The organism is Acidobacteriota bacterium (assembly GCA_028874215.1).
In the GTDB taxonomy this organism is placed as follows: Bacteria; Acidobacteriota; UBA6911; order RPQK01; family JAJDTT01; genus JAJDTT01.
Genome location: JAPPLF010000025.1, coordinates 1 through 57,671, shown reverse-complemented (window position 1 = coordinate 57,671; position 57,671 = coordinate 1). Strand labels below are relative to the sequence as shown.

46 protein-coding genes and 1 pseudogene (1 of these 47 running past the window's edge) are annotated in these 57,671 nt (G+C 64.0%); 22 read left to right on the top strand and 25 right to left on the bottom strand.

Going from position 1 to position 57,671, the window contains the following annotated elements; translation table 11 throughout:
- The 3 genes from OXT71_04865 to OXT71_04855 form a co-directional block, all read left to right on the top strand.
- Positions 1–1,199 carry the 3' portion of a tetratricopeptide repeat protein gene (locus tag OXT71_04865; protein MDE2925713.1) on the top strand. The gene continues 211 nt to the left of window position 1, outside the view, so 1,199 of the gene's 1,410 nt are visible here — the last part of the coding sequence; the start codon falls outside the window, past its left edge; its stop codon occupies positions 1,197–1,199.
- On the top strand, positions 1,196–2,953 hold the full coding sequence (locus OXT71_04860; protein ID MDE2925712.1) for a CRTAC1 family protein: 1,758 nt from the start codon (positions 1,196–1,198) through the stop codon (positions 2,951–2,953). Before OXT71_04865 ends, OXT71_04860 begins: the two co-directional genes overlap by 4 nt.
- A gap of 140 nt (positions 2,954–3,093) precedes the next feature.
- The gene (locus OXT71_04855) at positions 3,094–3,852 is read left to right on the top strand and encodes a glucose 1-dehydrogenase (GenBank protein ID MDE2925711.1); all 759 of its coding nucleotides are present in this window, start codon (positions 3,094–3,096) and stop codon (positions 3,850–3,852) included.
- Between the two features lie 101 nt (positions 3,853–3,953).
- Here the strand turns inward: OXT71_04855 and OXT71_04850 are convergent, their stop codons facing one another.
- The 7 genes from OXT71_04850 to OXT71_04820 all read right to left on the bottom strand — a co-directional run bounded on the left by OXT71_04850 (position 3,954) and on the right by OXT71_04820 (position 12,858).
- Positions 3,954–4,379, bottom strand: a complete 426-nt coding sequence (locus OXT71_04850; GenBank protein MDE2925710.1) for a hypothetical protein — start codon at positions 4,377–4,379, stop codon at positions 3,954–3,956.
- Positions 4,357–5,052 carry a DUF433 domain-containing protein gene (locus tag OXT71_04845; GenBank protein MDE2925709.1) on the bottom strand — a complete coding sequence of 232 codons (696 nt, stop codon included), beginning with the start codon at positions 5,050–5,052 and terminating at the stop codon, positions 4,357–4,359. Before OXT71_04845 ends, OXT71_04850 begins: the two co-directional genes overlap by 23 nt.
- 160 nt (positions 5,053–5,212) lie before the next feature.
- Positions 5,213–6,340, bottom strand: a complete 1,128-nt coding sequence (locus OXT71_04840) for an LLM class flavin-dependent oxidoreductase (GenBank protein ID MDE2925708.1) — start codon at positions 6,338–6,340, stop codon at positions 5,213–5,215.
- Positions 6,341–6,387: 47 nt separating this feature from the next.
- Positions 6,388–8,061: a hypothetical protein gene (locus OXT71_04835; GenBank protein MDE2925707.1), complete on the bottom strand. Its 1,674-nt coding sequence runs from the start codon at positions 8,059–8,061 to the stop codon at positions 6,388–6,390.
- 62 nt (positions 8,062–8,123) lie between these two features.
- Complete coding sequence (locus OXT71_04830; protein MDE2925706.1) at positions 8,124–9,356, bottom strand: Gfo/Idh/MocA family oxidoreductase; 1,233 nt, start codon at positions 9,354–9,356, stop codon at positions 8,124–8,126.
- Positions 9,357–9,800: 444 nt separating this feature from the next.
- A complete protein-coding gene (locus tag OXT71_04825; GenBank protein MDE2925705.1) occupies positions 9,801–11,240 on the bottom strand; it encodes a hypothetical protein in 1,440 nt (479 codons plus the stop codon).
- Positions 11,241–11,427: 187 nt separating this feature from the next.
- Positions 11,428–12,858 (bottom strand): C69 family dipeptidase, encoded by a 1,431-nt coding sequence (locus OXT71_04820; protein MDE2925704.1) that lies wholly within the window; start codon positions 12,856–12,858, stop codon positions 11,428–11,430.
- Between OXT71_04820 and OXT71_04815 the strand changes: the two genes are divergently transcribed.
- The 3 genes from OXT71_04815 to OXT71_04805 all read left to right on the top strand — a co-directional run bounded on the left by OXT71_04815 (position 12,824) and on the right by OXT71_04805 (position 16,484).
- Positions 12,824–13,069 (top strand): hypothetical protein, encoded by a 246-nt coding sequence (locus tag OXT71_04815; protein ID MDE2925703.1) that lies wholly within the window; start codon positions 12,824–12,826, stop codon positions 13,067–13,069. The genes OXT71_04820 and OXT71_04815 overlap by 35 nt on opposite strands.
- Before the next feature lie 216 nt (positions 13,070–13,285).
- Positions 13,286–15,283, top strand: coding sequence for a cytochrome P450 (locus OXT71_04810; protein MDE2925702.1), 1,998 nt, complete (start codon positions 13,286–13,288; stop codon positions 15,281–15,283).
- Between the two features lie 7 nt (positions 15,284–15,290).
- Positions 15,291–16,484, top strand: a complete 1,194-nt coding sequence (locus tag OXT71_04805) for an acyltransferase family protein (protein ID MDE2925701.1) — start codon at positions 15,291–15,293, stop codon at positions 16,482–16,484.
- Between the two features lie 304 nt (positions 16,485–16,788).
- Here the strand turns inward: OXT71_04805 and OXT71_04800 are convergent, their stop codons facing one another.
- From OXT71_04800 to OXT71_04785, 4 genes and pseudogenes are all read right to left on the bottom strand, one after another.
- The gene (locus OXT71_04800) at positions 16,789–16,920 is read right to left on the bottom strand and encodes a hypothetical protein (protein ID MDE2925700.1); all 132 of its coding nucleotides are present in this window, start codon (positions 16,918–16,920) and stop codon (positions 16,789–16,791) included.
- A 20-nt stretch (positions 16,921–16,940) separates the two neighbouring features.
- Positions 16,941–17,591 (bottom strand): annotated as a pseudogene (locus OXT71_04795) (DUF4143 domain-containing protein).
- Between the two features lie 94 nt (positions 17,592–17,685).
- Positions 17,686–18,447, bottom strand: coding sequence for a phytanoyl-CoA dioxygenase family protein (locus OXT71_04790; GenBank protein MDE2925699.1), 762 nt, complete (start codon positions 18,445–18,447; stop codon positions 17,686–17,688).
- A 116-nt stretch (positions 18,448–18,563) separates the two neighbouring features.
- A complete protein-coding gene (locus tag OXT71_04785) occupies positions 18,564–19,346 on the bottom strand; it encodes a tetratricopeptide repeat protein (GenBank protein MDE2925698.1) in 783 nt (260 codons plus the stop codon).
- A gap of 153 nt (positions 19,347–19,499) precedes the next feature.
- On the opposite strand from OXT71_04785, the gene OXT71_04780 reads away from it, so the two are divergent.
- The gene (locus OXT71_04780) at positions 19,500–21,005 is read left to right on the top strand and encodes a hypothetical protein (GenBank protein MDE2925697.1); all 1,506 of its coding nucleotides are present in this window, start codon (positions 19,500–19,502) and stop codon (positions 21,003–21,005) included.
- A 9-nt stretch (positions 21,006–21,014) separates the two neighbouring features.
- Here OXT71_04780 and OXT71_04775 read toward each other — a convergent pair whose 3' ends face one another.
- A complete protein-coding gene (locus OXT71_04775) occupies positions 21,015–21,194 on the bottom strand; it encodes a 2-oxoisovalerate dehydrogenase (GenBank protein MDE2925696.1) in 180 nt (59 codons plus the stop codon).
- 590 nt (positions 21,195–21,784) lie between these two features.
- Between OXT71_04775 and OXT71_04770 the strand changes: the two genes are divergently transcribed.
- From OXT71_04770 to fdhF, 3 genes are all read left to right on the top strand, one after another.
- On the top strand, positions 21,785–23,398 hold the full coding sequence (locus OXT71_04770; GenBank protein ID MDE2925695.1) for a gamma-glutamyltransferase family protein: 1,614 nt from the start codon (positions 21,785–21,787) through the stop codon (positions 23,396–23,398).
- A gap of 19 nt (positions 23,399–23,417) precedes the next feature.
- Positions 23,418–25,178 carry an NAD(P)H-dependent oxidoreductase subunit E gene (locus OXT71_04765; GenBank protein MDE2925694.1) on the top strand — a complete coding sequence of 587 codons (1,761 nt, stop codon included), beginning with the start codon at positions 23,418–23,420 and terminating at the stop codon, positions 25,176–25,178.
- A 158-nt stretch (positions 25,179–25,336) separates the two neighbouring features.
- Positions 25,337–28,174, top strand: a complete 2,838-nt coding sequence (gene fdhF, locus OXT71_04760) for a formate dehydrogenase subunit alpha (protein MDE2925693.1) — start codon at positions 25,337–25,339, stop codon at positions 28,172–28,174.
- A 146-nt stretch (positions 28,175–28,320) separates the two neighbouring features.
- On the opposite strand, the gene OXT71_04755 is transcribed toward fdhF, so the two are convergent.
- Together OXT71_04755 and OXT71_04750 are read right to left on the bottom strand one after the other, a co-directional pair.
- The gene (locus OXT71_04755) at positions 28,321–29,364 is read right to left on the bottom strand and encodes an Ldh family oxidoreductase (GenBank protein MDE2925692.1); all 1,044 of its coding nucleotides are present in this window, start codon (positions 29,362–29,364) and stop codon (positions 28,321–28,323) included.
- Positions 29,365–29,391: 27 nt separating this feature from the next.
- Complete coding sequence (locus OXT71_04750) at positions 29,392–30,447, bottom strand: Ldh family oxidoreductase (GenBank protein MDE2925691.1); 1,056 nt, start codon at positions 30,445–30,447, stop codon at positions 29,392–29,394.
- 201 nt (positions 30,448–30,648) lie between these two features.
- Between OXT71_04750 and OXT71_04745 the strand changes: the two genes are divergently transcribed.
- From OXT71_04745 to OXT71_04730, 4 genes are all read left to right on the top strand, one after another.
- Positions 30,649–31,521, top strand: coding sequence for a phytanoyl-CoA dioxygenase family protein (locus OXT71_04745; protein MDE2925690.1), 873 nt, complete (start codon positions 30,649–30,651; stop codon positions 31,519–31,521).
- A 23-nt stretch (positions 31,522–31,544) separates the two neighbouring features.
- The gene (locus OXT71_04740; GenBank protein MDE2925689.1) at positions 31,545–32,459 is read left to right on the top strand and encodes a phytanoyl-CoA dioxygenase family protein; all 915 of its coding nucleotides are present in this window, start codon (positions 31,545–31,547) and stop codon (positions 32,457–32,459) included.
- 69 nt (positions 32,460–32,528) lie between these two features.
- A complete protein-coding gene (locus OXT71_04735) occupies positions 32,529–33,401 on the top strand; it encodes a phytanoyl-CoA dioxygenase family protein (protein ID MDE2925688.1) in 873 nt (290 codons plus the stop codon).
- An 82-nt stretch (positions 33,402–33,483) separates the two neighbouring features.
- A complete protein-coding gene (locus OXT71_04730) occupies positions 33,484–34,242 on the top strand; it encodes an SDR family NAD(P)-dependent oxidoreductase (GenBank protein ID MDE2925687.1) in 759 nt (252 codons plus the stop codon).
- Between the two features lie 32 nt (positions 34,243–34,274).
- On the opposite strand, the gene OXT71_04725 is transcribed toward OXT71_04730, so the two are convergent.
- Positions 34,275–35,423, bottom strand: coding sequence for a carboxylate-amine ligase (locus tag OXT71_04725; protein ID MDE2925686.1), 1,149 nt, complete (start codon positions 35,421–35,423; stop codon positions 34,275–34,277).
- 234 nt (positions 35,424–35,657) lie between these two features.
- Between OXT71_04725 and OXT71_04720 the strand changes: the two genes are divergently transcribed.
- On the top strand, positions 35,658–36,422 hold the full coding sequence (locus tag OXT71_04720; protein ID MDE2925685.1) for a septal ring lytic transglycosylase RlpA family protein: 765 nt from the start codon (positions 35,658–35,660) through the stop codon (positions 36,420–36,422).
- On the opposite strand, the gene OXT71_04715 is transcribed toward OXT71_04720, so the two are convergent.
- Positions 36,391–38,562: a PQQ-binding-like beta-propeller repeat protein gene (locus OXT71_04715; GenBank protein MDE2925684.1), complete on the bottom strand. Its 2,172-nt coding sequence runs from the start codon at positions 38,560–38,562 to the stop codon at positions 36,391–36,393. The two genes, OXT71_04720 and OXT71_04715, sit on opposite strands and share 32 nt — an antisense overlap.
- 92 nt (positions 38,563–38,654) lie before the next feature.
- Between OXT71_04715 and OXT71_04710 the strand changes: the two genes are divergently transcribed.
- Genes OXT71_04710 through OXT71_04700 form a run of 3 tightly spaced genes read left to right on the top strand, consistent with a single transcriptional unit; the run spans position 38,655 to position 41,501 of the window.
- The gene (locus tag OXT71_04710; protein ID MDE2925683.1) at positions 38,655–40,292 is read left to right on the top strand and encodes a hypothetical protein; all 1,638 of its coding nucleotides are present in this window, start codon (positions 38,655–38,657) and stop codon (positions 40,290–40,292) included.
- A 47-nt stretch (positions 40,293–40,339) separates the two neighbouring features.
- Entirely contained in the window at positions 40,340–40,897 is a 558-nt protein-coding gene (locus tag OXT71_04705) for a hypothetical protein (protein MDE2925682.1), read from the top strand.
- 25 nt (positions 40,898–40,922) lie between these two features.
- Positions 40,923–41,501, top strand: a complete 579-nt coding sequence (locus tag OXT71_04700; protein MDE2925681.1) for a protein-tyrosine phosphatase family protein — start codon at positions 40,923–40,925, stop codon at positions 41,499–41,501.
- A gap of 493 nt (positions 41,502–41,994) precedes the next feature.
- Here OXT71_04700 and OXT71_04695 read toward each other — a convergent pair whose 3' ends face one another.
- The 5 genes from OXT71_04695 to OXT71_04675 form a co-directional block, all read right to left on the bottom strand.
- A complete protein-coding gene (locus tag OXT71_04695) occupies positions 41,995–42,246 on the bottom strand; it encodes an AbrB/MazE/SpoVT family DNA-binding domain-containing protein (protein ID MDE2925680.1) in 252 nt (83 codons plus the stop codon).
- A 92-nt stretch (positions 42,247–42,338) separates the two neighbouring features.
- Entirely contained in the window at positions 42,339–43,865 is a 1,527-nt protein-coding gene (locus tag OXT71_04690) for a hypothetical protein (protein MDE2925679.1), read from the bottom strand.
- A complete protein-coding gene (locus OXT71_04685) occupies positions 43,862–46,372 on the bottom strand; it encodes a c-type cytochrome (protein ID MDE2925678.1) in 2,511 nt (836 codons plus the stop codon). Before OXT71_04685 ends, OXT71_04690 begins: the two co-directional genes overlap by 4 nt.
- A gap of 131 nt (positions 46,373–46,503) precedes the next feature.
- A complete protein-coding gene (locus OXT71_04680) occupies positions 46,504–47,856 on the bottom strand; it encodes a hypothetical protein (GenBank protein MDE2925677.1) in 1,353 nt (450 codons plus the stop codon).
- A gap of 7 nt (positions 47,857–47,863) precedes the next feature.
- A complete protein-coding gene (locus OXT71_04675; protein ID MDE2925676.1) occupies positions 47,864–48,811 on the bottom strand; it encodes an LLM class F420-dependent oxidoreductase in 948 nt (315 codons plus the stop codon).
- Between the two features lie 101 nt (positions 48,812–48,912).
- Between OXT71_04675 and OXT71_04670 the strand changes: the two genes are divergently transcribed.
- The 4 genes from OXT71_04670 (at position 48,913) to OXT71_04655 (ending at position 53,005) form a co-directional block, all read left to right on the top strand.
- Positions 48,913–50,373 carry a hypothetical protein gene (locus tag OXT71_04670; GenBank protein ID MDE2925675.1) on the top strand — a complete coding sequence of 487 codons (1,461 nt, stop codon included), beginning with the start codon at positions 48,913–48,915 and terminating at the stop codon, positions 50,371–50,373.
- A 58-nt stretch (positions 50,374–50,431) separates the two neighbouring features.
- Complete coding sequence (locus tag OXT71_04665; GenBank protein MDE2925674.1) at positions 50,432–52,288, top strand: TonB-dependent receptor; 1,857 nt, start codon at positions 50,432–50,434, stop codon at positions 52,286–52,288.
- Between the two features lie 81 nt (positions 52,289–52,369).
- Complete coding sequence (locus tag OXT71_04660; protein MDE2925673.1) at positions 52,370–52,663, top strand: type II toxin-antitoxin system RelE/ParE family toxin; 294 nt, start codon at positions 52,370–52,372, stop codon at positions 52,661–52,663.
- A gap of 9 nt (positions 52,664–52,672) precedes the next feature.
- Complete coding sequence (locus OXT71_04655; protein MDE2925672.1) at positions 52,673–53,005, top strand: putative addiction module antidote protein; 333 nt, start codon at positions 52,673–52,675, stop codon at positions 53,003–53,005.
- Positions 53,006–53,191: 186 nt separating this feature from the next.
- Here the strand turns inward: OXT71_04655 and OXT71_04650 are convergent, their stop codons facing one another.
- The 4 genes from OXT71_04650 to OXT71_04635 form a co-directional block, all read right to left on the bottom strand.
- Positions 53,192–54,610 carry an aldehyde dehydrogenase family protein gene (locus OXT71_04650; GenBank protein MDE2925671.1) on the bottom strand — a complete coding sequence of 473 codons (1,419 nt, stop codon included), beginning with the start codon at positions 54,608–54,610 and terminating at the stop codon, positions 53,192–53,194.
- Positions 54,611–54,662: 52 nt separating this feature from the next.
- Positions 54,663–56,129: a hypothetical protein gene (locus OXT71_04645; GenBank protein MDE2925670.1), complete on the bottom strand. Its 1,467-nt coding sequence runs from the start codon at positions 56,127–56,129 to the stop codon at positions 54,663–54,665.
- 127 nt (positions 56,130–56,256) lie between these two features.
- Positions 56,257–56,691: a CBS domain-containing protein gene (locus OXT71_04640; GenBank protein ID MDE2925669.1), complete on the bottom strand. Its 435-nt coding sequence runs from the start codon at positions 56,689–56,691 to the stop codon at positions 56,257–56,259.
- A 116-nt stretch (positions 56,692–56,807) separates the two neighbouring features.
- The gene (locus OXT71_04635; protein MDE2925668.1) at positions 56,808–57,503 is read right to left on the bottom strand and encodes a rhomboid family intramembrane serine protease; all 696 of its coding nucleotides are present in this window, start codon (positions 57,501–57,503) and stop codon (positions 56,808–56,810) included.
- Between the last annotated feature and the right edge of the window lie 168 nt (positions 57,504–57,671).

The window sequence follows — 57,671 nt, the reverse complement described above, 5'->3', positions numbered from 1 at the left end:
ATGAACTCGCCTCCACGTTTTACCGGCGAGTCGGGTCCATCGAACCATCCAACTTTCGCTGGCCGTACTATCTGGGCGTCGCGATGACCGCGATCGGCCGGGATGCAGAAGCGATTCCCGCTCTTCGGAGAGCCGTCGAATTGGCCCCGGACTATCTTCCGGCGCAACTGAGACTCGGCAAACTGCTTCGGACGGTGGGCGACTGGGACGAGAGCGGAAAGATTTATCGCGAGGTGGTTCGGCAACATCCCGATTCTGCACGTGCCCATTACGGACTCGGCCGGGTCCGGTTTGCTCGAGGCGAGACTCGGGCAGCCTTGAAGAGCTACCGGACCGCTTCCCGGTTGGCGCCCGATTTCGGGGCCGCCCACTATGGGCTCGGCACCGTGTACCGCAGCCTGGGAAAAAAAGAGAAGGCTCGCCGGCACCTACTCCTTTTTCAACGGGTTCAGGGGGATCCGCCTCCCTTGGTGGACCCTCTGTTGGATTCGCTCCGCCGGCTTCAATCCAAGGCGGAATACCACTACCTGCGAGGACTGGGATTTCAGAGGAAAGCGCAAATCTCTGAAGCGCTTGGCGAGTTTGAGCGGGCCCTGAAAGAAGACCCCCGGCACGCCGGGGCGCACGCCAACCTGTTCTTCAACTTTCTCACCCTGGGAGATCTGGTCAAGGCGGAAGAACATTACCAGGCGGCGCACAGACTCGATCCCCGGCTTCACGAAATCCACCACAATCTGGGTATTCTACGAACGCTTCAGAGTCGCGGTCAGGAAGCTGAAGAAGCGTTCCGGAAAGCTCTGGAACTCGATCCTTACCGGGCCGAGTCGCATTACCTATTGGGCGCCAATCTGGCAAACGGCGGTCAGGTGAGAGAGGCGGAAGAACGCTTCCGCCTGGCCATCGAGAATCGGTCGCATTTCATGGATGCCCATTTTCAGCTGGGGCTGCTGCTTCAGAAACAAGGGAGGGATGCGGAGGCGATCGGTCACTTCCTGAAGACCCTGACGGTAGAGGATGAGGGAACCCCGGTGCGCCATTACGTACTGGCTCACAGCTACGCCCGCCTGGGCGAGCTGGATAAAGCCGTCGACTCTGCCGTAAAGGCCCAGGCAAAGGCCTTTTCCATGGGGAAGCGTGAACTGGCGGCCGATGTCGGGAAGTTCCTGCAAAGGTTGCGGCAGGCGGGCAAGCGGCCATGAGAAATGTGGCTGCCTCTCCGGCCCGGCGGTCCTGCCGACGGCCCGCCGGCCGGCTGCTGGCCGGACTCCTCTGGGGAGCCTCGGCCTGGCCGGCTCTTGTGGCGCAAGACCCATCGCTTCCAACTCCCCTTTTCTCGGAAGCGGCTTCCCGGGTGGGGCTGGATTTCCAGCACTTCAACGGGGCCGGCGGCAAGTTTTACCTGCCTGAAATCGTGGGCTCCGGAGCCGCCCTGTTGGACTACGACGGCGACGGCGACCTGGATGTCTACCTGGTGCAAGGCGCGATGCTGGAACCGGCCAAGACTCCCTCCCAGTCCTGGTTTCCTCCAGATCCCGGGTGGAAACCGGGGCACCGGTTGTATCGAAACGATCTGATCCCCGGCGGAAGTCTCAAGTTCAGGGAGGTCACCGCCCAAGCCGGAGTCGACTCGGTCAGCTACGGGATGGGGGCCGCGGTTGGGGACTACGACAACGACGGAGACCTCGACCTCTACCTGACCAACTACGGACCCAATCTCTTGTATCGCAACAACGGAGACGGGACCTTCACCCCAATGAAGGGAGTGGGAGCCGAGGATTCCCGCTGGACCACCAGCGCCGCCTTCCTGGACTACGATCGCGACGGCGACCTAGATTTGTTCCTGACAAACTACGTTGGGTTCACGGTCGCGGGAAACCAGGTTTGCAGAACCGCGGGCGCCAGGGATTACTGTTTCCCCACAGTCTATTCCCCATTGCCGGACCGGTTCTTTCGCAACGACGGCGGGCGCCGATTTGTCGACGTGACGGAGCAGGCGGGCCTGGCGGCCGCGTTCGGCAATGGATTGGGCGTCGTTTGCGCGGACTTCAATGATGACGGTTGGACGGATATCTACGTCGCCAATGACAAGACTCCCAATCAACTCTGGCTCAACCGGGGAAACGGAAGCTTCGAAGAGGCGGGGTTGTTCTCAGGGACGGCGTTCAACGTCGACGGCCAAGCGGAAGCCAGCATGGGGGTCACGGCCGCCGATTTCAACAACGACGGCAGCGAAGACCTCTTCATGACCCATCTGACGGAAGAGACCCATACCCTCTACCTGAACGATGGCGCCGGCGGCTTTTCCGACCAGACCAGCCGTTTCGGATTGACCCGGGTTCACAATTACACCGGTTTCGGCACCCGGTGGTTCGACTACGACAACGACGGGCACCTGGATCTGTTCATGGCCAATGGCGCGGTGCGAATGACGCGGCTGGCCGAACCGGCCGATTATGCCTACGATCAAATCAACCAACTGTTCCATAACGAGGGAGACGGGAACTATCGGGAAACGACCGCCGAGGCGGGAGCGGCCCTGCAACTGTCGGAAGTGAGCCGGGGAGCCGCCTTTGGCGATATCGACAACGATGGTGACGTGGACATTCTGATCACCAACAACAACGGGCCCGTACGGTTGCTGTTGAACGGGACCGGGTCGCGGCACCACTGGCTGCAAATTCAACTGGAGGGGACGCAAAGCAACCGCTACGGGGTGGGAGCCCGGGTGGGAGTGCAGCGCCAGGGTCAGAGCACGTTATGGCGCCGCGCACATACCGACGGCAGCTATCTGAACGCCAACGACCATCGGGTGCACTTCGGCTTGGGCCGGGACAAAGAGGTCGAGGCCGTCATCGTCCACTGGCCCGGGGGTGGCAGCGAGACCTGGGAAGGGGTGGAAGCGGATCGCCTCGTCACCCTCCAGGAAGGCTCCGGAATACCGTGGAAGCCGTAGTGGACCAGGTTTCCCCAAGAGCGGCGTTGGAGCTCCCAGTCATCTTTCAATAGATCTGGAAACAGAGAGAAACTATTAGTGACAATAGGAATTCTCGTCCGCAGATCCGAAAACACCATTGACGCTCGAAGGAGGTTCTCATGGCAGCCAGTCTCAACAACCGAATTGCTTTGGTAACGGGCGGGGCCTCAGGAATTGGCCGAGCCACCTGTCTACTGCTTGCCCGGGAAGGCGCCGAAGTGGTCGTGGCTGATGTGCAACAGGACAAAGCGAGCGAGACCGTCCGGTTGGTCCAAGCGGCCGGTGGGGAGGCGATGGCCGTTGGCTGCGATGTGTCGAAAGCCGCCGAAGTCGAGGCGCTGGTCCAAGCCTGCGTGAGCCGCCATGGCCGGCTGGATTGCGGGATCAACGTTGCCGGCATTCTGGGAGAAATGGGCAAGATCCATGAGTGCACCGAGGAAAACTACGATCGTGTGATGGCAACCAACACCAAGGGCATCTGGCTGTGCATGAAATATGAAATCATCCAGATGCTTCGGCAGGGGTCCGGAGTGATCGTGAACATCGCCTCTGTCGCCGGTGGGGCGGGAACCCCCGACCTGGCGGTATATGGAGCGTCCAAGGTGGCTGTCACCATGCTGACACGGGCGGCCGCGGTCGACCTGGTCGCCAGGAATATTCGTGTGAACGCCATCAATCCCGGATTCGTCCAGACGGAAATGGTCGACCAGCAGGAGTTGGACTATCCCGCATTAGTCAAAGAATATCGAGACAGTCTTAGAATCGGTCGCATGGGACGGCCCGAGGAAATCGCCGAGGCCATCGTTTGGTTGTGTTCGGACAAAGCCTCCTTCGTCGCCGGACAAGTAATGAACGTCGACGGAGCGGCTCTGGCCTGACCTGAACCTCTCACCAGAGAGACAGTTATCGGTTTGTAAATTGTGTCAACTATCTGTGAACAACCAAGCCGCGGCTCTGGCCAGACAACAAATCCGGTGGTTCATACTCTGCTCGAGAGGTCCACGGGATACCTTTTCACCCTGCCGCTACGATAAATTGCAGCAACGAATGGAGCATCCTGCTTCGCTGCGAAGCGAGCGATCTGGCGCCCTCCTTTCACCAACAACTCAGCAATATCGGACCCTGTTGCATTCTTGGCTCGAATTACGATGATCCGAGCTGCATTTTGAGCAACAGATTTGATCTCAGCAGCCCGGTAGCGGAGGTTGCGATCTTTCGTGAGCGCAATCCAGCCCCTCTCTCCGACGAGAGCAATCCATTCTTCGTCTGGCGCATCTGTCGGCAGGTGGTCATCATGCACCTCGACTTTCATGCCTTCCCGCCGAAGCCGGTTTGCAATGATGTGCCTTCCGAGATTGCGATCCAGGAAGAGGGTGGGTTCCTCACGCGGCGAGCTTGATCTCACACCGGAGCGCTTCTTCGATTTCCGATTCTTCACGCCCGTAGTCTCTTGCTAGCTGGGTGACTGACTCACCCGCCTTGTAGCGCTCGGCAATGATCTGGGTTGTGAGCCCGGTTCCGGCGATCACGGGTCGGCCAGCAGACAGCCTTGGGTCTATGACCACCATCTCGGGTGCATCTCGCATTTCGGTTCGGGTGAATGGATACAGCCTGATGGGCACCTTGCGGGAGTCGCGCACGATCCGATGTAAGGCAGTTTGGATAAGCTCCCGCATCGCCAACTGACCCGACTGACTGATATTGATCAGCCGTCCATAGCGTTCGATGAACAGATCCAGGCCGTCTGTCTCCATTTCGTAACTGATCAACGGATGCCGCTGGTCGGTTACGGATGGAGCGGTCTCCATCAAGTACTTGATGGCCTTTCGGACCTTCGGCATTGCTACACCATGCTTGCGCCTGACGGCAGCGAGAACGTGGAGTTCAACGAGGTTAAGGAACGAGAGCAGCGTTGGGTTGTTTGGGGAACAGTCGGGGAGTTCAATGAGTGGCTCATAAGGACCCCGGCCAACGGACCAAAACCGGATGGTCGACGGCGGCACGGTAAGGTAGTGCGCAACCTCGGAAACTGTGTAGGAGGGAAGCTCGCGGAGGTCCCCTACTGCTCGATCGAACATCTGGTCTCCTCCTCGGCTAAGCGCCTTCCGTCCGCTTTCCGAAAAACTTGGATCCAAGAGGTGCCAACTACCATCATGCTACCACAGGAATCTGGCCGAACCTGCCTGCAATAAGTCAGATTCCATCCCCTCTACAGGCAGCTCAGCACACCGGAGGCGTTCACGCCGTAACGCCGGAAACGGCCTTGTTCAAGGCGGGCATCAGCTCATTGGCGAACAGTTCCAGGTTGCGGATCCAACTCGGCTTGTCGTCCCAGTCGAAGCCCATCAGGACCAGGGTGCCGAAAGGTCCGCTCTCTTCCATGAGCTCCAGCAACCGCCGGAGCACCTCGTCGACGTCGCCGGCGATGATCTGCTCCTTGAGCCAGAAATCCATGTTGCACTCGGCGTCCGGCATGTCGAGGTCGCGCTTCAGGATGTCCCGGTGCCCCAGTGAGTTGTCCATCAGGGACGCGATGTACTCGTAGTTCCCCCCCACCGAGTTGTTGCGGGCGAGCTTCACCGCCTCCTCGGTCGTGTCGGCCAGGAAGATGGCGCGGCAGACCTTCCAGGTCCCGGGATCGGGTTCGCGGCCCGCTTCGGCGGCGGCCCGGGCGTAGGTGGCCCAGTTGTCCGCCAGGACGTTTCCGGTGGCCAGGGCGGCCGAGAAGGGAGCGTACCCGCGCTGGCCGGCCAGGGTGAGGGTGCCCGAGTTGCGGCTGAGGCCCGGCATGGCGATGGGTGGATGCGGCTGCTGCAGAGGCTTGAAAATGAAACCGATCCCCGTCGCCTCATCGACGTTCTCCTCCAGCGAGAACTGCCAGAATTTGCCTTCGTGGTGGTAGGGCGGGTCCGACGCCCACAAGTCGAGGATGACGTCCAGCGCTTCCCTCGTCATGGCGCCGCCATCTTTCGGATGGTAGCCGTAGAGTTCCATGTCGGTGCTGACGCTGTTGGGCGCGAAGCAGAGATTGAGCCTTCCTTTTGAAAGATGATCCAGAAAGCCGAGCCGCGTGGCCACGTACGCCGGATGGTGCAGATTGAGGCATACGGGCGCGGCTCCCAGACGAATCCGCTCCGTCACGCCAAGCACGCGTCCGATGAACACCTCCGGGACCACGATGGGCTCGAACCTCATCGTGTGGTGCTCGCCGATCCAGAACTCGTCGAAACCGAGCTCCTCCGCCCGGATGACCAGTTCGACGTCCTCGTCGAAGCACTGGGCCAGCGGCTTGCCGGAAGGATGGTAGGGCATGATGAACATGCCGTATTTGATGGATCGCGCTCCACCGTCGGTGTCACCGTTCATGCGCTGTTGTCTCCTTTCGTCGGCGGTTGGCAACCGCCGCTTCCGGCTCATACCCGAGTGGGCAGCGTCCGGTACTCGATGGTCAACTCCAGGCTGTGGAGGATCATTTCGACGCGGACCTGGGGGTTGCGCTTCCGGAGGGTGGCCTCCAGCCGGTTGACCCCCTGCCGGATCCAGTCTCCGTGCGTCAGGTCGTAGGACATGATGTAGTTGCCCTGGTACTCGATGGGCCCCGGACCGACCCGGTTCATGGGGATCTCCAGCCGAGGGTTTTCCGGCAACGGACGCCCGTTCCAGTTCAACTCCAGGACATCCTCCCAGGTCAGGCCCACCACGGTCAGGCTCAACCTGATCTCCTGGAGCATGCCCCTTCGCCGCGCCATGTCCAGATCGTCGGCCACCAGGACATCCACCGTCTTGGTCTTCCCCTCGGCCAGCGCCTCGGGCAATTGGTGAACGAAGGCCTGGAAGACGTCGCTGCTGCGGGGGTACTTCTTCAGGCAGTCGTAACACCCGACCTCGGTGTAGAGCTTGTCCTTGTGCTCCAGCGTCTTGGGGTCACCCAGCTCCTGGAACACCACTTCGGCTTCCTTCAGGTTGTGGCCGATGTGGTGGTGGAAGTTGAACATGTAGATCCCGTCGACTCCCTGGCGCCAGGCGTTGGCGGCGCCGGCCCGGAGCGTCGCGGCAGGCGGCCGCCGATGGTAGCCCGGGCCCACCTGTTCGGAGGTACAAGCGTAGACCTTGCAGGAAGTCCCCTTCGCCAGGGCGACGAACTCGCCGTAGGGCATGCCGGTGGCCGTGTCCCAATGGACGCCGGGAGAGATGTAGTCGACCAACCCCTCGTGGATCCAGGTCTTCAGCTCCAGTCCGATCTCATGGCACTTCTCCAGCGTCGCCGGGACCCGGATCCCGAATCCCAGGGGCCGGCCCCGGTCGGTTCCGATGCGCTGGAACAGGGCCCGGGCCTCCCGCAGATACCCGGTCAGGATCGTCCTTCCCCGGTCGATGTCGGGGAAATAATGGCCCGGCTCGCGCAGGAGGTCCCACTCGAAACCTTCCGCGTCGTAACGGGTGCACACGTCCTCGATCAGCTCGAGCCGGTGCGCCCGGACCTCGGGAATGGCGAAATTGAGGCCGACGCATTTTTCCCCGTAGACGCTTTCGGGACCGTGGACCCCGGTGCCGCAGTTTTCTCCCAGTTCGTACTCCCGATGGGCGACCCGGAACCGGCTGGGCCATTGGAAGCGGGGTCCATGAAGGTCATTGAAACGCATGCCGATCCAGTACTGCATGCCGGCTTCGTGGGCCCGTTCCAGAGAGAGCTGCCAGGGATCGATGCCCTGGTCCAGCAGTCCGCGGATACAAGTCTGCTGTTTCCACTCGCTGACGTGGAGAAAGCTGTCCCGGTCGATCCCCTCCGCCTCCCGAACCCGGGTGGGAAACAGGGGAACCGCGTCGCCGAACCCGAACATGTGGCAGACCACGGCGCCGATCTGGGTTCCGGCAAACCGGCCCACCGCTTCGTAGACGAAGTCCTCAGGCGTCCTGGGCGGGTCCGGGAAGAAGAGGAAGCTGCCGTCGTTGTTGTAGAAAAGCGGAGGCAGCGACAGGCGCCGGGTTCCGGCCTCGGACGGTCCCGCCGACGCCACACCGGTCCCCGCCAGCGTCAGCGCACCCACGTTCCGTTGAAACTCCCTCCGGCTCAGCTTCTTCGCCACGAGGATCCTCCCGTGAGGCCGGTCAAAGCGGCCTCCGGCTCTTGAACCGTGTCAAATGATCATCAGGCCGGAATTCGCACGGCCCGGCGGGTGGCCGACGACTCCTTCGCCGCTTCGATGATCTCCAGCATGTGGACGTTGTCCTGAATCGGCGAAGGCGCCGGGGCCCCGGTTCGGGACGCCTCCAGGAAGTCGCGAAAGAGTTCTTCGGCCATGATGCCGCCGTAGCCCGGCGTCTGGGGAATCATGTAGGTCTTGCGGTGACGGCGGCCGCTGACCCAATGCCGGGCCTCGCTGTAGAGGGTGTAGGTTCCGCCCGCAACGGCGGCATTCGTCGTCCCGTGCTCCACCGGCTCCACCAGCGGCAAAATGGAATACCCTTCCGTTCCCCGCATGCCGACGTAGAAGTCGTAGACGGCCCGGCTCCCCTTCAAGTGATATCCGGCCTGGAACGTTCCCATCTTGCCGCTCTCGAAGCTCAGCAAGAGCAAACCCGTGTCTTCAACGGGAATCTGCTCCGGATTCAGGTTGCCCACCAGCGCCATGACTTCGACCACCCGCTCCTGCATCAGGTACAGCACCAGGTCCAGGCAGTGGCACCCCAACCAGGACATGATTCCGCTGCCGGCGGTCTTGGGATCGAAGATGTAGCTGGAGGTGTCCCGGTATTCCACCAGACCGTTCAGGAGCTTGGCCTCGATGGTCATGACGCGGCCCAAGGCTCCGTCGTCCAGGGCCCGCTTGAAGTCCATGACCATGGGATTGTAGCGCCACTGCAGCATGGCGCCGGCCGTCACACCCTTCTCTTCCGCCACTTCCGCCACCCGGCGGAGGTGGGAGGAATGGGTGGTCGCCGGTTTGTCGTAAAGGACCGGCAGACCGGCTGAGACGACCTGCTCCAGAATGCCGGGCGCCTGGTCGGGACGCGCGCAGACCGTCACCGCGTCCAGGTCGTCTCTCGCCAGGAATTTGCCCAGATCGGCGGATTTCGTGGCCACCTTGGAGGATTCGGAGGCGAGTTTTTCCACGTCGGCCAGATCGGTGGCGGCGCAGACATGGATCTTGCCCACCTCGGGAAGTTGGTCCAGGACCCGCACGTGCCCTCCCGCATGGCCGTGGCCGGAGATGGCTCCCATCACCAGCGATCCTTCCCGGATGGAACTGGGTCCGGGTCTCGGTGGAAGGACGCCGCTGCTCGATCCCAGCGGTTCGCCGCCCCCCGGTGCCTCCCGTCCCAAGCTTCCCGCTGCCGCCACCGAAGGCAGAGCGTAGCCAAGAAATCTGCGTCTCTGCATTTCCAATTCCTCCAGATTCCAGGTTCGATCCAATACCGCTGGCGTAAGCGATTCAGAATCGTGCAGACCGCCGGCGGCACGGCGATTGTAGTGGCCACGCTCCCTGAGGCGCCACCCTCTTCGGCGAGACTTTTCCGGAAAGAGAATCAAATTTGTCGATGAGGAGATCCTTTCGTGGGACCGCCAAATCAACGTCGAAATCATCGCGGCGGGGGTCCCCAGGCCGTGACGAAACCCGGCGCCGCGGCCGGACTCAACTCCGTCGGCGCGCTCATTGCGGCTCGCTCCGCCACGGTAAGATTATCGATCAGACGATCATTAAATATCGATTGGACGCTGATGCGATCGACAATTGGCCGACGTGTGGGAAGCGGCGAGTGAAAACGGGACTGTCCCCTTCATCTGCCTTCATCATCATGGCGTCTTCCCCCGGCTTCGGAGCATTCAATCCCCGCGAATGCGAAACGCGTAGAGACTTCCCTGACGGAGCCAGAAACGCAATTTCACGACTCTGCCCAGCAGTGGGCTGAGGTCCTGCCGACTCTTCCAGCGCACCTTCGCCCGCAGCTCGTCGACCTGCCGCAGGACGAGGGACTCCCCGCGGGAAAAACCGGGGATGGGCTCACCTTCGGCATCCAGCACCTCGACTGCGAGTTCACCGTTCGGAGCTGCCAGATTGACCCCCAAATCGCTGCCCTCGACCCGAAACGGCCGGGTGACGGCCCAGCCCATTCGGTGGGATGCCGTCAACGAAACGAACCGGTCCAGCGGGACCGTGGCCAGTCCGATGCCGGTGGGCGCCGGGGAGTTGCCCTGTCCGCTGTGGGAAAGGGGACGGCCGACATAGTAGAACCAGTGCCGGTCCTTCCAGGTGACGACGTTGGGGGCCGGCTGGATCCACTTGGCGTCGAAGCTTCCCTCGGGACCGCGGGGCAGGAACGGCTGGTCGCGGTACACCCACTCCAGGTTCCAGGGGTCATGCCGGCGAGTGGTGGCCAGATAGAAGTCCATCTCCTCGCTTCCGCCCGGCCTTTCCAGCGACCAGATCAACCCGAATTGGACACCCTCGTAGATCCATCCGTTCAAGCTGTAGATCTGGCGGGTCCACTCGTAGTCCCTTCTGCCGTTCTCCCGCCCCAGACACCACTCGCGCACGGTTGTCCAGTCTCCAGGTCGATTGCGGAGATCCACCTGTGAGTTCACCATGTCCCGGGTTCCCCGGATTTCTCCCTGCCCTCCTCCCGTTCCATAGTCGGTACGGGTGTAGAGGCGGTAGACCCTCGCATACGGATCCCAGAGCACCTGGTTGATGGTGTCGGCGGCCCGCCCGGTGATGGGCCGGCCCTGGTCGTAGTAGCTCCAGCGAAGACCGTCGGGAGAATAGGCCAGGGCGGTGGTGGCGCCGTATCCCTTCGCGGCTCCGACGGCCGACTTGTACTTGTGGCGCGGGTCCTTCTCGTTGGGATCCGGAAAGGGGCAGTACACCTGGGGACGGCCGATCTGATAGATGCTGTTGGCCCGGCTGCCGTCGAATTCCACGAGTCCGAGCCGGGGCTTGACCCAGCGGACGCCGTCCCGGGATTCGGCATAGCAGTAGGTCGCCGAATCCTGGCCGGAGCCGGCGGCCCGGTACCAGATGCGGAACCGGCCGTCCTCCCGCAGCACGGAACCGACGATCGGCACACCGAAGTCTTCCCAAGGCGTGTCGTCGACGATGACCGGGCGGCCGCCATTCGCCTTGACGGGACGCCCGAGCCGGCGCGCCAGGAGATGCTTCCCGGCAATGACGTGATCGTCCACCAGGAGCTGCTTTCGATCGCCGAATTGTAGAACGGGGCCGCCATCCGGCTCGCCGGCATGGGCCGGGGCGAAGAGAGTGATCACAAACGATACGAGGCGTGCGCGGCGGCGCCACAGGTCGAGGATTCCCCCCGCCGGCGGCCCGGCATGCCGAAAGGCGGTTTCCGGTCTACGGCCTCGGAACGAAGGGACGGCTGCGGCGAAAGGGTTGGCGGGGCGCATTGCCGAAAGAGGCGGTGTTCGCAGACCATCGACGAACATGTCAGGGCTTTCAGGGATCCGCCGAGCGGATTCCGAACAGCACCTTGGTGCGCGCCTCAAGACCCTCGGACAAGGCTTCCACCAATCTGAGGCCATTCAGAGCTTCGGTCCGGCTGTAGTAGGTGAGGGCATCCTGGGCCAGAACCCGTTCACCGGCCTGCAAGAGCGCCAGCGCGATTCCCTCCACCGCGGCCTGCTCGTCGATCAGCCGGGACTCGAAGGCGGTCAAGGCTTCCACGACCTCCGGCAGGAATTTCTCCTCGTGCGATTTGGCCAGATAGAACAGGCGCTTGCAGGCGCGGAACGCGTACCGCGTCGATTCCGGCCCCATGTGATGGTCCCTGATGTGGCGGGTGGCCTCGCCTGCGGTGAGGTAGCGGTGCCTCTTGAATTCGGGCGGCACGTCCCGCACGCCGATACGGTAGGGGACGAACGGCGCCGCTACCGGAGGGGCCGGCGCCACCCACAAGGTCTCCAACTCCTGGTGGAGTCCTTTCCGCAGGTGGGCCACCTGACCGTAACCGGCGGAATCGCGAGTCAGTTCCGGAGTCCTGACCACCTCGATCATGTCCGGCAGTCCGATTCGGCCGGCCCGGGCCCGCAGGCGATCCTCGATCATCTGGACCGCTGCGGCCTTTTCGGCCGAATGTCCGTACACCTTTCCCACGTGAAAGGGTTCTCCCGAGTCCGGGTCGAACCAGCCCCGTTCCACGGCGAATGAAATCAGATTCGCGGATCCCATGAAGCCGGGATGCTCCCGGTAGTTGAGCGGCACCTCATGGATGTAGCCCCCACGAGAAACCCGGATGTCGTCCGGTCCCAATCGCTCGGCGATCCAGAGGCCCTGACCGCCCGCGAAGTTGATCAGGATCCATCCCTCGTCGGCGTCGGCGAACAAGTGGGAGTTGCCTCCGTAGGTGGAGAAGCCGTACTCGCCGATCAGGTCGCCCACGATCCGGACGGCCTCGCGCGCGCTGCGGGCCCGTTCCATCACGATCCGGGACAGGTCGCTGTAGTTCGGCCCGCGCTGTGGATTGGGCGTCATCTCCCGCAGCTCGATCCGGGAGCCCGACGACACGTCCCGGGCGGCGACGCCATGCTCGTTCAGGCCGCCGTTGGTGAGGGGCGCCGGGAAACCCGCGAAGTAGGAATAGTTCATGGTCAGGTAGCGAAACGTGATGGGCGCCTGCGGGATCTGAATGAGTTCGCCGGGATAACGGGATTCCGGAGTCGCTCCCACCGTCAGAGTGGATCCGGGGGGATGCGTCCGGCGAGGCACGATCTCCAACCAATGGCTGGACGGCTCGTCGCCGTATCCCCCGAGGAAGACACTGCCGTCTCGGGTCAGGTTCTTCCCCACGTAGATGGCATAGCTGGCCACGGCACTGGTGCCGTTGGCAAGGCTGATGATCAAACTGGTCAGCACGATACGTACTCTCATGGCAGTGTCCTCATTCTTGTTGGCGGCCGGCACAATCCTGACAAAAAAAGGGGAGGCGCGCCGGGTGCAGCGCTGCCGGATCCACAAGATGCGCAACGTTCCTGGCCACTTGCCGAAGACGCTGCACGACCAGGCGCGGCCGGTTCTGCGGGCGGCATGGAAGCTGAGCGAAAAGGATGGCAAGGCGAGGATCGAGCAGTTCGCATCGTAGCATGAAATGCCCGGGAGCCACCTCAACCTCCAACTATGATTGGGACAGCCCCCACTTCCTGATCGCCATATTTTCACAACTCCGCGCCTATGGGTTTCGGTATCGTGATATCTTGTCTTGCAAGATGTACGAGGTGCCAATGACCATCTTCTTGAGGCACTTCGGCCCCTGCCATACGACCGGTTCATCGAGGGTCCCTGCGGGTGGGGGCACACGATGCTGAGGTTCGCGGAGGAAATCCTGGTTCTCGTCCTGGACGAGGAGCGGGGAGATTTGGCCGCCAGCCTGCCCCCCCGCTCACTCGACCTGGCGCTCGCCGGAGCCGTGCTGATGGATCTCGCGCTCCAGGACCGCATCGACACCGATCTCAAGCGCCTGGTGCTCGTGGATCCCACGCCGTTCGGCGACGACATCCTCGATCCCACGCTCGCCGAGATCGCAAGTGACGTCCAGCCGCGCGACACGGGCTATTGGCTCGGACGGATCGCTGGGCAGGCTGACCAGATCCGACGCGCCGCGCTGGCTCGCCTGATTGAGCGCGGCATCCTGAGATCCGAGGCGGACGGGCTCGTGTTCCTCGCCCCGTCGGTGTCGCGGTCGCGGCGCTATCCCGCCGTTGACGTGCGGCCGGTCGAGGAAGCCAAGCTGCGGATCATGCGGATCTTGTTCAACAATGATATTCCCGACCCGCCGGACATCGCGCTCATTGCCCTCGCAAACGTCTGCGGCGTATTCCGCACGATCCTGTCATCGGAGGAGCGGGTGCAGGTCCAGGATCGCATCGATCTGCTGAAGAATATCGATCTGATCGGCCGGACGATGAGCCTGGCGATCGAAGGACTCGAGGCGCCCGATGAACCACGTCCGGAGCCTCGGCGACCGAAAGAAATTCCGGTGGTGCCGGGGCTTCCCCTGCTGGGCAACGGCCTGGCCATGCGGAAGGGACTGGTCGCCTTCCTTTCCCGCCAGTACCGCGAATTGGGCCCGATCTTCAGGATACGCGCTCCCTCGCGCCGGTTCGTGTGCATGGCAGGGCCGGAAGCGACCAATTTCCTCACCTCGCACGGAAAGATCGTGTTCCGATCGCTCGAGCCCATGGCGAGTTTCCACAACCTGATGGACTCGTCACGCTCGATCCTGACCATGGACGGGATCGATCACGTCACCACGCGGAGGGCCCAGGCTAAGGGATACGCAGTCCGGGTCATCAGGGACCGGTCACAAGAGGTCGTCGACATCACGCGCGACGAGATCGGCAAGTGGCCGTTGGGGAAGCCGTTCGAGGCGTTGCCGGCGTTCCAGAACGTGATCGCCGAGCAGATGGGTCACATGATGGCCGACTATTCGCCGCAGGGCTACACGCGCGAGCTGTCCACGCTCCTCGGCGGGCTGCTACTGGGCGCTTCGACGACTCCGCACGTCATGAAGCTCCCGCGATTCCGCGACGCACGCGAGCGAGGCCGCGAGCTGGCCCGGGCAGTCCTCGCACACAAGCGCAGGGTGGGTCCGCGTAGAACGAGGCCGGACTTCATCGACCTGATGCTGGAGCTGCGCGACGCCGATCCGCAGCTTCTTCCCGAGACCAACCTGCCCCTGACGGTGCTCGCACCCTACATGGTCGGACTGGACACCACAGCGAGCACATGCTCGTTCATGATCTACAACGTGCTCAAGCGGCCGCAGCTCATGGAGCGCATCACCGCCGAGGCGGACGCCCTGTTCGATCAGGGCAGCGTGAGCGCCGTGGGCTTGAAGAGGCTCGATGTCACGCGCCGCGTAGCGATGGAAACCCTGCGGCTCCATCCGGTTTCGCCCGCCGTACTTCGGACGACCGCCAACTCGTTTGAGTTCGCAGGTCACAGGGTTCGCGCGGGCACGCAGGTCATGATCGGTACGGCGGTCGGGCACACGCTCGAAGAGTACTTCCCCGGTCCGGAGCGCTTCGACATCGACCGCTTCACGCAGACTCGCGGCGAACACCGGCAGCGCGGCGCCTATGCTCCCTTCGGGGCCGGCACCCACCGATGTCTCGGCGCCGGTCTCGTCCCGGTTCAGCTCGCGCTCACCATGGCTACGATCCTGAGGGAGCTCGTGCTGGAGCCGCTCGCGCCCGACCATGTGCTGCGCGTGAGGTCGTTCCCGACCATGCAGCCCGTCCGTTTCAGCATCCGCATCCTGCACCGACGGACACACGACGTCCCGACGACGGCATAAAGTCCTGGTGACCGGCACACAGCCACAGGCGAAACTTCCCCGGTATCACTCCCTCGACCAGCTGCGCGCGTCCATGATGATGCTCGGCTTGGTTCGCCACGCGGCGGTCAGCTACGTGCCCACGGTCTTCTTCGAGTGGCCATACCGGGATCCCCAGGCCGACATGCTCGCCTACTGGGTGGTGATCTTCATCCGCGTATTCAACCTGCCGGTCTTCTTCGCGATTGCGGGATTCTTTGCGGCGTACCTGCTCAAGACACGCGGAACTCGAGAATTCCTCCGGCACCGATGGAGCCGGATCGGGGTTCCGTTCCTGGCGGCATGGCCCCTCCTTGCGGTCACGATGTTCTTCATCGTGCCGTTCGCGGCCCGCTTCAGCGCCACCCCGCCAAACGCTACCTACAGTCTTCCGGAACTGACCTCGTCCAGGGCCCTTGACCACCTGTTCCTGCATCTGTGGTTCCTCTACCACCTGATGATCCTGTGCGTGGCCGCGAGCGCACTGAGCGCGCTCGCCGGCCGGATTCCCGCGGGCGTGCGCGCCCGTGCGATGGACCTCTTCGAGCGCTGGGTGCACCGTGGAGGCATCGCGGTGCTGATTCTGGCCGCGGGCCTCCTGCTGTACCGGATGGAGTCGTGGGCCATCGACTACTACGCCGGCCCGTTTCCCGCCCCGCGCCAGTTGGCACTCTACGCCCTGTTCTTCGTATTCGGCTGGCTGCTGTTTCGCAGACGGCAGACGCTGGAGGGCTTCAAGCGCCCCGCATGGGCTCTCCTCGCCGGCGGCATCCTGTGCTTCTTCGTATACCGGCACTTCTTCGAGATCGGTTGCCCCCCCAGGCCGGACAGGACGTGCCCGGAAGCTGGCGATGGGCACCTGCCGGCGGTCGTCTTCCTCGCGCTTTCCATGTGGTTCATGGCGTATAGCCTGATCGGCCTGTTCCTGCGCTACATGGACAGGCCGAGCCCGCGCTGGCGGTACCTGGCGGACGCCTCGTACTGGATCTACATCGTGCACGTGCCGCTCGTCATGCTGCTGCCCCTTGTTCTGGCAAACGTGCCGCTTCCGGGGATCGTCAAGCTCGCGCTCGTCGCGATCATGGCGACCGGCCTGATCCTGGTGACCTACCACTACTTCGTACGACCGACGTTCATCGGGAAACAGCTGAACGGGCGCCGCTATCCGAGAAGGGCGACTTGAGCGCGGTGGGCGGCGGGCGCGGGGACGGTGGGGACGGGGAGCGCGGATCGGCATTCGCGCTCCGCTGGCCGTGGCGCAACCGAAAGGCCGCCAGCGACTTGTGGAATCTGCCGGGTGTCACACTTGGGGGCGAACCGGCACGAGGCCAATCCCACGGCCTGACCGAACGGCTAAGTCCGGTGACTTCTGATGCAACCGCATGGATTCCAGCACGGAAGCGGGAATCTGAAGTGATACAGCGCTCAGTGCGATGTACGCTAACCTATTGTGTCCCTATCGTTTGCGATTCCTTCCGATCAGTCCGTCACGATCCGGGACAGGTCACTGTAGTTCGGCCCGCGCTGATGATCACGCTGGTCAACACGATGCGCGCCGACGCGCAACTGATGGTGACTGCCGCCTGCTTGCTGGTGGTGACCCGGTCGCTTTCCATCATGATCACCCGCTCCCTGCTTGTCATCCGTTCTGAAGCAACATCGCCAGTTCGAAGACGCCGATCGCCTCAACGCCTTCGCTGATCGGGAAGCGTTCGTCCCCGGAATACGCGACGAACGCATGGTCAGGCCGCAGGTCCGCGCGGGCGTTGTAAAAGCCGCGGTCCGGTCTCGGGGCGCGACCCCGCTTGATCTCGATCGCCCACAGTTCGCCGTTCGGCAACTGAAGCACGAGATCGACCTCGGCGCCGGCGGAAGTGCGGTAAAAACTGGCCGTCGTCCGTTCCGGGGCGGCTGCGAGCAGATTCTCGATCACATACCCTTCCCAACTGGCGCCGGCCACAGGATGGCCGGCCAGCGCATTGAAATCGCCAATGCCGAGCAGAGCGTGCAGCAGGCCGCTGTCGCGTATGTAGATCTTCGGCGATTTCACCAGCCTTTTCCCGACATCGGCGTGCAAAGGAGCCAGGCGCCGCACCAGCAGCAGATCGGTCAAGAGTCCGATATAGCGATTTACGGTTTGCACGCTGACACCCAATGACGAAGCCAACCGGGAAGCATTCAACAGGCCTCCCTGGCTGTGGGCCAGCATGATCCAAAGGCGCTCCAGCGTCTCCGCGGGGAGGCGGGGCCCGAACAGGGCGACGTCACGCTCCAGGTAAGTCCGGATATATCCACTCCGAGGAAAGAGACCGTCCATGAATTCCGAAGGAACGAGTATGCCTCCGCTCGTGGGTGCGTGGTCGGACCCGGCACGCGTTCCCGGCTTACCGGTCCACCAGGACGTGCTTCATGGCCTCGTAGGCCGGGGACGGTTTGCCCTGAACGTGAAGGAAGGGGTACCGGTAGTCCTCCTCTCCCACCCAGCGGGATTCGCCGGTCATGAAGATCACGGTGTAGGCGCGCCGGGAATGCGGACTCCGGTTGGGCTCGCTCCGGTGATAGGTCAGGCAGTGGTGGAATCCAACGCTCCCCTTGCTCAGCTCCACCGGAATCTCGTCCCCCAGATGGCTCAGAGCCTCCTGGGTCAGCTTCCACGTATTCCCGGGCACGTTGGAATGCTCGTGGTCCAGGAGGCCCAACTTGTGGCTCCCGGGGATCACGGTGAGGCATCCGTTCTCGCGGGTCGCATCCTCCAACGCGATCCAGGCGGTGAGCATCTCGAAGGGCTGGAAACTCCAGTAGTACATGTCCTGGTGGGGCGGGACCAGGCCCCCGTCCAGCGCCGGTTTGGCAAAGAGTCCGTCGGCGTAGATGTCCAGGTCGGGACCCAGGATCTGCTCGACGACCGCGGCCAGCTTGGGATGCGTGGCGACGGACCGGAAGACCGGGTCTCGATGCAGCAACCCGAAGGCGTTGCGGAGCGCGGAAGGATTGGCCGGCTCCCACTTGATGTCGCTTTCGGGGTATGGAATCTCCCTTCTTTCCATGCCGTCGATCCGGACCATGAGTTCGTCCATTTCCGCAGGAGTGAAGACGTTGTCCACGGTGACGTAACCGTTCTCGTCAAAGAAGCTCTTGAGGCTCATCGATTCTCCTTCTCTGGATCTTCTTGCCGACTGAAGCACAACAATATAGACGCAGCTATCTTTCGGAGCAAAGCATAGCTGGAAGGTGGGATCTTCCGGTTACGGTGCTCTGATGGTCAGCCGGAACCCTTGCCGGCGGCCGTCAGTCCGTAAAGGCTCAAGAGGTCGATGAAGTCCTGACTTTGACGCAGTTTGTCGAAGGACTCATCCGCCGCCAGCCGCTCCTGGTCGGTGAATCCAGCCGACAACGCTTTCCCCAGGTACTTCAGGCATTGGGGCTCGTCCCCCATTTCGGCGAAGAGGCGGGCCAGATTGTAGTTCGTCTCCGAGTCCACTCCCATGGGGTCCGGATAGGTCAGGCGGGATACGCTCGATTTCTTGAAGACTTCCGGGTCCAGGAGGGCGGCCTGGAGGTAGGCTTCGCGGGACGCTTCGTAGCGGTTCCGCATCATTTCGGCATATCCCAGGTTGACGTAGTAGGACGGCCGCGCATCCAGATCGATGGCCTCCTGGAAGTAGGCGGCCGCCTGTTTGTATTTTCGATTCGAAAGGGAGACGATTCCCAACGTGTTGTGGCCGGAGGCGTATCCCGGGTGGAGCCGGACGGAGCGCTCGGCGGCTTTCCTTCCCTGCCAGTACCGCCCGGTCCGGCAATAGGCGATGGCCAACTTGTTGAAGATGGCCTCGTGATACGGATTCAGCGTCGTCGCCTCGACGTATTTCAGCACCGCCAGATGGTCCTTCCCTTCCTTCATCATCTCGTCCGCCTCTCCCATGAGACGGTAGGCCTCGATCACTTTCTCCTGTGGAACCGGCAACTTCTTGATCCGCGAAGAGCCGCAACCCAGGAGCAAACCGGTCAAGACGATGATGGCGGCGTCCCGGAATCGTAGGGACATTTTTCACTCGGGTCCGAAACTCCCCGATGCCTCGGGGCGCGAAATTCGCCGACGGGAACCGTATCCTTGTATGCTTCCGATTATATCTGGAAAGTTCGTTTTCGGGCGCCAGGTTCGACAACTTGGCGCTGCGTGATCAGGGAGGTCCCAAACATGACTCTTCGCATGATTTTGGCTGTTCTCATCGGTCTCGGCCTGTCTCTGCAGCCGAGCGCCGGCGCCGGCAAGGAAACGGTCCTTTTCCCGTTTGACGACTACAGCGTCCCGTTCAGCAAGGGTTTGGTGCTAGAACTGGTCCCGGGCAAGAAAAGCGCGGTCAATACGGGGCACGGAACCGATCCCCTGCACCCCAGCAAACCGGTCGTCCCTCCGGGCAAGCCGGGAGACCCGGACCACCCGCGGGTCTACTACTACGGCACCGTCCTGAAGATCGATGGGGAGTACCGCATGTGGTACTCCGGTTGGGACAAGGACCGGAAACGGCAGGTCCTCTATGCCGTCTCCCGGGACGGCGTCCGCTGGGACAAGCCGGACCTGGGACTCGTCGAGTACAACGGGAACCGGCGGAACAACCTGGTGCTGTCAAACGGCAAGGACCCCATGAAGGGGGTCTTCGTCCTGGTACTCCATGAGCCGGAAGACCCCGACCCCGGCCGGCGCTTCAAGATGGTCCGGGAGGAGCACCCGCGAGCCATCATGGCAGCGTACAGCCCGGACGGGCTGAGCTGGACCGATTCTCCCAACAACCCCATCATCAAGGGCAGCGGCATGGAGACGGGCGGCCTGATCCGGTTCAACGGCTTCTACTACCTGAACGGACAGGGGGGACCGATCCCCCACCCCGTCCCCAAGGCCCGGGGTCGAAAGATGGTCACTTACATCTCCCACGACTTCGACCACTGGAGCGAAGCGGCCCACCTCAGCTTCCGGAGGAATCCCCTCCCGCCGCGTCCCCTCGACAACTTCGAGATCCATCGCGGCGCACAGGTGCACATGGGGGCCAGCCTCTGGAACCGGGGCAACGTGATCATTGGTTTTTACGGCCAATACGACAACCAGACCAACGACCGGCGCTACTCCACCTGCGACCTGGGCCTGGTGGTGAGCCCCGACGCCATCCACTTCAAGGAGCCGATCCCCGACTTCAAGATCCTTCCCTCCTACGAGGAACCGGACGGCGCCGAACCGCGGCTGCTCCAGGGTCAGGGGTTCGAGAACATCGGCGACCGGACCCTCTTCTGGTACAGCATCTGGGTCGCGTTCAACCCGGAGAGTCCCTCGGGAGTCCGTCTGGCCACCTGGGGCCGGGACCGGCTGGGATATTTCGCCGCGGCGCCCCGGACGGAAGGCGCCCATTTCCTCTCCACGCCGATCGAATTGGATTCCCCGCAAGCGGAGATCTACGTCAACGCCTCCGGGCTGTCGGAGAAGAGCCAGCTCCGGGTCGAGGTCCTGGACCACCGGCTCCGGCCGTTGCCCGGTTATTCGGGAGACGCCTCGATTGCGCTGCAGGAACCGGGCCTGCGGCAACGGGTGACGTGGCGCGGCAAGGACCAACTGGCAGGCGTGGACGGGCCAATCCGCGTCCGCGTGAATTGGGAAGGAATTTACCCGGAAGACGCTCGCCTTTACGCCGTCTATGTGGTGGGGAGCGAATAGCGGACTTTGTTAATGTAGCCGAATAACTTTCGGTCGATCGCGCTCTTCAAAGTGACACCGGACAGCATCCCGCATCGCTGCGTGAAGCTCCGGAAGCGTGTCGGCTTCAGTAAAAATCGAAACACCCAAGGCACGCGCAGTGAATCCGCTCTCTGGGGCTTCCTCGACGACGAAGACAATCTCCCGCATGGCTGCTCAACGATGATACGGCAGCCGACAGATGTCTCGCCAGTAACGCTGCCCGGTTCGACAACATCGGATCTCACCACGGTGCATAGTCAATCACTCCATGCACGATCGCCCCGAACGAAGTCCTCTTCCGGAACCAAAAACTCTCCCGGGATGGTCGGAAGCCGACGATAACCGGCTCGGTGCTGCGCTTCCGATTCCGCTTCGTCGTAGCGGTCCAACGCGGCCCGCAAGGCCTCCCGGGTAAACGCGGATCGTGTTGTACCGAGTTGCTGAGCGCGTTTCTCAATCCGTCCCAGGAGTTTCGTGTCCATCGAAAGTTTTGTTGTCATCATAGATGTCATTTACCTGGTTCCTATAGTTGTTGCGGACGTGGACACTCGTCAGGATACAACGGTCGCGCTACAAGTTCGACGTCCAAACATTCTCTCCCGGTGGACCGCCACGACTCGACTTGCATGATCGTTTCAGGCATTGTGACCGGGGTTCATCGGCATTTTCCGATTGGCTCGCCAAAAAGACCGGGAAACGGAAGATGGCGGGCAAACCATAGTGCTGAATAGAGTTAGAATCTGACAGGAAGGTCGCCCATGCCCGGAATGATCGTCGCTCCCCAGCCCGTAGCCGTGGAAGAGGGGGCCAAGGTCCTGATGGCGGGCGGCAACGCCGTGGACGCCGCCGTCACCTGCGCCCTGGTGCAGTCGGTCGCGAGCCCCCACATGTGCGGGATCGGTGGCTACATCATTACGACCCTCCACCTCGCCGGCGATTCCGGCGGGAACGGACGGGTCCTGGATGCCCCCGCTCTGGCGGGGTCGAAGGTCTCTCCCGCCATGTGGGAGAAGGCGATCCTGGGACCCAACCCCGACGGCTGGGGCTTCTTCCTGAAGGACAAGGTCAACGACCTGGGTTACCAGTCGGTCTGCGTCCCCGGAGCGGTCAAGGGATTCGCCGCCATGCTGGAGCGCTGGGGAACCCTTTCCTGGAAGGCAGTCCTGGAGCCGGCGGCCAGAATCGCCCGGGAGGGGTTCCTGGTGGACAAATCCCTGGCCGACGGATGGAGGGCCAGGCCGGCCTACCCCGAAGCTTCCTGCCTGATGGACTACGTCCGGGGCAATGCCGAGGCGAGCCGGATCTATCTCAACGAGGAGGGACTTCCCCGCGAGGTCGGGGATCGGGTCGCCAACCCCGACTACGCCTCGACCCTCGAGCACTTGGCCGAAGCCGGACCCGAAGATTTCTATCGCGGGGAATTGGCGGAGACCATATGCGCCGACCTCGCGGCCAACGGCAGCTACGTGACCGCCGGCGATCTGGCGGACTACCGGCTCCGGGATCCGGAACCCGTGGTGGGAAGCTATCGGGGATATCGGGTCGTCAGTTCCCAATCTCCCCACGGAGGACCGACTCTGGCGGCCATTCTGAACATCCTGGAAGGCTGGGACCTTTCCAGCCTGCGGCACAACTCCCCGGCCTATATCGAGCGCGTCGCCATGGCCATGAAGGCCGCCTTCGCCGACCGGAGCCTGCATCTGGCCGATCCGGATTTCGTGGACGTTCCCCTGGACTGGATGACCTCCAAGGAACGCGCCACCCACTGGCGCCGCACCATCGAGGAGGGCGGCGCCATCACCGTGGAGCCCATGGCACCGGAACCGCCCGACACGACCCAGGTCAGCGTGGTGGACTCCGAGGGAAACTGCGTCTCTCTGACCCATTCCCTGGGGATGTCGTCCGGAGTGATCACGCCGGGACTGGGCTTCATGTACAACAACTCCATGATCAACTTTCACCCCCTGGCCGGGCATCCCAACTCCATCGCGCCGGGCAAGGGGCGAACCACGGGAATGACGCCGACCCTGGTCTACAAGGGGGATCGTCCGGTGGTGGTGATCGGCGCTCCCGGCGCGACTCGAATCATCACTTCCGTCCTCCAGGTCCTGGTCAACATCCTGGATTTCGAGATGAGCGCCAGCGACGCCGTGCTGGCTCCCCGCTTCGACTGCCAGGGAGACCTGATCCGCTGCCAGGCCCGGATCCCCGAATTCGTCTGCGCCCAGGTCCGCCGGAACCATCCCATCGAGCGGCTGCCCCTGAGTCACGGCGGGATGGGACTGGTTCATGCCATCGTCATCGATCCCGAGACCGGACAGCTCTCGGGAGGCGCCGACACCGGCAGCGGCGGGATGGCTCTGCTAACCTGACGCCGGGAGGGATTGCCCCATGAGCGAGAACCTGATCGCCCTCCAGAACAAGTTTCTGGGCCATGGACAGACCGTCTACGACGAGCTTTCGAAGCTTCACGAGCGGCAGGGCTACATCGGCGATCGGGACATCGACCGTCTGGCGCGGCAGCACCATCTCCCTCCGCAGCAGATCCGCGCCACGGCCAAGTTCTACGAGGAGCTCACCCACGACCGGCCGGCCGAACGCGTCGTCAAGGTCTGCAACGGCGAGGCTTGCCGCGTCGCCGGCTTCGTTTCCTGCGAGGAAAAGCTTCTTGAAGCCTGCGGCCTCGACGCTCCCGGGGGCGTCGGCGCCAACGGGGTGCGGGTGGAGCACGTCACCTGTCTCGGCTATTGCGGCTTGGGACCCAACGTCATGCTGGACAATGAGCCGGTCAGCATGGCCGGCGAAGGAGCGCTCGAATCGGTGCTGGAGTACGCCCGGTCCGGCGCTTCGCATGGACTGAACGAACCCAACAACCCGATCCACATGCCGCGTGACGGGGAACCGTGCATCCTGCTCAGGCGGTTCGACCGCGACGTCGCGTCTCTCCGGGGCGCCCGCGAGGCTGGAGCCTACGGTTCCCTGGAGAAGGCTCTGGCGTCCATGAGTCCCCAACAGGTGATCGACGAGATCAAGGCCAGCCAGCTTCGCGGACGCGGGGGAGCCGGTTTTCCGTCGGGCATCAAGTTGGAAACGGTGTCACGGTCCGCTTCGGCCGACGGCCGCAAGTTCGTGGTGGTCAATTGCGACGAAGGGGACGCGGGCTCCTATATCGACAAGGAACTGATGGAGCGCGATCCCCACACCCAGTTGGAAGGCGCGCTGCTGGCCGCGTACTCGTGCGGCGCCCAGGAGGTCATCCTCTACATCCGCTTCGAGTACCCCCGCCTGCTTCGAGTCATGCGCCAGGCGATCGCCGAGGCCGAAGGAGCCGGCCTCGTGGGATCAAACCTATTGGGAAGCGATTTCTCGTGCCAGGTGCGGATCGTCAAGGGTCAGGGGGCCTATATCTGCGGCGAGGAGACCTCGCTGCTCCGGTCCATCGAAGGGGTCCCGGCCATCGTCAGCTTCAAACCCCCATTCCCGGCCGAGAAGGGGCTCTACGGCTGCCCCACTGCAGTGAACAACGTCGAGACGCTGCACAACCTCCCCTGGATCATCGAACACGGCGGGGAGGCCTATGCCGCTTTCGGACATGGGAAATCCCGGGGGACCAAGCTGGTGAGCCTCAACACCCGGGTCCGGCGTCCGGGGCTCTACGAGATCGAGTTGGGCGTCACCCTGCGGGACCTGATCTTCCGCCGGGCTGGAGGATTGGCGCCCGGAGAGGTCTTCAAGGCGGTCCAGGTGGGAGGACCCTTGGGAGGCATCCTGCCCGAGAGCAAGCTGGACACCCCCCTGGCGTTCGAGACCATGGCCGAAGCCGGCGGCATCCTGGGGCATGCCGGGGTGGTGGTCTATTCCCAAAGGGACGACCTGGTGGAGATCGGCCGCGCCCTGATGGCCTTCTGCGCCGTGGAAAGCTGCGGGAAGTGCTTCCCCTGCCGCATCGGCGCCGTGCGGGGCACCGAAATGTTCGACCAGTTCCTGGACCCCGACGGCTCCGGCGTGACCGACGACAAACTGCGGTTGCTCTCGGAATTGTGCGAGACCATGAAATACGGCAGCCTCTGCGCTTTGGGCGGAATGATCCCCATTCCCATCGAGAATTTGATGGAGTTCTTTCCCGATGAGATCGATCGGCACCGCAGATGAACGAGGAAATAGTCCGGTTCCGGGTCGGCTATGAAGAGGGGGACAGGAATGTCCCCCCTCCCGGAGTTCTTTCCGGAAGAAATCGACAAGTACCGGAGCGCGTAGAAGATTCCCGCTAAAACGTAGTAAACTGGTGGGTACGGTATAGGAACTCGCTTATGAGCCAACAGAACGGGCACGGCTCCCGGAATGGGCACGTATCCGCGACCATCGATGGGCAGTCCGTCATGGTCCCGCGCGGAGCGACCATCCTGGAGGCCATGAAGCCCATTGGGAGCACCGTTCCCACGCTCTGCTACTCCGATCGCATGGAGCCGTTCGGCGCCTGCCGGACCTGCCTGGTGGAACAGGATGGAGGGAAACCGGTCGCGTCGTGTCACACGCAGGTTCGGGAAGGCGGCGTCTACACCACCCGGTCGCCCCTGCTCACCCGTCTGCGTCGCAACATCACCGAGCTGATCGTCTCGGACCATCCGCTGGAATGCCTGGACTGCACCGCCAACGGGCGTTGCGAGCTCCAGTCCCTGGCTCAGGACGTGGGTCTGCGCACTCCTCGCTACGAGAACCCGCGCACGCACACACCCCCCATGGACAACACCCATCCCTTCATCAAGCTGGAGATGGACAAGTGCATCGGCTGCGCCCGGTGCGTGCGGGCCTGCGACGAGATCCAGGGTTCCTTCATCCTGGGAATGTCCGGCCGCGGGTACGACGTCCAGGTCATCGCGGGGAACGACACCGGGTTCGAGGAGGCCGACTGCGTCAGTTGCGGCCAGTGTGTGTTCGAGTGTCCCGTGGCCGCACTGGAGGAGACCCAGACCCGGGCCCACGGCCTGCCTGACGAGACCGTCACCACCACCTGCAGCTACTGCGGGGTCGGCTGTTCGCTGAACGTGAACATGAAGGACGGCGAGATCGTCAACATCGAGCCGAATCCCGAGGGGAGCGCGAATCTGGGCCACACCTGCGTCAAGGGGCGGTTCGCCCATCAGTTCGGGAAGAGCAAGGACCGGCTGCGGGTTCCCCTGATCAAGGACGGCGAAGGCAACTTCCGCGAGGCCTCCTGGGACGAGGCCTTCGACCTGATCGCCAGCAATCTGCTGGAGGTCCGGGAACGGTACGGCCCGGAAGGGTTCGCCTTCATCAGTTCCTCCCGCTGCACCAACGAAGAGAATTTCCTGACCCAGAAGTTCACCCGCACCATCATGCGGACCAACTCCGTGGACAACTGCTCACGAGTCTGCCACTCCCCCTCCGCCTTCGCTCTGGGCGCCGCGTTGGGGACGGGGGCCGGGACCAACAGCTTCCAGGATGTGGAGAAGTCGAAGCTGCTCATGATCGTGGGCGCCAACCCCACCGAGGCCCATCCGGTCTTCGGGGCCCGGATGAAACAGGCCGTCCTCAAGGGTTGCCAGCTCATCGTCCTGGACCCCCGGAACACGGAACTGGCGAGATGGTCCGACCTGCACTTGCCGTTGAAGCCCGGCTCCAACGTGGCCGTGATCAACGCCATGCAGCACGTCCTGCTCACGGAAGGGCTCATCGACCAGGACTTCATCGACCGGTACAGCGAAGGATTCGACGAACTCCGGGCCGAGTTGGCATCCTGCACGCCCGAGTGGGCCGGCGAGATCAGCGGGGTGGAGCCCGGCCTGATTCGCAAGGCGGCCCGGATGTATGCGGCCAGCGGCGCCAGCCAGATCCTGTGGGGTCTGGGAGTGACCGAGGCCGGACACGGCTCCAACGCCGTCTTCGGCATGATCAACATGGCGGTCATGACCGGAAACATCGGGCGGCCGGGCACAGGAACCTGTCCCATCCGGGGACAGAACAACGTGCAGGGCGCATCCGACATGGGCGCGCTGCCCAACGTCTTCAGCGACTACCGCCAGACCACCGATCCCCAGGCGCGGGCCGAGCACGAGGCGGTCTGGGGTTGTTCCATGCCGGACAACGCCGGTTTGCGCATCCCCGACATGTTCGACGCGGCCCACGAAGGCACTCTCAAGGCCATGTACGTGCTGGCCGAAGACATCGCCCAGTCGGACCCGGACACGGCCCATGTGGTGGGAGCCCTGGAGAAGCTGGACTTCCTGGTGGTGCAGGACATCTTCATGTGCGAGACGGCCAAGTACGCCGACGTGGTGCTGCCCGGCTCCACGTTCCTGGAAAAGGACGGCACCTTCACCAACTCCGACCGCCGGATCCAGTGCGTGCGCAAAGTGGCGCCGCCGCCCGGCAGCCTCCTGGCCGACGGCGACGTGGTCAACACGGTGGCCCGCCGCATGGGGTTCGACCTGGGTTTCGACGACGGACCGGGGACCTCCATCGACCCCAGCCGGATCATGGACGAGATCGCCCGGCTCACTCCCAAGTGGGGCGGCGTCCGCTACGACCGGCTGGAGAAGGAGGGCTTCCTCCAGTGGCCCTGCTGGGACGAGAACCATCCGGGAACGGAGATCGTCCATGAGGGAGGGGACTTCCTGCGCGGCAAGGCGCAGTTGACGGTCACACCCTGGCAGGAACCGGGAGAGCTGCCCGACGACGAGTTCCCCTTCTATCTCACCACCGGCCGCATGCTCTTCCACTACAACGTGGGCACCCAGACCCGCCGTACCGCCGTGAGCAAGCTGGACAAGGCCCGGGAAGAGACAGTGCGGATCCATCCCCGCGACGCCCGGACCCTGGGCATCGAGGAAGGGGAATTGGTGGACGTGATCTCCCGCCGGGGACGGGTCCGGGTCAAGGCCGAGATCACCAAGGCCAGCAACGTGGGCACCGTCTTCATGACCTTCCACTATCCCGAGACCCGCACCAACATCCTGGTGGGAGACGCCAAGGACGAATTCACCGGTTGTCCCGAGTACAAGGTGAGCGCGGTTCGGCTGGAGAAGGTCGCTACCGGGATCGAAGAGAGCTTCGCCCTGCCCGACGTGACCATCGAAGGCGAGCCGGTGCCGATGGATCACCGGGAGCCGGCCCTGGCCAAGGCATAGGGGCGGCGGTTTCCTAACCGCCGATCTTCAGGGGGGCGGCGGTTTCCCAACCGCCGATGTTCAGGAGCCGCGGCAGGAAAGTCGCCGCTCCGCTCCCGTCCTTTTTCCAACGGCATTTCGCCGGGCATGGGCCGGTGGGGAAGCTCCTAATCTCCGACCCCGAAATACTCCATCTGCCGGCGGATCTGACCCCAGGTTTCGTCATCCACCTCGATGCCTTCCGCCTCCCGCCTCCGGGCGCTCCGGAATTCGGGCTCGCCGGGAAGCAGGATCCCCTGGAACCCGGGAGCCAGGCGGCTGGTCCGAACGTGGGCGATCATGGCGTCCAGTTCGTCGTAGTAGGTCTCCAGGCCGGTGAAGTGCTCGATGTGGTAGACGGTCAGGAGCACTCCGTTGCTGACGAACGGGGGGGCGCCGGCCGCGCAGCCCTCCCCGCCCACGGCTCCTCCCATGACTTCCACCATCATGGATAGGCCGTAGCCCTTGTGAGCCACCACCCCACCCAGAGGCAGGAGCGCCCCGGGCGGATCGGATTTGACCTGCCTCGGATCGGTGGTGGAACGGCCCTGGGCGTCTACGGCCCAACCCTCGGGGATGGACTCGCCGCGGTTGATGGCCACGCGGACCTTCCCTTCGGCCACCACCGAGGTGGTCATGTCCAACAGCAGCGGTTCGTGGCCGCGGCGGGGTGCAGCGAAGGCCATCGGATTGGTGGACAGCCGCCCTTCCCGGCCCCCGAAGGGAATCACCTGAGCCCCCAGGTGGCCGGCGTTGGCGAAGAGCTGGGCCATGAAGCCGGCCCGGGCGGCCATCAACGGATAGGCGCCCACCCGGCCGATGTGGCAGGTGTTGCGCAGCGTGACCGTCGCCATGCCATGGTCACGAGCCTTGTCCATGGCGATGCGAGTCGCGAAGGCGGCGCCCACCTGTCCCAGGGCGCCTCCTCCGTCCACCACCGCCGAGCAGGGGCGCTCCCGGACCACCTTGGGACGGGCGGCGGGATTGAAGCGGCCGTCGCGAATCCCTTGGGCGTACTCGTAGAAGCGGATGGCTCCATGGGAATCGTGGCCGAAGAGGCTCGACTCCACCAGGTGGTCCACCACGGCCCGGGCATCCTCCGAACGGCAACCCGCGGCCTGGAAGAGCCGATAGCCGAGTTCCCTCAGAGCCTGTGGGGAAAATCTGGGCAAAGGGGCATTCCTTTCCTGAGACAAGTGCTAGCCGGCCGGCGGAACGGGCAAGCCGAAGCTTTCCAGATCCGCGCCGATGAGGGACCAGGTCTTGTCGTCGAGGTCGATTCCATCCGCTTCTCTTCGGCTGGCCGACCGGAGCTCTGGCTCCCCCGGAAGCAGGATCTCCTTGAAGCCGGGCGCGGGAGGACTCGACCGGACGTACCGGATCAGCGCCTCCACCTCCCGGTAGTAGTCCTCCGGGTCGATGAAGTGATCGATCCGGTGGACCGCCAGGAGCATGCCGTTGCTGACCATCTCGGACTCTCCGACACAACAGCCCTGGCCGCTCAAGGTCCCGGCCAGAAGCTCCACCATGAGGCTCATGCCGTAGCCCTTGTGAGAGGCGATTCCTCCCAGGGGCAGGATGGCGCCTTTCGGCGTGGCGCGAAAACTGTCGGGATCGGTGGTCGGGCGCCCATCGTGATCGATGAGCCATCCTTCCGGCACCTTTTTACCGGCGTAGGAAGCGACCCGCACCTTGCCCTCGGCGGCCACCGACGTGGTCATGTCCAGGAAGATGGGCTCCGCGTCCCGCCGGGGCGCCGCGAAGGCCAGAGGATCGGTGGTGAGACGCGCGTCGATGCCGCCGAAGGGAGCGATCTGATTCCCGAAGCGGCCCCCGTTGACAAAGGCCTGGCCGATCATTCCGGCCCGTCCCACCATCAGCGGGTAGGCCCCGACCCGGCCCACGTGGCTCGTGTTCCGCAGCGCCACCGCGGCCACTCCATGGCGGGAAGCCTTGTCCATGGCCAGGCGGGTGGCGAAGGCGGCGCCCACCTGACCCAGCGCGCCGGCGGCGTCCACCACCGCGCAGGAGGGATGGTCCCGCACCACCCTGGGTTGGGCCTTGGCCTGGAAACGCCCCGTCCGGATGGCGTCCATGTATTCGGGGTAGCGGATGACCCCGTGGGAGTCGTGGCCGAAGAGGTTCGACTCCACCAGGTGATGGGTCACGACCCGGGCGTCTTCGGGATCGCATCCGGCGGCCTCGAACAACTGGTGGCCGATCCGGCGCAAGGTTTCGGCTTGGACTAGGGGCACGGCGGTACTTTCTCCAGCGGCGGATTGTAAAGGATGGGGTCCCTGCTGTCAGCCGCGGATCCGGCGAGTATCGGCGGGGAGATTGCCAGGCGCGGCTTCCCGTTGGCAAAATGGAGGCCGCCAACGTCGTGGAGGCGTTCGCGGATCGGAGCAATGATCCTTGAACCGCCGGATGTCGGGCGGGCGGGAACTGCGGGTCCAATGGACACTTCGTTCACCAACAGCCGGGAAAGCCTGGAGCGGGCGAACCGCGTCCCGGAGAGCCATTGGACCGGTCTGACCCGGGCGCGGCAGTTTCGTTCCCTCGAGTTGGAGGGTTTCGTCGTGATTCCGAATCTGCTGGACGAGGAACTCATGGAGAAGATCCGCGAGGAGACCTCCAAGCTTCCCACCACATCGGTCGACTACAGCGAGCACCAGCGATACATTTCCGATGTGCAGTGGACCGGCTCGCCCCATGCCGTCTCGGTGATTTCCCTGCCGGCCACGGTGGAGTTCCTGGAAGAACTCTTGGGCGACGAGCTGATCTGCACTTCCTGCTCGTACGTCGAGTCCGGGCCGGGCCACCCGGGAATCGCCATTCACACCGACGCCCAGCCCTACGGGTCCCAGATCTTCGGAGTCCAGTCCAGCTCCCCCTGCCTGGTCCGCGTCCTCTACTACCTGGACGACCTGACTCCGGAGCGTTCCCCCTTCAAGGTGATTCCGCGCTCCCACCTGTCGCTGCACAGCGACGCCAACCCGTACACCAAATACCTCTCCCACGACGATGAGTTGATGGTGACCTGCCGCTCCGGCTCGGCGGTGATCATCAACCAGAAAGTGTTTCACGGCAATTTCCCCAACTACAGCGACCGGGTCCGCCGCATGCTGGCCATTGCCTACCGGCCCGCTTGGGCGGGTCCCATAGGCGACGTTCCGGAGCGGGATCCGGAGAAGGTGGCCGGCCTTCCTCCAACCGTCCGAAAATACTTCAGGAGCCTCAACACGAGGAAAATCAGGTTCGATCTGCCGAACCGTCCGGACAACATGGCGAGGCATGCCGCGGGCATTTCGACCGACCGCTGGAGCTGATCCGAGTCAGGACTCGTAGAGCAATGGACACCTCTTTCACCAACAGCCGGGAAAGCCTGGAGCGGGCGAAACGCGTCCGGGAGAGCCATTGGACCGGTCTGACCCGGGCCGGGCAGTTTCGTTCCATCGAGCTGGAGGGTTTCGTCGTCATTCCTGATCTGCTGAGCAAGGAACTGGTGGAGGAGATCCGCGAGGAGACTTCCAGGCTCCCCACGACGGCGGTCGACTACAGCGAGCATCAACGGTACTTTCCCGATGTGCAGTGGACCGACTCACCACACGCCACCTCGGTCGTCGCGCTGCCGGCCGCGGTCGAACTCCTGGAAGAGCTCTTGGGCGACGAACTGATCTGCACCTCGTGCACTTACGCCGAATCCAGGCCGGGCCACCCGGGAATCTCCATTCACACCGATGCCCAGCCCTACGGGAACCAGTCGTCCGGAGTCCTGACCAGTTCGCCCTGCCTGGTCCGCGTCCTCTACTACCTGGACGACCTGACTCCGGAGTGCTCCCCCTTCAAGGTGATTCCGCGCTCCCACGTGTCGCTGCACAGCGACGCCAACCCCTACAACCGCTACCTTTCCCACGGCCATGAGCTGATGGTGACCTGCCGCGCCGGCTCGGCGGTGATCATCAACCAGAAGGTGTTTCACGGCAATTTCCCCAACCACAGCGACCGGATCCGCCGCATGCTGGCCATCGCCTACCGGCCCGCTTGGGCGGGTCCCATCGACGTGGTTCCCGAACGCGACCCGGACAAGGTGTCCGGCCTCCCCGCGGCCGTCCGCAAATACTTCAGGAGCCTCAACACCAGGAAGATCAGGTTCGATTTTCCGAACCGTCCGGACAACATGGCCAGAGCTGCCCCGGGCATTTCGCCCCGGCGCTGGGGGGCCGACCAGGGCTTTGGGCGCGGGACGCCGCGGTTTTTCGCGTGAAATGTACCGGACTTGCCCCGACAGCTATAGAATCAGGCCGGGAAGAACGAAGAGAGGATAGTTAGAGAAATGGACACTTCATTCACCAACAGTCGAGACAGTCTGGAGCGGGCGAACCGGATCCCGGAAAGCCATTGGTACGGGTTGACCCGGGCCGAACAGTTTCGGTCCATCGAGTTGGAGGGTTTCGTCGTCATTCCGGATCTGCTGAGCAAGGAACTGATGGAGGAGATCCGGGAGGAAACCTCCAGGGTGCCCACCACGGCAGTCGATTACAGCCCCCATCAGCGGGGTTGCCCCGATCTCCAGTGGACCGACTCGCCCCGGGCCACCTCGGTGATCGGCCTGCCGGCCACGGTGGAGTTCGTCAGAGAGCTCTTCGGAGACGAGTTGATCTGCACCTCCTGCCAATATGCCGAGTCCAGGCCCGGCCACCCGGGAATCGCCATTCATACCGATTCCCAGCCCTACGGCTCCAAGATATTCGGGGTCCAGGCCAGCTCGCCGTGCCTGGTCCGCGTCCTCTACTACCTGGACGACCTGACCCCGGAGTGTTCCCCATTCAAGGTGATCCCACGCTCTCATTTGTCGCTGCATCGCGACGCCAACCCCTACAACCGCTACCTGTCCCACAGTGCCGAGGTGATGGTGACCTGCCGCGCCGGCTCGGCGGTGATCATCAACCAGAAAGTGTTTCACGCCAACTTTCCCAACTACAGCGACCGGGTTCGCCGCATGCTGGCCATCGCCTACCGCCCCACTTGGGCGGGGCCCATCGACGACGTTCCGGAGCGCGATCCGGAAAAGGTGGCCGGTCTCCCTCCGGCCGTCCGCAAGTATTTCGGGAGCCTCAACACGCGGAACATCGAATTCGATCTGCCGAACCGCCCGGACAACATGGCGAGGGAGGCCACTGGCATCTCGCCCGAACGTTGGGGTTGATTCGGGATCACCGGGGGAGTGCCGCCGGCCTTCTCCACCCGGACGAACAAGGGATATTCCCCAGACAAAAAGGACCTGGACCATGAAGAACGAAGGAAAGATCGCCGTCGTCACGGGCGCCGGATCGGGAATCGGCCGGCACTCCACCTGGGCTCTGCTACGTATCGGATACAGTGTGGTTCTGGCGGGAAGGCGGCTCGACGCCTTGGAAGAAACGGCCCGCCTGGCGGAAACCGGCGGCTCGCGAACCCTGGCGGTCTCCACCGACGTCGGCGACCCGGAAGCGGTCTCGAACCTCTTTTCGCGAACCCGGGAAACTTTCGGCCGGCTCGATCTCCTCTTCAACAACGCCGGAATCCCGGCTCCCGCGGTTCTGCTGGAGGATCTGACCTACCAACAGTGGCAGGCCGTGGTCGATGTCAACCTGACCGGCTCCTTCCTCTGCACCCGGGAAGCATTCCGCATGATGAAGAGCCAGGACCCCATGGGCGGGCGGATTATCAACAACGGGTCGGTCTCGGCCCAGGTGCCCCGCGTCAATTCGGCGCCCTACACCTCCACCAAGCACGCCATCACCGGCCTGACCCGGTCCACTTCCCTGGACGGCCGAAAATACAACATCGCCTGCGGCCAGATCGACATCGGGAACGCGCTGACGAAAATGACCCGCAGGGCGGAGAAGGGACTCCCGCAGGCGCACGGGACGGTCATGGTCGAGCCCTACATGGATGTGGAGGACATCGCCAACGCGGTGGTCTACATGGCCGACCTGCCGCTGGAGGCCAACGTCCAGTTCATGACCGTGATGGCGACCAAGATGCCCCTCGTCGGCCGCGGCTGACGCGCTCGGCGGACCCTGGCCGGCAGACGCCGTCAAATGTCCGCGTCGACGCCTTGGCCGGTTTCGGCGATCACCAGATCGACCACCGAACGCAAGGCTTCCATCTTGGTGGCCCCCTCCAGACGAGCCAGGCGGTAGTGGTCGAGTTGCCGGTCGGCGCCGCTGCCTTCACGGATGATGGAGGACACGCGGCTCAACTCCTCCCGGCAGCCGAGGGCGCCGGCGTCGCCGTCCAGTTCCTCCAGCAGGCCCAGGGCGTAGTCATTGATGTCCATGCGTCCGCCATGGCGGGTGTCCCCGAGAAACGCGAAGGCTCCGTAGCGCTGCGCCAGCCAGCGATTCTCGGCAATGATCTCGGTGCGCGGCTCCGGAGGCAGGGCGCCGGCTCGATGCTGCCGCAGCAGCCACCGGATCAACGACGCGTAGAGCGCCGCGATGCCGACCGCATCGTCGATGAGCGGACAGACGTCGCAGATGCGCATCTCCACCGTGGGATGGAGGTCGGCGGGCCGGATGTCCCACCACAGCTCATTGGCGCCCTCGATGAAATGCAGGCGCTTGTAGTCCTCCACGAGCTGATCGTATTCCTCCCGGGAATACAGGGGGCCGGGCAGGCTGGTGCGTGGGAGCACGCCGAACAGACTGAGCCGATACGACTTCAATCCGGTGAGATTTCCCGCGTTGAACGGGGACGACGTGGACAGCGCATGGAGCAGGGGCAGGTACTGGCGAATTGCGGTCATGACGCAGATCCGCTCCTCCGGATCGCCGAAGCCGGCGTGAATGTGCATGCCGCCGATGAGCAGCCGCCGCACGGCCTCCTGGAAGGTGACCTCGAATCGCTCGTACCTTTTCTTGGGCGTGGGCATCTGAGCCGTCCACGACGCGAAGGGGTGGGTGGACGCGGCCAGCACCGCCGCGCCGTGCTGCGACGCCGCCTCGATCACCAGGCGCCGGGTCTCCACCAACGCCTCACGGACTTCTGCGACGGAAGCGCAGACCCGGGTGTTGGTCTCGATCTGGGAGCGGAGGAACTCGGTCACCACCTTGTGCGGCCCTCGATTCCGCTCGCAGGCGTCGTAGATGGCCGGATCGGGATCGGCAACCAGGTCTCGGGTCTCGGGGTCGACGAGAAAAAATTCCTCCTCGATCCCGAGCGTGATTTCCAGGTCCTTGCTCACCCGGTTCATCCTGGGACCCTGGCGACCGGAAGAGGGGTCCCGAACGTCGGGGTCGTCCAGTAGATTTCTCTCGAATTCAGCATGTGTCTCACCGGTTCCGGAACTGGAGTGGTTCCGGCGGGCCGAGTCACCGGCAGGTTGCGAGGCGGGCAAATCGTCGATCCGGCGATTTCCGACCCCCAACGTCCATTGAGGTCATCGACCAGCGGCATCTGCTCCAGCACGAAGAAAAGAATGGTAACACAGCACGCACCGGGCCGAACCTCGCCACCACCAGGAACTCTCCGACGGAAACCGGCGATTCCGGGCGTCCGGCTCTGCGCTCTGCTGGCGGCCGTTGTCGCCCTCAGTGGGTGCGGCGGGCGCAAGAAAATCAAGCTCCCGCCGCCCGTGGAAGCCAAGAGAGGGTGGTCCGAGGTCGGCATCGCCAGTTGGTACGGGCATCCCTACCACGGGCGCCAGACCAGCAACGGCGAGACCTACGACATGAACAAGATGACCGCCGCCCATACGCGGCTGCCGTTCGGCACCTGGGTCAACGTCCGGAATCTCCGGAACGGAAGGTCCACACAGGTCCGGATCAACGACCGGGGGCCGTTTACCGCCCGGTACATCATCGATCTTTCCAGAGCCGCCGCGTCGGAGATCCAGATGATCGGAGCGGGCACGGTTCGAGTCCGCCTCACCGTCATCGACGGTCCCGGTGGAAAGCGAAAACGCCCGAAACGGAGTAGCCGCACCGCCGAGTCGAGACCCGCACCGGCGAGGGGTGCGTACGAAATTCAGATCGGAGTCTTCAAGATTGAAGCGAACGCGAAGACTCTGGCCTGGGCCGCCAAGCAGAAGGGGCACCGCGTCGAGGTGAGGCCGTTTCGGCGCGGGAGTTCGAAACTCTACCGGGTCGTCGTTGCGGGCGGAACGAAAGAGGCGGCGAACAAGCGCCTGAGAAAACTCAAGGGACAAGGCTTCAAGGGTTTCGTGAGGCTGGTCCGCCGCTAGCCCGCTTGCGGGTTTCGGTTGCCTCGGGCAGCGCGAAGGCCACGTAGGCATCTCCGGCTGGGGTGCCCATTTTTCCTCCACCGGCGGCAATGACCACGTACTGCCGGCCCCGAATCGCGTAGGTGGCGGGAGTGGCGTAGCCCCCTGCCGGAAGCCGGGTCTCCCAGACGATCCCTCCACTATCGGTGTCGAACGCCCGGAACCGCTCGTCGGCGGTGGCTCCGATGAAGAGCAGGCCGCCGGCGGTGACCACGGGACCGCCGAAATTCTCGGTTCCAGTGGGTGGAATCCCACGCTCCATCAGTTCGTCGTACAGGCCCAGCGTCACCTGCCAGGCAATGGTCCCCGCGTTGAGATCGATGGCCGTCAACTGGCCCCACGGAGGCTTGATGGCCGGGTATCCGTCGGGATCCAGGAAATGATTGTATCCGGAGAAAGTGTAGGGAACCTCGCCTTCCGTAACGGCCCAGGGCGGGACGTTGTCGGCATCGGCGCCGGCGAGAAAATCGACCACCGCATCCAGCTCCGAGTCATTGAGCTGGGGCATGGCGTCCATCCGGCCGATTCCCAGCCGTATCAGGTCCCGGGTCTCCTTTCGCGGATAGACCTGCTCCAAGGGGAGGGGTGGACTGTTGCCGCGCGGACTCCCTTGCCGGCGGTCCCCATGGCAGCCGGCGCAGTGGACCTGGTAGACGCGGGATCCAACCGACGGCTCCGGAAGCTGGCGATCCTTGGTCGGGATCATGGTCAGAATCCACGGGATCTCGCTGGAGTTGACGTACAACCGGCCGCTGGAGGCGTCGAAGGCCGCGCCGCCCCATTCGGCGCCGCCGTTGAACCCGGGAAAGACCAGCGTCCCCTGCGTGCTGGGGGGCTCGAAGATGTGGCCCGTCCGCACCTGGCGATAGCGTTCCAGCACGGCCTGGCGGGCGCGGGGGGAGAGGTCCGTGACATCCGCCTCGGTGAAGGACAGGCGGGAGAAAGGGGGCGGCTTGAGGGGAAACGGCTGCGTGGGCCACGCCTGCTCCCCTTCCAGATCCGACGCGGGAACCGGCCTCTCTTCCACCGGATACAGAGGTTCGCCGGTGTCCCGGTCCAAAACGAAGACGACTCCCAACTTGGTGACCTGGGCGACGGCATCGATCCTCTTGCCCTCCCGCTCCAATGTGACCAGGTTGGGAGGAGCGGGCAGGTCCCGGTCCCAGAGATCGTGGTGCAGGGTCTGGTAGTGCCACCGGAGCTTGCCCGTAACGGCGTCGATGGCCAGGACGCAGTCGCCGTAGAGGTTCTTCCCCTTCCGGTCGCCGCCCCAGAAGTCGAAGGAGGGCGATCCGGTGGAGGCGAAGACGATTCCGCGCTTCTCGTCGACCGTCATCCCCGCCCAGGAGTTGGCGCCGCCGGCGTAGGTCCAGGCGTCCGGCGGCCAGGTCTCGTATCCCTCCTGGCCCGGCCTGGGAATCGTGTGGAAGGTCCACCGGATCCGGCCGGTGCGGGCGTCGAAGGCACGGATGTGACCGGGCGCCGCGGCTCCGGGACCCTCCCCCACCCGGCTGCCGACAATGAGGAGGTCCCGGAACAGGGCCGGCGGCGAGGTGGAGACGACCCAGAACTTTTCCGGGTCTTCCAGGCCCAAGCCGAACCTCAGGTCGATTCGGCCATTGTCCCCAAAGGTGGGGACCGGGAGCCCGGTTGCGGCGTCCAGGGCGAAGAGGAGATTTCCGGCGGTATAGAAGATCCTCGCCTCGGACCCGCGTTCCCAGTGGACGAGGCCCCGATTCACGCCCAGCGTGCTGAGCCCCGCCTCCTCGACCGGATCGTACACCCAGATCTCCCGGCCCGTCGCCGCATCCAGGCAGAAGGCCTTCAACTGCGGCGAGGTGGCGAACAGGCGGCCCCCGACGACGAGGGGATTGCATTGGATCTGGCTGAACTCGGACTTGTCCCCGGTGTTGTAGGTCCAGGCGACACGGAGCCGGTGCACGTTGTTCCGGTTGATCTGATCCAACGGGGAAAAGTGGGAGGCCGCGGCGTCCCCCAGGTAGACCGGCCAGTCGGACGGGTCCGCCTCGCTCGACGGCCCGCAGCCGGCCTGCGGCAGCAAACAGGCCACCAGGACCGGAAGAACGGGGGATATTCTCATTGCAAACAGACTCCGGGTACCGTGGTCTTCACGCCCAGTTTACTACCGACTGCGGCCGCAAAACTCATTCCGTAGTCCCGGGGCGCACAAAAATGAGAGAATTCACCCCGGTTCTCATGAGATTGCTTCATATTGGGCCCCGCATCGCCGCGGCGGCTCTGCTGCTGGTTCCGATCCTGGGTTGCTCTCCGGCGGCTTCGTCGCCGGGATTGGAACAACCTGCCGAAAAAGACACGGTTTGCGGCGCTGGGGAGATCGAAGATCTCAGGCACAAGGCCCGGTGGCGCAAGCGGCGCCTCATCTTCAACAACGACGGAGACGATGCTCTCTTCTTTCCCTCGGACCTGCCGGCCACGCCGCAAAATCTACTGGAGCGGCGCACCATCCCCGTCATGGGAACCCAGGTCGACTCCATCTTCTACTGCACCACCCAGAGCATCGGCGCCTACACCCATCGCAGTGAAGTCGCCGAGCTCCTGGTTCGGGATCTCCCGAGAGAGGGATTTCGGAACCCGGTCGGCGAATTCGCCGAACAGGGGACGGACCCGTTGGAGATCGTGACGGAATACTGCAGGAAAGAGGGAGTCGAGATCTTCGCCACCCTGCGCATGAACGACGTGCACGACAGCAGCGACCGGTTTTCGGTCCTGGGTTCCAAGTTCAAGCGGAAACACTCTCGCACTCTTTTCGGTTCCTCCCGGAAGCCGCCGCCCTACGGCTACTGGTCCGGCGCCGATTTCAGTTGGAAGCCGATCCGGAACATGACCTTCCAGGTGTTGGAGGAGATGGCCTCCAACTACGACCTGGACGGCCTGGAACTCGATTTTTGGCGCCATCCTCCCTATTTCAAGACCTACGCCTGGGGAGAACCGGTCACGCCGGCAGAAACGGATTCCATGACCCGGCTGATGCGTCGCGTCCGCAGGATGGCCGACGCCCGGGCCCGGGAGCGGGGACGGCCCCTGCTGATCGCAGTCCGGGTCATGGACTCGCCCGAATTGAACCACGACATGGGTCTGGACCTGGTGACCTGGCTCCGCGAAGACCTGGTCGATCTGGTGATCATCGGCGAGGTGGCTCTGGCGCCCTGGGAGGAGACCATCCGGCTCGCTCACCGTTACGGCGTTCCCGTCTATCCGTGCATCCGCAGGTCCATGATGGGAGAGGAACGCGAATCACTGGAGTCCTTCCGGGCGCAGGCCCTGACGGCCTGGAAACAGGGGGCGGACGGGATCTACCTCTTCAATCTCTTTCCCGACGAGGACCACGACCGGAAATACCGCGAACTCGGAGACCCGAATGGCCTGGAGAGGCTGGACAAGCTCTACAGCCTGGACCCGGTGGGACGGGAATCCTTCAAGCGGTACATCCACGACTTCGAACAATACAAGGCGCAGAAGCCTGTTTCTCCACTTTCCCCACTGTTGCTGGAACCGGACAAGACCTACACCGTCCCCATGTACCTGGCCGACCGGTCGCTGAACCACGCGGTCATCGGCAACCGTCCCAACGTGCAGGCACGCGTGCAACTGGAAAACCTGGACCCGGGGACGGCAGTTCGGATATCAGTGAATGGTCATCGGTTGGAAGCTGCGGAGAGGGTCCAGGACGAACTCCGCTATTCCATCTCGCCCACCCAATTGCAGACGGGATACAATCACTTCCGCATTCTTGTCCCGGCCGGCCCGGCGCCGCGCTTGAAGGACATCCTGGTGAGCGTTCTCTACTGATCGGTCGCCGGCCGATCAGGACAAATCCGGACCGAGAGGAGGTCGATATGGTTTCGGTCGTTTCACTCTGGCTGCCGGTGCTGCTTTCGGCGGTGCTGGTCTTCATCGTCAGCTCCATCATTCACATGGTGCTTCGGTATCACCGGTCGGACGTGGGACCGGTTCCCGACGAGGCCGCGGTGATGGATGCCCTCCGGCCGTTCAAGATCCCGCCAGGCGACTACTGCATTCCGCACGCCGCCGACCCGAAGGAAATGAACTCGCCGGAATTCGTCGAGAAGACCAACAGGGGACCGGTTGCCCTGGTGACGGTGCTTTCCAACCGGCCCGTGAACATGGGCAAGAGCCTCGCCTTGTGGTTCGCCTACTGCGTGCTCGTCGGAGTCTTCGCCGGATATGCCGCCGGACTGCACATCGGACCCGGCGCCGACTACATGGCCGTCTTCAAGATGGTCAGCGTCGTCGCATTCGCCGGTTACTCGCTGGCGATCCTGCAGAGCGCCATCTGGTGGCACCGGGGCTGGGGCGCCACGCTGCGCACCATGTTCGACGGCGCGATCTACTCCCTCCTGACGGCCGGAACCTTCGGCTGGCTCTGGCCCTGACCGGCGGCAGAGGAAGTCATCGGGAATGTCCATCGACGACGGCCAAGACCGTCCCATGGAGAACAGCTACTGGATTCGGCCAGGCCGTTTCGCGGCGGGAGAGTACCCTGGCCATTGGGACCGGGCCTGGGCGGCCGAAAAAGTCCGCAAGCTGCTGGATGCGGGAATCGACCACTTCATCGACCTGACGGAGCAGGGTGAGCTGGAGCCGTACTCCGGAATCATCGCCGGGGAGGCCCGTCGACGCGGCCTCGAAATCGGATGGGAGCGGCATCCCATCGTCGACCTGAACGTCCCCTCTTCCCCGCAGCGGATGGTCAAGATCCTCGACGCCGTCGACGCCGCTCTCGGCGATGGCAGGACGGTTTACGTTCACTGCTGGGGCGGCGTGGGACGAACCGGGACCACGGTGGGCTGCTGGCTGGTCCGGCACGGGAGGACGGGCGGCGAAGCCCTGAGGCGGATCGCCGAGTGGTGGCGGGGAATGGAAAAAAACGACTATCACCCCATATCGCCGGAAACCCGGGAACAGAGGGAATACGTCCGATCCTGGTCCGAGCCCTCGACTGCCTCCGTGACCGGCAGGCCGGGCGAGACCCAATAGCCGGCACCGAAGGCAGGCCACCGAGGTTCGGCCCGCATCTCGCGTCTGTCGATCGATCAAGGCATTGGGCGAATCGCTCAGCCCGGCTGGATTCAAAGACGATCGAGGAAACTGGCCACCGTTTGGATTCGAATACCGGAGGTTTTTTCCGGTTGGTTCATGAACGCACCAAACTCCTTTAGGTCCCCGGTCAGCAGGTGGGTGGCCCGACACGTGACGGCTGCCAGAAAAATGGGTTGGTCCTTCGTTGGGAGCCAATGGGGAAACTCAAGTCCGACCGCATGAGGAGCAATTTGCAGAACATCCGAGAACGCGTCCAGGTTCCGCACGAACTCGGGAAGTTTCCGTTCCAGATTTCGCCGGGCCTCCTCTATTGCGTATGCACTGGAAGAGATCTCCCAATGCCCTTGCCTGGAGAGCTCTATCACCAGTGCGGCTTTCCCCCGAGGATTGTTTGCCGCAGTAAACAGAACATTGGCGTCAAGAAATAGCCTCATTCCGATCCGCTGAATTTATCGAGGATGCGGGCCCGCTCCTCGTCTGAAAGCACGTCCGCGGCGTCCCACTCGGCGATTTGTTCGTCGCTAAAATATTCGACCTCAAGCACCACACCAGGTTTGAGTACGATTTCATTGCCACGATCTTCCAGGATCAGGACATCACCACGTTTGATTCCAAAGCGCTTCCGCAATACAGCCGGCAGAGTGATCTGGCCACGACTGGACACGACCAACGTTTCCTGCATTCCAACCCTCCCTTTTCGAACCTGCAGACGTTGACTTTACGTATATTCAGAATATCGGAAATTCCGAAGCAGAACAAATGGGGAGCTCTGCCTCACTCGGCACCCACACGGAGCCGGTTCACCGTATAGGCGGCCAGCCTGGTCACCAGGGGTTCGCCGTCTTGGGAACGAATTCCCTGCCCCGGACGCAGTTCGTATACACGTCCCGTCAACAACGGATCCGAAAGGTGGAGCGAAACCCGGCGTCCAGTGTCGGATAGGGACACCTTCTCGATCCGGACCGGCGTCACGTCGGTCTTGGGAGACCCGTACTCCCCGTGGTACCGGTAGTAGTAGTGGAACAGGGAGTAGTCGTCGGCGAGCGCCGCCGTGTCCGGGTCCACCGGCTTGGTGAATACGAGGTCGAACCCCGATTCGCTCAGGCGCATCTCCTGAATGTCCAGGGGGATCTTTCCCGTCCAGGCCATCCGCTGCAATCCCTCTCCGATTCCCCAGATCCGTGAGGTCTGCGCCACGTAGAGATCTCCCTTCGGAGAGAAGGCCAGACGCATGTTTCCCTTGCGCAACCCGCGCCCCTCGATGAACGGGAAGCAGGCCCCCTGCCAGGTCCCTTCCACTTTTTCCAGAAAGACCCGGTGAATCCGGGGATAGGTCCAGTCGGCGATGAACATCTGGCCCGCATACGGACCGAACCGGCCTCCGGTGCGGTCCTCCAAGGGCTGTCCCAGCGATCCGGCCATGTCGTTCTGAGGAATCTGGACGGCCGGCGGCTTGCGCCGGCGCGCCAAGTTCTCCACCTCGATGTCCACGGGATTGATGCCCTGGAAGTCCGGATGCCAATTCAGCGAGGAGGGGTGTCCATAGAACGATCCGGGCGTGACATGGTGAAGAGGAGACGTCCCGATCCAGCCTCCCTGATTGTCGGTGGCGAACAGCGCCCCCTCCCGGTTGAACCCCAGGCCGTTGGGCTGCCGGAAACCGGAGGCGAGAGGCACGAATTTTCCGCCGGGGGTGATCTTGATCACCCAGCCCCGGTAGGAAACGGGTGAATTGTGCCGCAACCGGGCCACGGTTCCGGGTTTGGGGTTTTCGGCGACCAGGCTCCGGGTCGTCGCCGGCCCCCGGCCCGAGAACTTGTGCCGGCTCGAACCCGAGGCCAGTCCCAACCCCACGTAGAAGTTCCCTTCCCCGTCCCGGACCAGGCCGTAGGCATACTCGTGGTAGTTGCCCGATATTCCCCATTCGTCGCTGAGGGTCTGGTAGAGATCGGCCCGGCCATCTCCATCGGTGTCGACGATCCGCGTCAACTCGGACTGCTGGGCCACGAAGTATTCCCCCGGCTTCCCCGCGACGATTCCCAGCGGGACCTGCAGTCCGGTGGCGAACCGGCTCCAGCGGCCCGAGTCCGGATCCCGGCGGAAGAGGCCCCCGCGGCGAAAACAGGCCACCAGCCGGCCGCGCCGGTCGAAATCGATCCCGCCCACCTCCGGCGCCACTCCCGGCGGAGTCTTTACGGTCTCGATCCGGTAGCACTCCCGGGGAACCTGCGCCCAGGCGGAGCAGGGAACGATCCACGCCGCCGCCAGGCAGAGCAGGGCCAGGGCGCCGGTCTCTCTCATTCCCTTTTGCTCCCGACCAGGATCTCGAATCGGGCGTCCCCGTCGATGCGAATCCGAACGCTGTCCTTCTCCACGGCACCCCGGCTCGCCGAGATTCGAATCGGACCTTCGACTCCCGCGTCGAAACGAAGCGGAACCTGGACCCGTTCGATCCGGAACCGCCAGCGGAACCCGCCATTCGTTTCGCTGGGGCGAATGAGTTCGAAGACCTCCGCTCCGCCCACCGAGTATTGGAATTCCGGGACGCCGTCCCGCAGGCGGTAGCCCTTGAAACGCGTTTCAGGAATGCGTCCGGAATCCGCCAGCCGGAACGGGAAACGGGTCGACCGGAAAAAGCGCGTCCCCGGGATCCGGGGGGTCAGAGTGAAGCCATCGTCACCGGTCTTCCGTTGCAGGGTGGCCTCGAGGTCGAGGAACGCCCCCCTCCAGGCATACAGAAGACGTTGCGGGCCGGCGTCGAAGCAGTAGGAGAGGCCGCCGGGCAGGCCCACGGCGATGGCCGCCGGAGTCGCCTCCGGCATGACGGTCCGGACCACGACGGCCCCTTGGGAAGGATCCGGACGGGCTTCGGCCGGCCAGGGATCGGGCGCCGGATCCAGACCGGGGAGGAACCGGCCGCCCGAGCCGACGCCGAGGGCTCCCCAGATCCTCCGGATGCTCACTTCCCTCTCCTCCGGCGCGATGTCCGTGAAGTGCTCCGGCATCGAGGTCCCGGACAGGATCCGGGCCGGATTCAACATGAAACGCCGGTACCACGGATAGCGGAGGCGATCCGCGGCCCGGGCCAACTGGGGCGCCCGCTCCCCCTGCGCCCGGTAGTCCGCCCAGTCATGACAGCCGATGCAGCCCAGGCTCTTCCCCTCCGAATCCTTCCCCAACAGCGTCAGTCCCTTGTTCGTATCCTGCTGGGACACGACCGACTCCACGGCGGGAGCCGATGGGTCGAGGCCCGAAGCCTTGGCGAACCCGTGGATCAGCGGCTCCACCTGGTCTCGGGAAAACCGGGGCATGCGCAGGGGAATCCAACTCCGCAGGCCGACCCTGCCCAGGAGCGCCTCCTTCAGGAATTCGAGCCGCAGCTTCTCCCCCGCCGCAGTCAAGACCGGCGCCCCGGCCGGCTGCCCGCCTTCGAAGTGGTCCATGACGTGACAGGCGGTGCAGCGAAGCCGGCGGATCCGCCGGTAGAAGTCGTAGACCGGCGCGGGACTGACATCGGGGAATCGTTGTTGAACGCGAATGAATTCTCGAATCGCCTGCCGCTGTTCTCCATCCAGCCGGTACCGGGGAAGAGTGGGACCAGGGTTTTCCGCCAGACATCCTCCATCGAGGGAGAGATGGGCCACGGCCGGCCCGCGATCCGGAACGGCGGGTTGTTCCCGGTCTTCCATCCGGTGACAGGAGAGACATCCCCGGGACCGGATCAGTTCCTCTCCACGGCCCGCGTCGCCGCCCGTCAGCGGCTCTTCCGGAGAATCCGGTACCGGATCGGTCAGGTAGGCGGCAATACGAGACGCCTCCGTGTCATCCAGATGCAGTGAAGGCATGAGGCTTTCCGGATGGTGGCGGGAGGGGTCCTTCAGGTAGGCGGCCAAACCGGCGGCGGACATCTTGGACCCGATGCCGTCCAGGGCATGACTCTCCGGCGTGTGGCATGCGGCGCACCCCAAAGAGGCGTAGAGGCCGCGTCCCCGGGCGGTGTCCACGGCCGGCCGGTCCGGGACCCGGTCCGGCGGGCCGGTGACCGGCCGCGAAGCGAGGTAGGCCGTGACGTCCCTGGCTTCCGCCTCGTCCAGCAGCGCCGGCATGGTCGCTTCGGGCCGGACCGCTGCGGGATCAAGCAGCCAACGGCGGAGCCACGCAGGGTCCAGGCGGGCGGCGGCGTGCAGGCCGGGTCCGCGGCGGTGATCCAGGGACTCGGACCCGCTTGCGTGGCAGTTGACGCACCCCAGGTTCTCCACCAGGTCCCGGCCCCGTTCGACCGGGCCCTGGTCCCAACCGGGCGCGCTTTCCGATTCGTGGAACAGGACCCGGGAAGGGACCGGCTCCAGCGGAAAATGCTCCGATTCCCAGAGCAGCCGGAGTTGGGCCGGCCCCGGCAAACGGCGAAACCTGAGCCGAATGCGATGCCGGCCCGGAGCCAGGGTGACGCCTTCGCCTCCAACCTCCTTGCCGCCGACCTCCAACTGGCCGCCGACCTCGAATCGATAGCGGCCCGTCTCAAAAATCGAAAGGATGCCCGTCCATTCGGCTTGAAAACCGCGTTCCAGAGAAGGATGCAGGGACTCCCCTTCCTCCAGGTAGAAATGGGGAGCCGGCGTCACCAGGTGAACGCGATGCCGTCCGTCTTCGTAGCGGGCGGCCAGCCCGGGACGGAGCTCTCGCTTTTCGAGGTCCGGCGGTCCTGGGGACGGACCGGTCTCGGAGCCCGGGCGGCAGGCGCCTAAAGCGGCCACGGCAAACAGGATGATGCAACGGTTGATGCGAAAGAGAATCGAGCTCGGCTTCACGGATGATCCGATTCTACCGCCCTGGTATGGAGGGGCGACCTGGAGAGAGGAATTGCAGATCGCCCATTCTGTGCTGCGCCATGGCTGCGCCGGGAGTTCGGCGATTGGAAATCGCCGTTCCTGTTCGGCGGCTAGAAAGCCGCCGCTCCGCGGTTCACGAGTTCGCCCACCTTTTCCACGATGATCTCTTCCACCGGCGCTCTGAAGGGACCCGATTGCCCATACGGGATCATGGCGCCCGCCCCTTCATAGCCGCCCTCCTTGAGGACCCTCAGGGACGGGATGTAGGCGAAGACCTCGTTGGAGTAGCCGGCCACCCAGACCCTGTCCCATCCGTGAGCCCCCTTGAGCCGCAGGGAATATTCGACCACCACCTCGCCCGCCAGATGGATCAGGGTGAGGTCGTTCCCGAACTGCCACACCTGAATCGGGTACGGATAGCTGTCGGGCAGCCTCCCCTCCCGCTCGATTCTGTCCAGGAGGAATTGGGCGTGGCGCCTGGCCATTCCCGAATCCCGTCCGACCCGGGCTTCCAGCTCACGGCGGGAAGGGGGCTTGCTGAAGGGGATCGCCACCCGCTCGAAGGCGCTCTTGAGCGGTCCCCGGACCGGCGCCATCTCTGTGTCCAGCACCAAATCCACGGCGTAGGCCAGGATCTGTCCGTAATGCCGGGCCATCTGCACCGACCGGCGGGGCAAGGGGTTGGCGTCGGCTCCGCAGCCGGTGACGAACAGCGCGGTGGCGCCGGGATGCTTCTCCTGGACCGATTCCTGGGCGAACCCGGGCCAGTCTCCGTTGATCTGATAGCCGGACAGGACCGTGGCGTGGCAGGCGTATCCGAAGACCACGGCCCGCAACCCGCCGTCGACGCCACGCACGGCCAGGACCGGGACATCGTGGTCCACCGGGCCGGGCAGATGGCGTTTCCCGGTCCGCGCCCGGCGGCGATTGACGGCGAATCCGGCCGACCCCTGACCGAAGGAGAGCCGGGCCGGCGAGAGCCTTTCCATGGACTGGCCGATCACCTTCACGATTTCGTCCAGGACCCGGCGGGTGTAGCGGCGGACAACCTGGAGGTGCTCCTCTTCCAACGGGTAGGCCGGGCGCAGGACCTCCCCGGTGACGGGCCCGCTGTGGGTGTGGGAAAAGTTCAGGCCGAGGCGGTCCCGGCTCAGCCCGAACTCCTGCCAGGCCCGCTCCGCGACCTGGTCCGAGAGAAGGCGGCTGAATCCCAGCAGGTCGATGGTCACCAGGACGGTGACTGCACCGGTCTCATCCTCCAGGGCCAGGGCCTTGGCGTGGATGTCCTGAAGGACCTCTCCCGAAGGGCGCGTCCGCGACCCGTATCCCGCCAGCCAGATGGGTTCCTTGGGGGTGATGGGCACACTGGCCACCCCCGCTCTCCAACCGGACGGCCTCTGACCGGCCGCGGCGTCCGCTACGAGCAGGAGCAGCACCATCGTCCAAGGCGAAAATCTTTTCATGACCTGATTACTCCTGTTCTTCGCTCAGAATCTCGTCCGCGAACCGGCGGACCGCATCCAGGGTCTCCCGGGTGCTCGGAGCATCCACCGAGAGGACCAGGTAGTCGAGTCCCGCTTCGCCATAGCGGCGGATGTCGTCGCGGACTTGCGCCGCGGTGCCGGTCAGGTGGAGCCGATCTCCGTTGCCGTTGAAACGGGCGTCCCCCAGCACCAGCGTGTGTCTCAGGGTGACGCCCACCGTCCGCGGGTCGCGGTCCTCTGCGCGGCAGATTCGAGCCAGGTCCTGCCGGGCCTCCCCGACCTGGCGGGGAGAGAGCCGGATCCCGTGCCACGCATCCCCCAGACGAGCGCTCCGGCGCAGGGCGAAGCGGGAATTCCCACCCACCCAGATGGGGGGATGCGGTTCCTGCACCGGCCGCGGGAAAAAGACCATCCCCGAGGTGCGGAAGTGCTTTCCCCGGTACTCCGGAACCTCTTGGGCGCAGGCGGCCTTGAAGATCTCGATGTGCTCGTCGGTGACTGCTCCCCGCCTGTGGTAGGGCGCACCCATGGAGGCGAATTCTTCCGGCATCCAACCCACGCCCACACCGTAGATCACGCGTCCGCCGGAGAGGACGTCCAGCGTAGTGATCATCTTGGCGTTCAAGAGGGGATTCCGGAAAGGAAGAACCAGGACGCTGACGCCCAGGCGCAACCGGCGGGTGGAGCCTCCCACGAAGCTGAGGGTGGCCAGGGACTCCAGGACGTTCTGAGCGTCCGGACTGGCCTTGCCGGGACCGAACCGGTCCGGATAACGCCGGGCCAGATCCGCCGGGAACAGGGTCCGGTCGCTGACCCAGACCGAGTCGAATCCGGCGTCCTCGATGGCCCCGGCCATTCTCCGGACGTATTCGGCCTGAGCTCCAGCGGTGACTGCCGGCGTGACCGAAGTGGTCACGGCGACTCCGAATTTCATGCCTCTCCCGTGCCCTCCGTCCGGGCATCTTATCACCCCGGTGACGGAGCGGTGGTAGACTTCGGCCGAGCCGGAACAGGCGCGTCACGGAGGGTTTCCACATGTCTTCTCGAATGAAAGTCATGCTGACGGTGTCGATCCTCGCCGTCTCCGTCACCTCCATCCTCCCCGGTTCCCCTGCTGCCGGTGTAGAGATCGGCGAACGGAAACAGCTGTTCATCGACGACCATGCCGTGGAGTCCACCCGGGGAGTGACCCGCCGGCTGAACCGGCTGGAACGTCATCCCGGCAATCCGGTCCTGGTGGGGGACCGTCCCTGGGAACGGTGGCTGATCTCACCCAACGGGAGGGCCGTCCTCTTCGACCGGGAGACCGGCGAGTTCAAGATGTGGTACATGGCCTCCCACATGGAAGAGGGGGCGCCGGGCGGGTTCCGGTACAAGGTGGCCTACGCCGTTTCCAAGGACGGCGCCGACTGGAGCAAGCCGAATCTGGGTCAAGTGGATTGGGAGGGTTCCAGTGACAACAATCTCATTCCCCGGGGCGTCAACTGGATGAGGCGGGCCAACGTCATCAAGGACCTCCACGATCCGGATCCGCAGCGCCGGTTCAAGATGACCTACGTGGACGTCTTCGACGGACAGCCGGCCATCACCAAGGCCTATTCGGCCGACGGAGTCCACTGGAATCTCAACGGCGACGGGAAGCCGTGGTTCCGGCGGCCTCATAACGGCAACCTGTTGGGCTGGGATCCGCGCATCCGGCGCTACGTCTTCTACGTGCGGATGCGCGCCGCGCAGAATACGGTAGGACGGGCCGTCAGTCCCGACTTCGTCACCTGGTCGGAGCCCGAGACGGTGATGGCTCCTGCGACAGACGAACCCGATCTTCACTTCAAGGGACTGGCAGCGTTCCTCTATGAGGACCTCTACCTGGGCTGGCTCTGGGTCTTCCAGAGAGGGACGACGGAGTTCGTCGCGGCGGCGGCCGAGTTGGCCGTGAGCCGGGACGGGGTCCACTGGAGCCGGCCCTTTCCCGGGTCGTTTGTGCTGGAGCGGGGAGAGGATCCGGCCTGGGACAGCAAGCTCAGCATCCCGGTGGCTCCCGTGGTGCACGGCGAGCGGATCTGGTGCTATTACTGGGGCGAGAACATGCCCTACACCGTGGACGCCATCCGGAAGGTGAAAGAGGGCTGGGTCCGGGACGGCCGGCGGATCCAGAGGGCCACCGGCCTGGCCACCTTGCGGCTGGACGGATTCGTCTCGCTGACGGCGCCGGGGGAAGGATCGGTCACGACCAGGCTCCTTAAGACTCGCGGCGGCCGATTGACCGTCAACGCCCGGGTGGGGGGCGATCTCCGGGCGGAGATCCTGGACCAGGACGGCAACGTGATTCCCGGATACGGGGCGCGACAGTGCAATCCGGTCCGCGGCGACTCGTTGCGCCACGCCGTCACCTGGGGGAGCGGAGCGGATCTGGTCCCTCGACGGGAGGCCGGCCTGCGAATTCGATTCCATTTGCGGGACACGGACCTTTACGCCTTTCAGGTGAAGTCCGATTGACCACGCAGACGAGCGTACAAAAGGGTCCACCTAGAATTCAGAATCTTCCGGCGTTCCCATGCTCTGGCTACCGTTGGCTCTGTTCGCTCTCCTGACTCCTCCTCAGGAGAAGGAACCATCAGAAGAGGAGACGCCGAAGGGTTCTCACGAGACCGTCGTCGTCACGGCGAGCCGGCAGGAGCAGCCTCTCCTCGAGAGTACCGCTCTGGTCACCGTCCTTTCCCGGGAGGAACTGCGCGAGTCTCCGGCTCTGGTCCTGGACGACGCTCTGCGCCAGATCCCCGGGTTCAGCCTCTTTCGGCGCAGCAGCAGCATGATCTCCCATCCCACGACCCAGGGCGTCTCCTTGCGGGGCATCGGCCCCTCAGGAACCAGCCGCACGCTGGTCCTGTTCGACGGCATCCCCTGGAACGATCCCTTCGGCGGATGGGTCTACTGGAACCGGATACCCCGCACGGCCCTGGACAGCGTGGAGGTGGTGCGGGGAGCCACGAGTCCGCTGTACGGGAGCACCGGGTTGGGAGGGACCATCCAGCTTCGTCCGGCCCGAAACCAGCGCCGGTTGGACGTCCGGGGCGTGCTGGGGGACCACCGCTACGCCGACCTGGATCTGGCCGCGTCGGACCAGGTGGGAGACTGGGGATATCTGGCCTCGGCGCGGGTCCTGGACACCGACGGGTTCTTCATCATCGACGAGGCGCTCCGGGGAGAGGTGGACACGCCGGCCAACAGCCGGTTCGAGACCTTCTTCGGCCGGGTCTCCTACAAGCGGTTCCACGTCGGCGTCAACACTTTTCGCGAACGGCGCAGCAACGGGACTCATCTCCAGCAGAACAATTCCCGGATCGCACTCCTGGAGACGGGAGTCGAGGGCGATGCCTGGCAGGGCCGCTTCTACGTCCAGTCGGGCCTCTTCAAGAACACCTTCTCCCGGATTCTTCCCGGCCGCTCCCAGGAATTCGTGACCGCCCGGCAGGAGTTTCCCACGCTGGGCACCGGAGGGTCGCTGACCTGGAATCCGCGGGGTCAACTGCTGGTGGGGACCGACTGGAGACGAGTCAGTTGGCAGGACCGGGTGCAGAACCTGGCCGGCCTGTTCGTCCAGCAGACCGTTCCCGTCCACAACCGGCTGGACCTGCAGCTCGGAGCCCGGACGGACTGGTGGCAGGGCCGCACCACCGAGACCTCGCTGAATCCCCGCCTGGGCATCCTGTTGCGGGGCGCCCGGTGGCTGACCCTGCGCAGCTCGGCCTACCGTGGATTCCGGGCTCCCACGCTGAACGAGCTCTATCGCCCCTTCCGGGTGGGCAACGTCCTGACCGCCGAGAATCCCGATCTGGGCGAGGAGCACCTCTGGGGGGGAGAGCTGGGAGCGGATTTGCATCCGTCGGGCGCCGTGCTGGTCCGGATCAACGGCTTCTGGAACTCGCTACGGGACCCGGTGGGGAACGCCACGATTTCAGTGGGTCCCCGGTTCATTCAGCGGCAGCGGCAGAATCTGGGGCAGGTGCGGGTCCGGGGTCTGGAGCTGGAGACGGGGCTGCAGGGAGACTTGCCGTGGAGCCTGCGGATGGGCTATCTCTACGCCCGGACCGAGGTCCGGGAGACGGGGCTGAGGCTCCCCCAGGTCCCCCGCCATCAGCTCACGGCGGAGGTCCGTTACGACGGGCCGTTCACGGCCTCGCTACAGGGACGATGGGTCGGGGACCAGTTCGAGGACGATCGCAACACCATGGTTCTGGAGCGCTTCTTCCTCCTGGGCGCCAGCGTACGAAAACCGTTGGGCGAATCGTTGGAGATTTTTCTGGCCGTGGAGAACCTTCTGGACCGGGATTACGTGGTGCGGCTGACGCCGCTGCCTTCACTGGGCATCCCGCGCCTGGTCTATGCCGGCATTCAGCTCCGGCTGAGGTAGTGAGTCGCGCAACGACCGGGTCACAGCTCTGGCAGGGTCGAGCTTCTTGACTGATTGTCTCCAATTGGAGACAATCGCTACGTGGGTTTCTCGGTCGTCAGAAGTACGACCTTTTTCCGTTGGTTGAAGGGACTACGCGACAAGCGCGCCCAAGCACGAATTATCGTTCGGATAGATCGTATCGAGGAAGGCAATTTCGGTGATCACAGAACCGTGGGCAAGGGCGTCAGCGAAATGCGCATTCCCGTCGGCAAGGGTTACCGGGTCTACTACACGATTCGGAAGATGACGGTGGTGATTTTGCTGTGTGGCGGTGCCAAGTCGAGCCAGACCCGAGATATACGGCGGGCTCATCAAATGGCGGGCGAACTCTGAGGAGGGATCATGAGCAAGGAGACTTATTCGCCTTGGGATAGCGCTGAACTTCTCAATAACGATGACGTAGTCATTGAATACCTGAAGGCCGCTCTCGAAGAAAACGATCCCGAGTTCTTTGTTAAGGCCCTTGGCAATGTTGCTCGCGCCAACGGCATGACATTGATCGCTGCAAAGACCAACTTGGCACGCCAAAGCTTGTACAAAGCACTGTCCGGTGAACGCGATCCTCGGATCGGAACTGTTATGAAGGTCCTTGGTGCGCTTGGCGTGCAGTTGTCCGTTACACCGAAACTTCGCACTGGTCCGGATGTGACGATGTCACATTCCGGGGGTCTGTGACATTTTCGGGATAATGTAGGGGCCGGAAATCGTATAGGGGGGACTGCCGTCCCGCTACCCCCCCTATTGGCGGCAGGAAAGCCGCCGTTCCAATCGGCGACAGGAATGTCGCCGCTCCCGGCGGTAGGAAAACCGCCGCTCCTGGGTCGCTCCGCTCCCTCGGCGGCAAGAAAGCCGCCGCTCCCCTTAGCCGTCGAGGTGGACGACGACCATCTTGGACTCGGTCATCTCTTCCACGGCGTAACGGGGGCCTTCCTTGCCCATGCCGCTGTCCTTGAGGCCTCCGTAGGGCATGAGGTCGGCCCTCCACTGGGTGCCCCAGTTGATGTGCAGGTTGCCGCTGTCCACTTCCTGGGCGAATCGCAGGGCCCGGTCGATGTCCTGGGTGAAGATGGCCGCCGAAAGGCCGTAGCGGGTGTCGTTGGCCATGTCGATGGCCTGGTCGATGTCGTCGAAGCGATTCACGGCCACGGCGGGGCCGAAGAGCTCATCGCAACTGATCTTCATGGCCGGGTCCACGTCGGCCAGGATGGCCGGTTCCACCAGGGCCCCGTTGCGGGCTCCTCCGGTGAGCAGGCGGGCTCCCCCGTTCGCGGCTTCCTGAATCCAGTTGGACACGCGGATGGCGTCCGATTCCCGAACCAGCGGCCCCATGGTGGTCCCGTCCTGGAGCTGATCTCCGATGCGAATGTTCTCGACGCCCGTCTTGAGACGATCCAGGAAATCGTCGTAGATCCGGTCCGCTGCCAGAACCCGCTGGGCCGAGATGCAGACCTGTCCCGCATTGGCGTATCCGGTGGCCACCGTGGCCGCGGCCACCTTGTCCAGATCGGCGTCGTCCATAACCAACAGCGGGGCGTTGGACCCCAGTTCCATGGTGACCTTCTTCATTCCGGCAACCCGGCAGATGTGGTCCCCCACTTCGTAGCTGCCGGTGAAGCTGATCTTGCGGACTCGAGGGTCGCCCGAGAGAAAGTCGCCCACCTCGCTGCCGGGACCCGTCAGGCAGGCCAGGGCCTGGGGCGGCGTCCCCGCTTCCAGCAGGATCTCCACCAGCTTGAGGGCCGACAGGGGCGTGTCGGTGGCCGGCTTGACCACGACGGCGTTGCCGCCGGCCAGTCCGGGTCCCACCTTGTGGCAGACCAGGTGCAACGGAAAGTTGAACGGCGTGATGGCCGCCACCACGCCGCAGGGCACCCGGAGCGTGAAGCCGAGGCGTCCGGCGCAACCGGGGGCCGCGTCGAGGGGGAGCACCTCGCCGGTGATCCTCTTGGCCTCCTCACCCGAAAGCCGGATGATCTCGGCCGCGCGTACCGCTTCGATCCGTGCTTCCGCCAGGATCTTGCCCTCCTCGGAGCTGATGGTCCGGGCCAGTTCCTCGGTCCGCTCCTCCATGATGTCCGCCGCCCTGGTCAGGATTCGCGACCGGTCGTAAGCAGGCATGTTCCGCATCACGCGGGCCCCCTCGACGGCGCCCGCCAACGCCGCGTCCACGTCGGCGGCCCCGGCCTTGGGGACGGTGTCCACCACCGAGTCGTCGTAAGGATTCCTGACTTCGATCAGTTGCGGGGTCTCGGTCCACTCACCTTGTACGAACATTCTCATGGCTTTTTCTCCTTACCGGTCCATATCCCAAATTGCGGCGGCACCTATCGGACTAACGGAAGCGAAGGGAGTAGAGATCCGCGTCCCGCATCACGATCCTCAGCCGAACCGGCTTGCCGGCGATCCGGTTCAGGGTATCCCGTCTCGCCTTCGGGTGGCCCCGGTCCCACTTGACCGTGTGCTCGACCTCGTCTCCAAAGACCAGGGGCGAGTCTTCCAGCGCGAACCCGGGCACCGGGTGGCCATGCATGTCCTGGACCTCGATCCGGATGCTTCCCGCGGCCGACGTGGAAAAGTTCAAGACCAGGTCGTCTCCCTTGAAGACGAAGGGCTTGGTCACCATCTCCCCTCCCTGGTAATCGGCACGGAGGGAAGCAAACCCGTCCATGCGCACCGTCATTCGTTCCAGGTGGGCGCTGGGTGAAGTGTAGTGCCGGGCCACGTAAAGGGAGATCTCGTCGTCACCCGTGGGAACGACGCCGGAAGAGACCATGTTGGTCCGATGCACCCAGTTCTTGGGATCCCGCCCCGGACGAATGAAGGCTTCCCCAAACCGCCGGTCCCAGTGCACCCCGTCGCGGCTGGTCATGAAAACGGCGTCGGAGACGCCGGCCCCCGCCGCGTTGTCGTGGTAGGTCCTCCAGGGAACGAAACGCTTGGGAAAGGCCAGATAGATCTGGGGAGCGCGGAAATAGGGCTGGGTGGCGTTGGTGTAAAAGTGCTCCCGCGGCGCGTCTCCGTAGTCGGCCCACTCCCCTTTCGTCCAGTGGATGAAATCCTCGGAAGTGGCGCACTTCATGCTGCGGACTCCGTCCGTGAAATCACGGTAGATGGCAACGTAGAGCTGCCGGACCGGATCCCAGAAGGGCACGTTCAACGAATCGAACGCCCCGTCGCTGATGACCGGCTCCTCCTGGATCTTGGTCCAGCGGATACCGTCGGTCGAAGCCAGCGCCAGCAGCGGCCCGCCCGCCAACGCCTTGTAAGGCTGCGCCGGATCCGCTTCCGGGTTGCCGTCCTTGAAGGGAGCGAAATTGTGGCTGCCCCTGCCGATCCAGACGATGTTGTTGTCCTTGGATCCCTCGAACTCGATGAGTCCCAGAGACGGCCGGGTCCAGGTGATGCCGTCGCGGCTCTCGACGTAGCAGGCAACCTCCTCGTGCTCGGGGATCACCGTCTCGCCGGGACCCACGAACTTGGGAAAGGTGTAGCCGGCATGACTGCTGCCGCGGTAGTACATGCGGTAGAGGTCGCCGTCCTTGAAAACGGTGTGGTAGAGCGACGTGGTCCCCTCCCACGGTTTGTCGAACTCAAGGACGGTCCCCGCCGGCCGCGCCTCCTGAAGCTGGAGCCGCACTCCCTTCATGGATTCGATCAGGTAATCGTCGACGAAGAGTTCCAAGTTGGAGCCGATGTCCAGAGGTTTCATCTTCTGGCCATGGCTGGAGGGACGGGACTCGGCCGACCCCAGCGTGAGCAGGACCAGCAAGCCGATGGATAGTGGAAAACGCCCTTTCATCTACTCCTCCTGTGCGTCGTTTCTTCGAAAGCCGACCCGAAGCATACGTCGTAGACCAGCGCGAGAAAAGGGAAATGAGGAAAGAGAGGCGAGGGACCGGGATCGGGGAGGCTCCGGCCGGAAAGGGCTACCCGCCCGGGCCGTCCGCGCTGAAGTAGGCTTCCAGGGAATTCAGCTGATCCGCCAGTTCCTCGATGTGATGCTGGAGCAGATTGCGAACCGACAAGAGTCCGGTGACGCGATTCTCCGAGTTCACCACCGGCAGGTGCCGGATGTGCCGGGCGACCATGAGTTCCAGGGCTTCTCCCGCTTCCGCCTCTTCCCCAACCGTCTGCACGGCCGTGGTCATGACATCGCGAACGGTCGTGGCTTCGGGATCCAACCGCGGTACGACGACTCTCACCATGACATCCCGTTCGGAGAAGATTCCGACCAGTTCGTCCCCCTCCAGGACGGCGGCGGCGCCGATCCTGGCGTTCCGCATGGACATGGCGGCCGAAAGCACCGTCGCGTCGACCTTCACACTCGGGGGCGGCACCTGAGCCAACTTGATCACCTTCATTCCAGCACCTCCCCAAGCCTCGAAGAATCAAGGCAGGAACGGGCCGAGTATACCAGCCCGTGGTGAACGTCGTCACGGCATTCGACCGTCCCTGCATCCCGGGAGAGGCCGGACGGTCACATGACGACCAGCCCGGAGGCGTCGTCATCTTCCTCGATCTCCAGGACTTCCGCCGCCCGGATCCGGCGCTTGTAGCGCTGGAAAAAGACCGCCGCCGCGACGATGCCCAGCAACAGTCCGATGGCGTGGGCCCGGTAGCTGATCTCCGGTTGAACAGCCGAGGGCAGGAAGAGGATCAGAGCCACACCCAGGCTTCGCAGCACGCGTTTCTTCATGGGGAGGCTCCGCTCCACCAGGATATAGGCGGTCAACCAGAATCCGCCCATCACGTGGGTCATGCCCGATGCCCCCACCAGGTGAACCTCGGGGGGATAGGTCAGTAGCGAGAGGTAGTTGGTGAGGGCGCCCAGAACGGTGACGCCCAAGGGATAGACTCCGAACCCGAAATAGCCGTAAAGGAGGTAGCCGAAGAAGACCACGAAGGGAAGATTGGAGAACAGGTGCTTCCAGTCGGAATGGACGGCCATAGCGGAAAACAGCCGCCAATATTCGTGCTCGTCCAGGACCCGGGAGGGCACGGCGGCCGAGAGTCGCATGAGGCCGGGAGAGTCCCTCCAGACCAGAATGGTCACGAACAGGATGACCATGGCGATGGCGGCCGCGATCAGGCCGCTGTTCTCGGCCGGCTTCTGCGAGAGGAGGGTCCTCTTGACGACGATCCGCGGCTGTGTCCAGTTGAATTCCGTCTTCATAGGCAAGGCATCGGCGGCTTTCCATCATAGGAGCGGAAGACCATGTGTTCAACGCGCGGGTGGGTTCCCCCTGCGGGGACCGTTCGAAAAACCTGTCAGACGCCGGCGCCGTGCTAAGGAAGGTCTGAACAAGTCGATTCAAGGGACGTGAGAGCCGTTATTGTTTCG

What these genes read in the sequence shown, in the direction of transcription:
- OXT71_04860 (MDE2925712.1), top strand. Translation starts at nt 1,196, where the DNA reads ATGAGAAATGTGGCTGCCTCTCCGGCCCGGCGGTCCTGCCGACGGCCC.
- OXT71_04855 (MDE2925711.1), top strand. Translation starts at nt 3,094, where the DNA reads ATGGCAGCCAGTCTCAACAACCGAATTGCTTTGGTAACGGGCGGGGCC.
- OXT71_04845 (MDE2925709.1), bottom strand. Translation starts at nt 5,052, where the DNA reads ATGTTCGATCGAGCAGTAGGGGACCTCCGCGAGCTTCCCTCCTACACA.
- OXT71_04840 (MDE2925708.1), bottom strand. Translation starts at nt 6,340, where the DNA reads ATGAACGGTGACACCGACGGTGGAGCGCGATCCATCAAATACGGCATG.
- OXT71_04830 (MDE2925706.1), bottom strand. Translation starts at nt 9,356, where the DNA reads ATGCAGAGACGCAGATTTCTTGGCTACGCTCTGCCTTCGGTGGCGGCA.
- OXT71_04815 (MDE2925703.1), top strand. Translation starts at nt 12,824, where the DNA reads ATGATCAAACTGGTCAGCACGATACGTACTCTCATGGCAGTGTCCTCA.
- OXT71_04820 (MDE2925704.1), bottom strand. Translation starts at nt 12,858, where the DNA reads ATGAGAGTACGTATCGTGCTGACCAGTTTGATCATCAGCCTTGCCAAC.
- OXT71_04810 (MDE2925702.1), top strand. Translation starts at nt 13,286, where the DNA reads ATGCTGAGGTTCGCGGAGGAAATCCTGGTTCTCGTCCTGGACGAGGAG.
- OXT71_04800 (MDE2925700.1), bottom strand. Translation starts at nt 16,920, where the DNA reads ATGATGGAAAGCGACCGGGTCACCACCAGCAAGCAGGCGGCAGTCACC.
- OXT71_04790 (MDE2925699.1), bottom strand. Translation starts at nt 18,447, where the DNA reads ATGAGCCTCAAGAGCTTCTTTGACGAGAACGGTTACGTCACCGTGGAC.
- OXT71_04785 (MDE2925698.1), bottom strand. Translation starts at nt 19,346, where the DNA reads ATGTCCCTACGATTCCGGGACGCCGCCATCATCGTCTTGACCGGTTTG.
- OXT71_04780 (MDE2925697.1), top strand. Translation starts at nt 19,500, where the DNA reads ATGACTCTTCGCATGATTTTGGCTGTTCTCATCGGTCTCGGCCTGTCT.
- OXT71_04775 (MDE2925696.1), bottom strand. Translation starts at nt 21,194, where the DNA reads ATGCGGGAGATTGTCTTCGTCGTCGAGGAAGCCCCAGAGAGCGGATTC.
- OXT71_04770 (MDE2925695.1), top strand. Translation starts at nt 21,785, where the DNA reads ATGCCCGGAATGATCGTCGCTCCCCAGCCCGTAGCCGTGGAAGAGGGG.
- OXT71_04765 (MDE2925694.1), top strand. Translation starts at nt 23,418, where the DNA reads ATGAGCGAGAACCTGATCGCCCTCCAGAACAAGTTTCTGGGCCATGGA.
- fdhF (MDE2925693.1), top strand. Translation starts at nt 25,337, where the DNA reads ATGAGCCAACAGAACGGGCACGGCTCCCGGAATGGGCACGTATCCGCG.
- OXT71_04745 (MDE2925690.1), top strand. Translation starts at nt 30,649, where the DNA reads ATGGACACTTCGTTCACCAACAGCCGGGAAAGCCTGGAGCGGGCGAAC.
- OXT71_04740 (MDE2925689.1), top strand. Translation starts at nt 31,545, where the DNA reads ATGGACACCTCTTTCACCAACAGCCGGGAAAGCCTGGAGCGGGCGAAA.
- OXT71_04735 (MDE2925688.1), top strand. Translation starts at nt 32,529, where the DNA reads ATGGACACTTCATTCACCAACAGTCGAGACAGTCTGGAGCGGGCGAAC.
- OXT71_04730 (MDE2925687.1), top strand. Translation starts at nt 33,484, where the DNA reads ATGAAGAACGAAGGAAAGATCGCCGTCGTCACGGGCGCCGGATCGGGA.
- OXT71_04720 (MDE2925685.1), top strand. Translation starts at nt 35,658, where the DNA reads ATGGTAACACAGCACGCACCGGGCCGAACCTCGCCACCACCAGGAACT.
- OXT71_04715 (MDE2925684.1), bottom strand. Translation starts at nt 38,562, where the DNA reads ATGAGAATATCCCCCGTTCTTCCGGTCCTGGTGGCCTGTTTGCTGCCG.
- OXT71_04710 (MDE2925683.1), top strand. Translation starts at nt 38,655, where the DNA reads ATGAGAGAATTCACCCCGGTTCTCATGAGATTGCTTCATATTGGGCCC.
- OXT71_04705 (MDE2925682.1), top strand. Translation starts at nt 40,340, where the DNA reads ATGGTTTCGGTCGTTTCACTCTGGCTGCCGGTGCTGCTTTCGGCGGTG.
- OXT71_04700 (MDE2925681.1), top strand. Translation starts at nt 40,923, where the DNA reads ATGTCCATCGACGACGGCCAAGACCGTCCCATGGAGAACAGCTACTGG.
- OXT71_04695 (MDE2925680.1), bottom strand. Translation starts at nt 42,246, where the DNA reads ATGCAGGAAACGTTGGTCGTGTCCAGTCGTGGCCAGATCACTCTGCCG.
- OXT71_04690 (MDE2925679.1), bottom strand. Translation starts at nt 43,865, where the DNA reads ATGAGAGAGACCGGCGCCCTGGCCCTGCTCTGCCTGGCGGCGGCGTGG.
- OXT71_04680 (MDE2925677.1), bottom strand. Translation starts at nt 47,856, where the DNA reads ATGAAAAGATTTTCGCCTTGGACGATGGTGCTGCTCCTGCTCGTAGCG.
- OXT71_04675 (MDE2925676.1), bottom strand. Translation starts at nt 48,811, where the DNA reads ATGAAATTCGGAGTCGCCGTGACCACTTCGGTCACGCCGGCAGTCACC.
- OXT71_04670 (MDE2925675.1), top strand. Translation starts at nt 48,913, where the DNA reads ATGTCTTCTCGAATGAAAGTCATGCTGACGGTGTCGATCCTCGCCGTC.
- OXT71_04665 (MDE2925674.1), top strand. Translation starts at nt 50,432, where the DNA reads ATGCTCTGGCTACCGTTGGCTCTGTTCGCTCTCCTGACTCCTCCTCAG.
- OXT71_04655 (MDE2925672.1), top strand. Translation starts at nt 52,673, where the DNA reads ATGAGCAAGGAGACTTATTCGCCTTGGGATAGCGCTGAACTTCTCAAT.
- OXT71_04650 (MDE2925671.1), bottom strand. Translation starts at nt 54,610, where the DNA reads ATGAGAATGTTCGTACAAGGTGAGTGGACCGAGACCCCGCAACTGATC.
- OXT71_04645 (MDE2925670.1), bottom strand. Translation starts at nt 56,129, where the DNA reads ATGAAAGGGCGTTTTCCACTATCCATCGGCTTGCTGGTCCTGCTCACG.
- OXT71_04640 (MDE2925669.1), bottom strand. Translation starts at nt 56,691, where the DNA reads ATGAAGGTGATCAAGTTGGCTCAGGTGCCGCCCCCGAGTGTGAAGGTC.
- OXT71_04635 (MDE2925668.1), bottom strand. Translation starts at nt 57,503, where the DNA reads ATGAAGACGGAATTCAACTGGACACAGCCGCGGATCGTCGTCAAGAGG.